55 protein-coding genes (2 of these 55 cut by a window edge) are annotated in these 57671 nt (G+C 36.2%); 22 read left to right on the forward strand and 33 right to left on the reverse strand.

The window, feature by feature from the left end; all coding sequences use genetic code 11:
• From AC2A07_RS09490 to atpB, 19 genes are all read right to left on the reverse strand, one after another.
• Positions 1 to 14 carry the 5' end (the start) of an electron transfer flavoprotein subunit beta/FixA family protein gene (locus tag AC2A07_RS09490; RefSeq protein WP_484050187.1) on the reverse strand. The gene continues 733 nt to the left of window position 1, outside the view, so only the first 14 of its 747 coding nucleotides appear in the window; the start codon lies at positions 12 to 14; its stop codon lies beyond the left edge, outside the window.
• A gap of 140 nt (positions 15 to 154) precedes the next feature.
• A complete protein-coding gene (locus AC2A07_RS09495; RefSeq protein WP_484050188.1) occupies positions 155 to 862 on the reverse strand; it encodes an SDR family oxidoreductase in 708 nt (235 codons plus the stop codon).
• A 176-nt stretch (positions 863 to 1038) separates the two neighbouring features.
• Positions 1039 to 1917, reverse strand: a complete 879-nt coding sequence (locus tag AC2A07_RS09500; RefSeq protein WP_484050189.1) for a T9SS type A sorting domain-containing protein — start codon at positions 1915 to 1917, stop codon at positions 1039 to 1041.
• Positions 1918 to 2033: 116 nt separating this feature from the next.
• Positions 2034 to 3416 carry a dipeptidase gene (locus tag AC2A07_RS09505; RefSeq protein WP_484050190.1) on the reverse strand — a complete coding sequence of 461 codons (1383 nt, stop codon included), beginning with the start codon at positions 3414 to 3416 and terminating at the stop codon, positions 2034 to 2036.
• A gap of 138 nt (positions 3417 to 3554) precedes the next feature.
• Positions 3555 to 3812 (reverse strand): hypothetical protein, encoded by a 258-nt coding sequence (locus tag AC2A07_RS09510; RefSeq protein WP_314491355.1) that lies wholly within the window; start codon positions 3810 to 3812, stop codon positions 3555 to 3557.
• Positions 3813 to 3949: 137 nt separating this feature from the next.
• The gene (locus AC2A07_RS09515; RefSeq protein WP_484050191.1) at positions 3950 to 5098 is read right to left on the reverse strand and encodes a class I SAM-dependent methyltransferase; all 1149 of its coding nucleotides are present in this window, start codon (positions 5096 to 5098) and stop codon (positions 3950 to 3952) included.
• Between the two features lie 3 nt (positions 5099 to 5101).
• Entirely contained in the window at positions 5102 to 5542 is a 441-nt protein-coding gene (locus AC2A07_RS09520; protein ID WP_484050192.1) for a DinB family protein, read from the reverse strand.
• A gap of 73 nt (positions 5543 to 5615) precedes the next feature.
• On the reverse strand, positions 5616 to 6776 hold the full coding sequence (locus AC2A07_RS09525; protein WP_484050193.1) for a methylmalonyl-CoA mutase family protein: 1161 nt from the start codon (positions 6774 to 6776) through the stop codon (positions 5616 to 5618).
• Positions 6777 to 6870: 94 nt separating this feature from the next.
• Positions 6871 to 7227, reverse strand: a complete 357-nt coding sequence (locus AC2A07_RS09530) for an FtsB family cell division protein (RefSeq protein WP_314491361.1) — start codon at positions 7225 to 7227, stop codon at positions 6871 to 6873.
• Between the two features lie 4 nt (positions 7228 to 7231).
• Positions 7232 to 7846 carry a uridine kinase gene (gene udk / locus AC2A07_RS09535; protein ID WP_314491363.1) on the reverse strand — a complete coding sequence of 205 codons (615 nt, stop codon included), beginning with the start codon at positions 7844 to 7846 and terminating at the stop codon, positions 7232 to 7234.
• 237 nt (positions 7847 to 8083) lie between these two features.
• A complete protein-coding gene (locus tag AC2A07_RS09540; protein WP_484050194.1) occupies positions 8084 to 10078 on the reverse strand; it encodes a T9SS type B sorting domain-containing protein in 1995 nt (664 codons plus the stop codon).
• Between the two features lie 252 nt (positions 10079 to 10330).
• Complete coding sequence (locus AC2A07_RS09545; RefSeq protein WP_484050195.1) at positions 10331 to 10636, reverse strand: ATP-dependent Clp protease adaptor ClpS; 306 nt, start codon at positions 10634 to 10636, stop codon at positions 10331 to 10333.
• Positions 10637 to 10647: 11 nt separating this feature from the next.
• On the reverse strand, positions 10648 to 12006 hold the full coding sequence (locus AC2A07_RS09550; protein ID WP_314491369.1) for a hemolysin family protein: 1359 nt from the start codon (positions 12004 to 12006) through the stop codon (positions 10648 to 10650).
• A 96-nt stretch (positions 12007 to 12102) separates the two neighbouring features.
• Positions 12103 to 12972, reverse strand: a complete 870-nt coding sequence (gene atpG / locus AC2A07_RS09555) for an ATP synthase F1 subunit gamma (protein WP_314491372.1) — start codon at positions 12970 to 12972, stop codon at positions 12103 to 12105.
• Between the two features lie 84 nt (positions 12973 to 13056).
• Positions 13057 to 14634 (reverse strand): F0F1 ATP synthase subunit alpha, encoded by a 1578-nt coding sequence (gene atpA / locus AC2A07_RS09560; protein ID WP_314491374.1) that lies wholly within the window; start codon positions 14632 to 14634, stop codon positions 13057 to 13059.
• Positions 14635 to 14652: 18 nt separating this feature from the next.
• A complete protein-coding gene (gene atpH, locus AC2A07_RS09565; protein WP_484050196.1) occupies positions 14653 to 15192 on the reverse strand; it encodes an ATP synthase F1 subunit delta in 540 nt (179 codons plus the stop codon).
• Between the two features lie 2 nt (positions 15193 to 15194).
• Entirely contained in the window at positions 15195 to 15689 is a 495-nt protein-coding gene (locus AC2A07_RS09570) for a F0F1 ATP synthase subunit B (RefSeq protein WP_314491378.1), read from the reverse strand.
• A 106-nt stretch (positions 15690 to 15795) separates the two neighbouring features.
• Entirely contained in the window at positions 15796 to 16014 is a 219-nt protein-coding gene (locus AC2A07_RS09575; RefSeq protein WP_034711425.1) for an ATP synthase F0 subunit C, read from the reverse strand.
• A gap of 37 nt (positions 16015 to 16051) precedes the next feature.
• Entirely contained in the window at positions 16052 to 17203 is a 1152-nt protein-coding gene (gene atpB, locus AC2A07_RS09580) for a F0F1 ATP synthase subunit A (protein ID WP_484050197.1), read from the reverse strand.
• Between the two features lie 459 nt (positions 17204 to 17662).
• Between atpB and ffh the strand changes: the two genes are divergently transcribed.
• Positions 17663 to 19024: a signal recognition particle protein gene (gene ffh / locus AC2A07_RS09585; protein ID WP_484050198.1), complete on the forward strand. Its 1362-nt coding sequence runs from the start codon at positions 17663 to 17665 to the stop codon at positions 19022 to 19024.
• 141 nt (positions 19025 to 19165) lie between these two features.
• Here the strand turns inward: ffh and AC2A07_RS09590 are convergent, their stop codons facing one another.
• The 4 genes from AC2A07_RS09590 to AC2A07_RS09605 all read right to left on the reverse strand — a co-directional run bounded on the left by AC2A07_RS09590 (position 19166) and on the right by AC2A07_RS09605 (position 22405).
• Positions 19166 to 19837 (reverse strand): outer membrane beta-barrel protein, encoded by a 672-nt coding sequence (locus tag AC2A07_RS09590; RefSeq protein ID WP_314491385.1) that lies wholly within the window; start codon positions 19835 to 19837, stop codon positions 19166 to 19168.
• A 210-nt stretch (positions 19838 to 20047) separates the two neighbouring features.
• Positions 20048 to 20548: a hypothetical protein gene (locus AC2A07_RS09595; protein ID WP_484050199.1), complete on the reverse strand. Its 501-nt coding sequence runs from the start codon at positions 20546 to 20548 to the stop codon at positions 20048 to 20050.
• A gap of 134 nt (positions 20549 to 20682) precedes the next feature.
• On the reverse strand, positions 20683 to 21348 hold the full coding sequence (locus tag AC2A07_RS09600; RefSeq protein ID WP_484050200.1) for a porin family protein: 666 nt from the start codon (positions 21346 to 21348) through the stop codon (positions 20683 to 20685).
• A 100-nt stretch (positions 21349 to 21448) separates the two neighbouring features.
• Positions 21449 to 22405, reverse strand: coding sequence for a PhoH family protein (locus AC2A07_RS09605; protein ID WP_484050201.1), 957 nt, complete (start codon positions 22403 to 22405; stop codon positions 21449 to 21451).
• Positions 22406 to 22532: 127 nt separating this feature from the next.
• Here AC2A07_RS09605 and AC2A07_RS09610 point away from each other — a divergent pair, with 127 nt between their 5' ends.
• The 6 genes from AC2A07_RS09610 to rplI all read left to right on the forward strand — a co-directional run bounded on the left by AC2A07_RS09610 (position 22533) and on the right by rplI (position 27829).
• Complete coding sequence (locus tag AC2A07_RS09610) at positions 22533 to 23360, forward strand: SAM-dependent chlorinase/fluorinase (protein WP_314491397.1); 828 nt, start codon at positions 22533 to 22535, stop codon at positions 23358 to 23360.
• Positions 23361 to 23423: 63 nt separating this feature from the next.
• The gene (locus AC2A07_RS09615; protein WP_484050202.1) at positions 23424 to 24740 is read left to right on the forward strand and encodes a dihydrolipoamide acetyltransferase family protein; all 1317 of its coding nucleotides are present in this window, start codon (positions 23424 to 23426) and stop codon (positions 24738 to 24740) included.
• Between the two features lie 206 nt (positions 24741 to 24946).
• The gene (locus tag AC2A07_RS09620) at positions 24947 to 26302 is read left to right on the forward strand and encodes a chloride channel protein (RefSeq protein WP_484050203.1); all 1356 of its coding nucleotides are present in this window, start codon (positions 24947 to 24949) and stop codon (positions 26300 to 26302) included.
• A 217-nt stretch (positions 26303 to 26519) separates the two neighbouring features.
• Positions 26520 to 26861, forward strand: a complete 342-nt coding sequence (rpsF, locus tag AC2A07_RS09625) for a 30S ribosomal protein S6 (RefSeq protein ID WP_264750155.1) — start codon at positions 26520 to 26522, stop codon at positions 26859 to 26861.
• A gap of 28 nt (positions 26862 to 26889) precedes the next feature.
• The gene (rpsR, locus tag AC2A07_RS09630) at positions 26890 to 27192 is read left to right on the forward strand and encodes a 30S ribosomal protein S18 (RefSeq protein WP_034757623.1); all 303 of its coding nucleotides are present in this window, start codon (positions 26890 to 26892) and stop codon (positions 27190 to 27192) included.
• 118 nt (positions 27193 to 27310) lie between these two features.
• A complete protein-coding gene (rplI, locus tag AC2A07_RS09635) occupies positions 27311 to 27829 on the forward strand; it encodes a 50S ribosomal protein L9 (protein WP_314491421.1) in 519 nt (172 codons plus the stop codon).
• Positions 27830 to 28150: 321 nt separating this feature from the next.
• On the opposite strand, the gene AC2A07_RS09640 is transcribed toward rplI, so the two are convergent.
• Positions 28151 to 28741 carry a thioredoxin family protein gene (locus AC2A07_RS09640; RefSeq protein ID WP_484050204.1) on the reverse strand — a complete coding sequence of 197 codons (591 nt, stop codon included), beginning with the start codon at positions 28739 to 28741 and terminating at the stop codon, positions 28151 to 28153.
• A 79-nt stretch (positions 28742 to 28820) separates the two neighbouring features.
• Here AC2A07_RS09640 and AC2A07_RS09645 point away from each other — a divergent pair, with 79 nt between their 5' ends.
• The 3 genes from AC2A07_RS09645 to AC2A07_RS09655 are packed head-to-tail and all read left to right on the forward strand — an operon-like array spanning position 28821 to position 31295.
• A complete protein-coding gene (locus AC2A07_RS09645; protein WP_314491426.1) occupies positions 28821 to 29705 on the forward strand; it encodes an LpxL/LpxP family acyltransferase in 885 nt (294 codons plus the stop codon).
• Positions 29706 to 29709: 4 nt separating this feature from the next.
• Positions 29710 to 30693 carry a glycosyltransferase family 2 protein gene (locus AC2A07_RS09650; protein WP_484050205.1) on the forward strand — a complete coding sequence of 328 codons (984 nt, stop codon included), beginning with the start codon at positions 29710 to 29712 and terminating at the stop codon, positions 30691 to 30693.
• A 47-nt stretch (positions 30694 to 30740) separates the two neighbouring features.
• Complete coding sequence (locus tag AC2A07_RS09655) at positions 30741 to 31295, forward strand: 3'-5' exonuclease (protein WP_484050206.1); 555 nt, start codon at positions 30741 to 30743, stop codon at positions 31293 to 31295.
• Positions 31296 to 31381: 86 nt separating this feature from the next.
• On the opposite strand, the gene apaG is transcribed toward AC2A07_RS09655, so the two are convergent.
• The 7 genes from apaG to glgB all read right to left on the reverse strand — a co-directional run bounded on the left by apaG (position 31382) and on the right by glgB (position 41924).
• The gene (apaG, locus tag AC2A07_RS09660; protein ID WP_484050207.1) at positions 31382 to 31768 is read right to left on the reverse strand and encodes a Co2+/Mg2+ efflux protein ApaG; all 387 of its coding nucleotides are present in this window, start codon (positions 31766 to 31768) and stop codon (positions 31382 to 31384) included.
• 80 nt (positions 31769 to 31848) lie between these two features.
• Complete coding sequence (odhB, locus tag AC2A07_RS09665; RefSeq protein WP_484050208.1) at positions 31849 to 33102, reverse strand: 2-oxoglutarate dehydrogenase complex dihydrolipoyllysine-residue succinyltransferase; 1254 nt, start codon at positions 33100 to 33102, stop codon at positions 31849 to 31851.
• A 42-nt stretch (positions 33103 to 33144) separates the two neighbouring features.
• Positions 33145 to 35961, reverse strand: a complete 2817-nt coding sequence (locus AC2A07_RS09670; protein ID WP_484050209.1) for a 2-oxoglutarate dehydrogenase E1 component — start codon at positions 35959 to 35961, stop codon at positions 33145 to 33147.
• A 124-nt stretch (positions 35962 to 36085) separates the two neighbouring features.
• Positions 36086 to 37126, reverse strand: coding sequence for an SRPBCC family protein (locus tag AC2A07_RS09675; protein WP_484050210.1), 1041 nt, complete (start codon positions 37124 to 37126; stop codon positions 36086 to 36088).
• Positions 37127 to 37197: 71 nt separating this feature from the next.
• Positions 37198 to 38466, reverse strand: a complete 1269-nt coding sequence (locus AC2A07_RS09680) for a glucose-1-phosphate adenylyltransferase (protein WP_484050211.1) — start codon at positions 38464 to 38466, stop codon at positions 37198 to 37200.
• 103 nt (positions 38467 to 38569) lie between these two features.
• Entirely contained in the window at positions 38570 to 39976 is a 1407-nt protein-coding gene (locus tag AC2A07_RS09685; RefSeq protein WP_484050212.1) for a glycogen synthase, read from the reverse strand.
• Position 39977: 1 nt separating this feature from the next.
• Positions 39978 to 41924, reverse strand: a complete 1947-nt coding sequence (gene glgB / locus AC2A07_RS09690) for a 1,4-alpha-glucan branching protein GlgB (RefSeq protein ID WP_484050246.1) — start codon at positions 41922 to 41924, stop codon at positions 39978 to 39980.
• Positions 41925 to 42145: 221 nt separating this feature from the next.
• Between glgB and AC2A07_RS09695 the strand changes: the two genes are divergently transcribed.
• The 8 genes from AC2A07_RS09695 (at position 42146) to AC2A07_RS09730 (ending at position 51218) form a co-directional block, all read left to right on the forward strand.
• Positions 42146 to 43264, forward strand: a complete 1119-nt coding sequence (locus AC2A07_RS09695; RefSeq protein ID WP_484050213.1) for an alpha/beta hydrolase — start codon at positions 42146 to 42148, stop codon at positions 43262 to 43264.
• Positions 43265 to 43269: 5 nt separating this feature from the next.
• On the forward strand, positions 43270 to 44685 hold the full coding sequence (locus tag AC2A07_RS09700) for a leucyl aminopeptidase family protein (protein ID WP_314491454.1): 1416 nt from the start codon (positions 43270 to 43272) through the stop codon (positions 44683 to 44685).
• 140 nt (positions 44686 to 44825) lie between these two features.
• Entirely contained in the window at positions 44826 to 46037 is a 1212-nt protein-coding gene (locus AC2A07_RS09705) for an ATP-grasp domain-containing protein (RefSeq protein WP_484050214.1), read from the forward strand.
• A gap of 171 nt (positions 46038 to 46208) precedes the next feature.
• Positions 46209 to 46922, forward strand: coding sequence for an alpha/beta hydrolase-fold protein (locus AC2A07_RS09710; protein WP_314491459.1), 714 nt, complete (start codon positions 46209 to 46211; stop codon positions 46920 to 46922).
• Between the two features lie 48 nt (positions 46923 to 46970).
• Complete coding sequence (locus AC2A07_RS09715) at positions 46971 to 47924, forward strand: ATP-grasp domain-containing protein (protein ID WP_484050215.1); 954 nt, start codon at positions 46971 to 46973, stop codon at positions 47922 to 47924.
• Between the two features lie 23 nt (positions 47925 to 47947).
• Positions 47948 to 49066, forward strand: coding sequence for a carboxylate-amine ligase (locus AC2A07_RS09720; protein WP_314491464.1), 1119 nt, complete (start codon positions 47948 to 47950; stop codon positions 49064 to 49066).
• A gap of 32 nt (positions 49067 to 49098) precedes the next feature.
• Positions 49099 to 49935, forward strand: coding sequence for a type 1 glutamine amidotransferase (locus tag AC2A07_RS09725; protein ID WP_484050216.1), 837 nt, complete (start codon positions 49099 to 49101; stop codon positions 49933 to 49935).
• 98 nt (positions 49936 to 50033) lie between these two features.
• Positions 50034 to 51218 carry a hypothetical protein gene (locus AC2A07_RS09730; RefSeq protein WP_484050217.1) on the forward strand — a complete coding sequence of 395 codons (1185 nt, stop codon included), beginning with the start codon at positions 50034 to 50036 and terminating at the stop codon, positions 51216 to 51218.
• A gap of 141 nt (positions 51219 to 51359) precedes the next feature.
• On the opposite strand, the gene cphA is transcribed toward AC2A07_RS09730, so the two are convergent.
• A complete protein-coding gene (gene cphA, locus AC2A07_RS09735; RefSeq protein WP_484050218.1) occupies positions 51360 to 53987 on the reverse strand; it encodes a cyanophycin synthetase in 2628 nt (875 codons plus the stop codon).
• A 198-nt stretch (positions 53988 to 54185) separates the two neighbouring features.
• Between cphA and AC2A07_RS09740 the strand changes: the two genes are divergently transcribed.
• From AC2A07_RS09740 to AC2A07_RS09750, 3 genes are all read left to right on the forward strand, one after another.
• Positions 54186 to 55070, forward strand: coding sequence for a cyanophycinase (locus AC2A07_RS09740; RefSeq protein ID WP_484050219.1), 885 nt, complete (start codon positions 54186 to 54188; stop codon positions 55068 to 55070).
• A 110-nt stretch (positions 55071 to 55180) separates the two neighbouring features.
• The gene (locus tag AC2A07_RS09745) at positions 55181 to 56023 is read left to right on the forward strand and encodes an isoaspartyl peptidase/L-asparaginase (RefSeq protein ID WP_484050220.1); all 843 of its coding nucleotides are present in this window, start codon (positions 55181 to 55183) and stop codon (positions 56021 to 56023) included.
• A gap of 98 nt (positions 56024 to 56121) precedes the next feature.
• Positions 56122 to 56364, forward strand: a complete 243-nt coding sequence (locus tag AC2A07_RS09750) for a YtxH domain-containing protein (RefSeq protein ID WP_314491481.1) — start codon at positions 56122 to 56124, stop codon at positions 56362 to 56364.
• A 49-nt stretch (positions 56365 to 56413) separates the two neighbouring features.
• Here the strand turns inward: AC2A07_RS09750 and AC2A07_RS09755 are convergent, their stop codons facing one another.
• Entirely contained in the window at positions 56414 to 57211 is a 798-nt protein-coding gene (locus AC2A07_RS09755) for a class I SAM-dependent methyltransferase (protein ID WP_484050221.1), read from the reverse strand.
• Between the two features lie 205 nt (positions 57212 to 57416).
• On the opposite strand from AC2A07_RS09755, the gene AC2A07_RS09760 reads away from it, so the two are divergent.
• A protein-coding gene (locus tag AC2A07_RS09760) for a hypothetical protein (RefSeq protein WP_484050222.1) crosses the window boundary here: on the forward strand, positions 57417 to 57671 show its start. It continues 771 nt past the right edge of the window; 255 of the gene's 1026 nt are visible here — the first part of the coding sequence; it begins with the start codon at positions 57417 to 57419; the stop codon falls past the right edge of the window.

Raw genomic sequence — 57671 nt, forward strand, 5'->3', positions numbered from 1 at the left:
ACTAATATTTTCATACGTATATTATATTTTTCTCTTGCTTCAACGTTAAAAAATCTGGAAGCAATTCTGTTTGTTAAGTGTTGTAAATATAAATAAAAAATATATTATGCATGCATAATACTTATTTAATTATTATTCAGCGCATTATAAGTTTCTAACTCTTTGGTTGAGTTGCTCTAAACTCTATTTTGCTTGGTAAAACGCGCGGATTCATTTTGAGGATATCCAGGATCAGATTTCCCATATCTTCGGGCTGAATTTTCCAGTTGTCTTTTTCAGAAGGTTCATTACCGTTGAAATGACTTGCTACGGAGCCAGGCATAATGACTGTTGATTTGATATTGTATTTTCTCAAATCAATCATTGCAGCCTGTGTAAAACCTACAACACCAAATTTGGAAGCATTATAACCTGTTCCGTTTTCGAAGAAATTAGCTCCTGCCAGACTCGAAACAGTAATATAATATCCTTCGCTTTTTTTCAGTTCATCAAGTGAAGATTTCAGGGTATGAAAAACTCCTGTCAGATTGGTTTCTATCATGGAATTCCACTCTTCGGAGGTCAGTTCATCTACAGGTTTAAAAATTCCAAGTCCTGCATTGGCAATTACAAAATCTAATCTTCCGAACTTTTCTACAATACGTTTTACTGCATTTTCTTCGCTTTGAAGCTGCCTTACATCAGAAACCAAACCCAATACATTCTGAGAATATTTTTTTAACTCATTTTCTGCTTTTTTCACGTCATCTTCATTTCTTCCTGAAAATGCCACCGATATTCCGTTTTTCAGTAAAATTTCAGCAATGCCGAAACCAATCCCTTTTGTTCCACCTGTTATATAAGCGACTTTATTATCTGTCATAATCTGTTACTATTTATTTTCCTAAAATAATAAAAACGCTCCAATTGAAGCGTTTTGTCAGAAGAATATTCTGAAAACATTAATTTGTAAATTGGAACTGTTATCATATCATTAATAATATTTGTAGAATTAAATTTACAATATCAGATTTCATTCATTTTTCAGTAATATTTTAATTATTCTTTAATAATTTTCTGAATATATATTTTACCATCATTAGCCTTAACTCTTACAATATAATTTCCTGTTGCATATGATGACATATTTATTTCATTTACATTTTTGGTATTTGATACAGAGGTTATTGTTCTGCCATTCATATCATTTATTTCTATAGATTCAGATTTTAGATTATTAGAAAAACTAAATCTAAGTATATCTTTTACCGGATTTGGATAAATTGTCAAATCTCTTGAGTTGATTACTTCCGTTGTCCCCAAAGTTGCATTTTGACCAGTAATAGTCATTACCCATCTTGCTGAAGCAAAAGATGCCAATCCGCCAGTCCCAGTGGCAAGGGGAGTTGTTATACCACAAGTAGCTGACTCTAAATAAGAAGGACCAGTTTGTGCTCCAGAATTTATTCCCATATAAAAAACCTGCGGAGGTATTGCTGCAGAACCATCGTGAAAGACTTTTACTACAAGTTTTGATCCAGCAGGAACAAGGCGAGTAAGGGTTGTACCTGTACTTACCATTGCTCCTTGATTTGCCGTAGCAACAGTTACGTTAACAGATGCACCGAGTGGAGTTTCAACACCTGTAGGATAATTACCTACAAAGGTAGAAAGAGATAATGCAACAGGGAAAGAAAGATTAGCAGTTTGTACGCCAAATGCTACATTAGTAACATTATAATTATAAGTGATTCCATAATCTGCCAAATTAAAAACTCTAGTATAATAATTATCAGCAGTATATCCTGCAGTCTGACTTCCACATGCAACAGATCCTGTAGCATCAACCGTATTAGGTGTTGAATTTTGAGTGATAACTTGTGCAGTTGCTAAACTTGCTGACAAGATTACAACTAATGATGTAAAGATTTTTTTCATGATAAATAATTTATTTTAATGATTTAGTGCCGTAAATATATAAAAATCGACTATTCAACAAAACATTTACATGTTATTTTTTAAAAAAAAACACATATATAACCAATTATCATCGTTTAATACTTAGAATAATTCTTAAAAAACAGAGGAATACTTTCAATTCCTTTGTAAAAATTGAATAAACCGTAATGCTCATTCGGTGAATGAATCGCATCAGAATCCAGACCAAAGCCCATCAACACCGATTTAGCTCCTAATACCTTTTCAAACATTGCTGTAATAGGTATGCTTCCACCACTTCTATAGGGTAAAACCTCTTTTTCAAAAGCAATTTCCATTGCTTTTTTTGCTGCCAGGAATTCTTTGGTATCACTTGGTAATACATAAGGCATACCTCCATGATGAGGCGTCACTTTAACCTTTACATTATCAGGAGCTATTTTTTCAAAATATTTAGTAAACTTTTCCGTAATTTCTTCAGGAGTCTGATAAGGAACCAGGCGCATCGAAATTTTAGCGTAAGCTTTTGAAGGAATGACAGTTTTCGCACCCTCTCCTGTATATCCTCCCCAGATACCATTGCAGTCTAAAGTAGGACGTATTGAGGTTCTTTCTAAAGTTGTGTATCCTGTCTCACCTTCGACATCATTCAGTCCGATTGACTTTTTGAATTCTTCAGGATTATCTTTCAGTTTATTCATCTCAGCTCTCTCATCTTCAGAAACATCTTCCACGTTATCGTAAAATCCGTCGATCGTGATCTGCCCGTCTTCATCAATCAATTTTGCAATCATTCTTGAAAGTGCATGAATTGGATTCGGTACAGCACCGCCATACAAACCTGAATGCAGATCCCTGTTTGGACCTTCAACTTCTACTTCAACATAGCTCAGACCCCTTAATCCAGTCGTTACAGTAGGCTGTTCGTTACTGTAAATGTGGGTATCGGAAATCAGAATACAGTCACAGGATAATTTTTCTTTAAATTCATTGACAAAATCACCTAAACTTACGGAGCCGATCTCTTCTTCACCTTCAAAAATAAACTTGATATTGCATGGAAGGCTGTTGGTCTTCATCATTGCTTCAAACGCCTTGATCTGCATAAAAAACTGTCCTTTGTCATCGGCAGCACCTCTTGCAAAGATGGCTCCGTCAGGATGAAGTTCTGTTTTTTCAATATAAGGTTGAAAAGGCGGTTTTCTCCATAATTCCAATGGATCAGGCGGCTGTACATCATAGTGACCATATACAAGAACAGTCGGCAGATTTTTATCAATCAGTTTCTGTCCGAAAACAATAGGATAACCTTTGGTCTGGCAAACTTCCACGTCATCAGCTCCTGCATTGATCAAATATTCTGAAACTTTATCTGCACACAGAAGAACTTCTTTTTTGTAAGCAGGATCAGCAGAAATTGATGCTATTTTCAGTAATTCAAATAATTCATCAACGAAGCGGAATTTATTTTCGGTAATGTAATTTAATGTCTCTTGCATTGTCAATTTTAATTTGGTTAAATTTAAAAAAATTGATCTGCGTGAACAAACAAAAGGAAGTTTTTATCACAAAACAGATATTTTTAAATAAAAAAATCCCGCACAAGTGCAGGATCATGATATATCGCTAAGAACAGATTAATGTCCTACTTTTGCAGAATCTGAGTGTTTTGCTGCCGCGCTGTCTGTTTTGGGCGCTTCTGTCTCATGAGCACCATGTGCTGGAGTTGCATGCGCCGGTTCAGCACTGTGCCCGTCATGACCACCCTGATGATCATCAGAATATCTTTCTACTCCTTCTTCAAGTTTCAAAGTATTCTTGTTTCCACCTGCCTGAATCTTTTTACAGCTTACTGCTAATGTCGCAATGGCCAAACATAAAATTACTTTTTTCATATGATTTTTTTATTTTTTAAGGAATCATCTGGAATCGCCCGTTCTTACGATTGTATATTGCTTAAAAACAGGGCGATTTCGTATCAAAATTTTTGATTGCCCAAAAGTAAGAAATATTGCATTTTTCGGCAACATTTTCAGACTGATTTTAATATTAATTTTCCTTTTTTGGATTGTGTAAAAATAAGATATCTGCTTCCTCCGTCTTTCAGACCATATTTCTTTTTGATCTCTTCAGGTCTGAGCGGATGGTTCCTTGAAATGATATTAAACTGATCTTTCTTTTTAACATCCTTTCCATCAACCACTTCCATTTCAAAAATCCTTCCGGGAAAATTTTCAATGACTTCAACTGAAGTGTAAATATGTGTATTGGGATGCAGTTTTTTAAGATTAAATTTTTCCGAAATTAAATTGAAAACTCCTGCTTTCAGAACAGTATTATTAGGTATATAGATGAATTTTTCGGGTTCAGCATATTCCGGGCTGGCATTTTCTTCATCACCGAATGTAAAATGAAAGTCAGAATCTTCACTTTCCAGATTTCTACAGTAGCATTGAATAGATTTTGGAGGTTCCTCTGTCAGAAAAACGACAATTTCTTTTACATCATTTTTCACAGCCAGAACTTCTATTCTGGAAATATTTTTTAAAACAGAAACAAGATATTTTAAATCAATCAACGGTGATAGTTTGATGACAACCTGTCTTGAAATCAAAAGCAACTTATCCTGAATCTCAAGGATATCGGGTGACAGATCTTCCAAGAGAAAAACTTTGTTTTTTTGGAGATCTCTTCTTGCCGGATCGAGATAAACAACATCATAATGCTCCGTATTCTGATTTAAAAAATCTTCAAGCTTTTGATTAATAAAATGGGCTTTTTCACCCAAAATATTCCAATTGTGTTCTACAATGTTCAGGAGTTCGGTATTCTGTTCGACCAAAGTAATCTCCTCAAAATTTCTGGAAAGATAGTAGGCATCAATGCCAAAACCACTTGTGAGGTCGATAAATTTCTTTCCCTTTAGTAGTGCCGATTTATAGAGTGCAGTTTTATCCGATGAAGATTGCTCCAGACTGAGCTGAGGTGGGAAAACAATTCCCTCTTTCAGTAAAAACGGAAATTTTTTCTGTGCTACCTGCCTGCCTTTAATCTGCTGTACAATTTCCTGCATGGAAATTTCGGGAAACGGAGATTTTTTCAACAGTAAAGAATGCAGATCTGTCTTGAGATTTGCAATGATGTAATTTTGAATTTCTTTATTTAAAATGGGAATTTCCAAAAATTATCTTTTATAAAAAATATAATCTGTCAATATAGGCTCAATCCCACTGTTTTTCAACTGGGAATTGATTTGTCCGCGATGATATGTTGAATGATTAATTATATGAAAAAGAATATCGAAAATACTATTCTCAAACTTGATTCCTTTCGAATTTCGATATTCAATTTTCTGATCTAATTCATAAGCTCCAAGAATATGAACCGTATTTTTAAAGTTTTTCTCGTTGATTTCTTCCAAATTTTCAATGGGGTTACGTTGCCAGACTTCAAAAGGTTTTTCTTTTAAAATTCTTGAATTCCAAACCTGCTGTGCATTTAAAATATGATTGATCAGACTTATTGTTTTGTCATCTGTCTTAGAAAGATTCTCCAAAATAATTTTAACCATTTCTTTGTTGAAATGATAAGTATATTCAAATAAATCATTCAATTTTTCTTTCATATTCTAAAACTTTTTTATAAAATTTTCAATTCAGCATAATCATCCGTGAAGATTTGTTAATGTTGAGGAAAGATTATTCAAACATTTCAGCCCAACGAACCGCTGTGATCTTTTTTATATCATAAAGTTCCCCGACAGATTTTTTTGCGTCCAATTTTGGATATAGATTTACCCCAATCAGTTTTATTTTTCCTTCCATCACCCATTTTTGCTCACTGACAGCATGATCATAGATTTTCTCCTGAAGAATTCCCTGCTTCAGCATTTCCAGATAACCGCCGGCTTCTTCAATTTCTAAAAAAAATTCCCATGAGTTTTCGGTCATTTGCCGTGTAATATCTTCAATATAGTAACTTCCGTTTGAAGCATCCTCAAAAACATTGATGATACTTTCATAAGCCAGAACAATCTGTTGCTTAAATGAAATTTCTTCTGAATTTTCGGTATTGTTTCCTATCTGATAATTGGTACTGAAAACTGCATCTGCCCCTCCAATCATTCCGGCTGCCAGTTCTAAAGTTGAACGGATGAGATTATTTTCACTGTCCGAAACAGATTTATTTCTTAAAGAGGTCTCCGCAAAAATATAAGGAATATCATCAAGACCGTATTCTTTTGATAACTGATTAAAAAGGAGTTTAAACGCACGGATTTTAGCCATTTCAAAAAAGTAATTTCCTCCCACAGCTAATCTGAAGAGTATTTTATCTGAAACAGCAATTCCATACACTTCTATAAGCTCTTTTGCCTTGGCCAAAGCAATTCCCAGCTGCTGAACAATCGATGCACCTGCATTCTGATGAAGTGAAATATCAACGCATATATTTCTTTTAAAGTCCTTAGCCAATAATTCTTTGACAAGCTGATCATCGATCGATGCATTATTTTCATCAAAAACATCAATGAGGGAAAAATATTGGTCTTCGTCGGCAGGACTGATGTGCTCTGCAAGTTCCCGGTTGTTAATAAAAACCGTTTTTTCAACCAGATTTTCAACATTCTCATTGAGTAAAAACGCAAAAACATCTTCTTCAAGCGTTTCATGATAGGTTGCCACCAGATGGGTATTTTCTTCTACTTTTGGAAGATTGACCAAAGGTTTTTCAACGCTGTTATAAAAAGGCTTTACGGTAATTCCTTCTAAATTTTCTTTGTTAAGAGCAGTATAAATATCTTCAGTTTTAAGCTGCTTTTTAACGAGATTTTCCCAGTTTGAAAAGGTATTTTTTGACATAAGTAATAAGTAATGGGTAATGAGCAATTTTGATTCGCAGACTCATTTAAAATTGGCAGCGAAGGTAATTGACTATTTACAATTCACTTTAGAATTATTTTTTGGCAATATTTGCACTGTCTACCACCAAAATAAAGATTTCTTCATTCGGTTTTTTCATGAAATAATTTTCCCTGGCATATTTTTCTTTCTCAGACTTATTATTCATCAGTTTTTTATAGAACTGATCATTCTTTTCATATTCTGTTTTGTAATAATCAAGCTGTTCCTCGTATTTATTGATCTCACCATTGAGTTCATTGATCACCAAAAAGGAAGTTTTATCAAAGAAAACCATCCATACTAAAAAAAGACATATCGCAATCACATATTTATTCAATACATAATGCTGAAGGAACCTGATGGTTTCTGATTTCGGTTGAATATCTTTAATTAATTCTTTTTCAGCCATTTTTTTAATGTTTTCTAAGTGAATTCTTAATAACTGTTGTTAAAAAGTCTATTGCAACAGAGTTTTGTTTCATGTTAGGAATAATCAGATCAGCATCATTTTTAGAAGGTTCTATAAATTCCTGATGCATGGGTTTTAAAGTAGTTTGGTAGCGATGCAAAACCTCATTGAGATCTCTTCCCCTTTCCTGGGTATCCCTTCTGATCCTTCTGATCAGCCTTTCATCAGAATCTGCATGTACAAATACTTTGAGATCAAATTCTTTCAGTAATTCCTTATTAGTCAGAACCAGAATACCTTCTACAACCAATACATTTTTCGGTTCAACGCTAACATGATCTCCCGTTCTTGAGTGCGTCACAAAGCTGTAAACAGGCTGTTCAATTGATTCATTGTTTTTTAATGCTTTGACATGCTTCAGCATCAGTTCAAAATCAATAGACTTGGGATGATCGTAATTCAGTGCTTCTCTCTCTGTCAGCGTAAGATTATGATTATCGTGATAATAATTATCCTGAGATAATATATTCATCCCTTCAATGTCTAGCTGCTGAATGATCTTATCAACAACTGTAGTTTTGCCGGATCCTGTTCCTCCCGCAATTCCTATTACAAGCATTCTAATATAGTTTGTACAAAGATAAATAATTAAAAGATTAAAGAATTGAAAGATTAAAATATTCCTTCAATTTTCAAAATGAATATATAATAAAAGGCTGCTCTAATGATTTATTGGATAAAGCTTCTCATTAAACGGCAATGTTATTCGCATTGTACGATAAGACAGGTCCTATAGTTTTGATGATCTTAAATAAAAAAACACCTTGTTGCCAAGGTGTTATAATAAAATATTTGTTTATTCTCTGTTTTTCACGAGTACCCATCCATTGTAAGTTGTCTGGGTACTATTTTTATCATTTTCGTTCCAGATGATGGTATACCAATATGTTCCTGTAACAATTTTTTTACCTCCGGAGGTTCCGTTCCATTTGTAATTTCTCACTTTATCAGCTTCATAAATCTTGTTTCCGTATCTGTTATAAACAGTAAATACAAGATTTTTCTTATAAGCCAATGCTGAATAATCAATTTCATCATTCAGATTATCATCATTTGGAGTTATTGCATTTAAAAGGTTAGGAACAGTAACCTGAACAGTTATAGGAGTACAGTCAAAAGAGTCTCTAAGAAAAATTTTATTTTCTCCTCGTGGCAAGTTTGTGAATACATTAGAGTTTTGCCAGTTTATCCCGTCTGATGAATACTGATAGGGAGCAGTTCCGCCAGACGCATTTACTGTGATTGTATTATTTTTAATATCTAAACTCGCAATTACAGGCTGCTTGGAAGCATATACATTGACTTTTTGCAGTGTAAAACACTTACTCGTTTTTAATTTTACCCAATAAGCACCTACTCCAACATCTTGTATAGTTTGTGTGACAGCGCCGGTACTCCATTCATATCCGTCAAATCCAGGCCCTGCATCTAATGTTGTTCTATCTTCAATACAAATGGTTTTATCCTTAAGTACTGCAGATTTTACAGATGGTATAACTTTCAGTGTAATTTTGGATATTGAATAACATCCACTCGAATTGATGACTCTTACATAAACGTCAGTATTGGTCCTGATAAATGTCCCAGCAGGTAGAATCTCATTTGTTCCTGCCACTGCATTTGCTAAAGTTTGATAAAACTTTTTTGTAATACCTATAGTTTCAGAAGTCACATTGGCAGATGTTAAATCAAATACGGCACTTACAGGATTAGATTCGATAAAACATGATTCCATGACAGCATCATTTACCACAGGGAGGGGTACTATTTTTACAACAGCAGTTTCACTTACAGCGTTACAAAGGGCATTCAGTGCGGAGCCCTGGGGTCCTACTTTAAATCTTATCCAGTAACTCCCCGGAGATTTACCTGCCGGGTTAAAGGTATAATTAGGATTGGTCGTCGGACCTCCCTGATCCAACCATGTAATACCAGAGTCAATACTTTCCTGCCATTGGTATTCAGCAGGATTATATGAACTTCCTGTTAATGATGCAGTAAAATTTATAGGCGTATTCTGACCTGCACATATAGTTGTGGCGGAATTGGGTATTGCCTTTATTGTTTCAGGAATACAGGGAGATATCATGATGTCATCTATTGCAAGATCATTACCGCAGCCGTTACCAACAGAGTTATTGACAATCTGCAGCTTTACTGATGAACTTGAAGCATTATTAAAAACAACAGAATATTCTGTCCATACACTGTTGATTGGAATATTTCCGGTTGTAGAAGTACCTAATACAATTCCTGTATTATTGTCGACTGCACGAAGTGTAACGTTGGGAAATTGATATCCGGCTCCGCATGTACCGGGAGTATTAACATTAAGTATCCACAGTGACAGTCTCAAAGTGGTATTAGAGCAGAGATTATTCATCACATACTCAAAAAAAACAGTAGCAGCAGTCGACGGAGCATTAACAAGCATCATTAACCCGTTTTGATTTCCGGTATGATCAGGTAAGTTTAAAAAACCGTTACCACCGGTAATCGGACTTTTGACTAATCCCGAGTATCCATCGGACAATTGGCCTCCGACTGGTCCGGCAGCACCTACAAAAATAGTGGATGTGCTCGCTCCGGGGGCATAAGCGGATAATGGACCATACCAATTACTTGATGCATTTCCCTGTCCAAAAGTTTGATTTAAAATCGGCGGACCCCATTTTCCTGTGCAGGAAATAGTAGATTGAGCTTTTATTGAATAAGAAAAAAAGAAAATAGCAGAGAAGAAAAAGAATAATGCACGCTGTTTTCCTTTGTAAAAAGATAGTTTTGTTTTCATATGAAGACAAGATTAAATGATTATTTTAAAGAAAATTCTTTTTATATAAATTAAATTTTAATAAAAAACGGATAAAATCTTTAAATTTAAATCCAGAAATAAGTTGATATTCACAGTAAAAAAGTAAATAAACAATCTTAAAACCGTTTTCGCTAAAATAATAATTATAATCTAATCAATGAAAATTTATATCAAAAATCAACAAATTAGTAAAATATCAACAAAAAACTCTAACAAATGTTAGAGTTTCTATTATACGATTTCGCTTGTTAAGCTTCTTGAAATTAATTTTTCATGCATCGGTTTCAAAAGATCCATAGATCCGGTTTTTACGGTGCACTTGCCTTTATAATGAACAAGCATTGTGCATTGCTCGGCCTGTATCAGGTCATGTTTGCAAATTTCTATCAATGCTTCGATAACATCATCAAATGTATGAATGTCATCATTATGCAAAATCAATTTGTATACTTCATCAGTTTCATCCAAAACAAGAACTTCTTCTTCATACTGACGTTTTGGATCTTCGTAATCTTTTATGCTATTATAAAAAATCATTTTGTAAAATTTTAATCTTCTCCTAATTTGTCTAAAATATCATCAACGATATTAGATTCGTTATAAATCAGTTCTACCATTTCAACGCTCTTATTATTCATTTTTAAAATCTTGAAATGATAATTTTCCAAATCAAACTCCTGATTTTCTTCAGGGATATCTTCTAGGGCATGGAGAATAAATCCTGCCAGAGTATTATATTCACTTTCTTCAGAGACAGTCAGCTTTTTTGGTAGAGATTCGTTGATTTCATCTAAAGGCTGTGTAGCTTTAACCCAGAATGTATTATGTCCGACCTTGTCTACCAGTTTTTCTTCATCATCTTCCTCATCCTGAATCTCGCCCACCAGTTCTTCTAAAATATCTTCTAAAGTAATAATTCCTTCAGTACCTCCAAATTCATCAATAACAATTGCCAGATGTTGCTTTTTCTGTTGGAAAATCTTCAGCAAATCGGAAATTTTCTTGCTTCCTACAACAAAGAATGACTCACGCATCAATTCCCTTAAATCTTCATGACTCAAAATTCCTTTTCTCTTAACAAATTCACGGATAATTTCTTTAGTGTAGAAAACACCGATAATATTATCAATTGAATTTTCATAAACGGGTATTCTTGAATATCCGCTTTCCATTATTTTATTAATAATTTCATTCAGATCATCAGCAAAATCAATTGACGTGATATTTTGCCTTGGTACCATGATCTGTTTGGCAGAATGATCTGTAAAATCAAATGCATTTTTTATGATCTCATAGTTCTCTTCTTCAATTTCTCCACTGTCAGCACTTTGTTTAACCAACAGCTGAAGTTCTTCGGTTGAGTGAATTTCCTGTTCAGATGCCGGATGAATTTTCATTAATCGTAAAACTCCGTTCGACATCAGATTCATCAACCAGATAAACGGTTTAAAAACCGTATAAAAAACTCTAAGCGGAACAGCAGTTGCCATTGTTGTTGCTTCAGCCTTTCTGATGGCAATAGATTTCGGGATCAATTCACCAAAAACAATATGCATTACTGTGATTATCAGGAAACTGATCACTACAGAAATTGTTGTAACCGTGGATTCACTGAAATTAATATTGAGAGAATGAAACAGATTATCAATAACATGATGCATTGCACTTTCACCAACCCAACCTAAAGCAAGTGACGCCAAGGTAATACCGAGCTGTGTTGCTGAAAGGTACTCATCAAGATGTTTAATGATATGCTCAGCCTGCTTGGCCATCGAATCACCTTCGGCAGCTTTCAGCTGAATTTGAGAATAACGAACTTTAACAATTGAAAATTCTGCGGCTACGAAAAAGCCATTTAATAATACAAGGAATACGGCTAGTAAAAGCCTGACTATGTCAGAGTCCATTTAGAAATTATAATTTATAATGCAAAGATATACAAAATAAAACTAACAAAAAAAGCATCGACGTTATCGATGCTTTAATATTTTTTGAATATATTCTTAAGAATTTTTCAAAGCTTCTGCTCCTGAAACGATTTCTAAGATCTCGTTGGTAATAGCAGCCTGTCTCGCTTTGTTGTAGAAGATCACAAGATCATTCTTCAGTTCCTGCGCATTGTCGGTTGCTTTGTGCATGGCTGTCATTCTGGCACCGTGCTCTGAAGCTACTGAGTCCAGAACAGCTTTGAAAACCTGAGTTTTGATCGATTTTGGAATCAGATTATCTAAAATTTCAGCTCTGTCCGGTTCAAAAATATAATCTGTTTCTACATGAGTCTCTGCAGCAGCAGTTTCTGTCATAGAAATCGGAAGAACTTTTTCTGTCATTACTTCCTGTGTAGCAGCATTAATGAATTTATTGTAAATTACATAAACTTCATCAAATTTACCTTCCTTAAAGTTGCTCATTACCGTTTCAGTAACATTTGAAACTACATCAAAACTTAATTTGTCAAATACACTGCTTTCGTTAGAGAATACTGTACGTCCTCTTCTAACTGCATCATAAGCTTTTTTACCAATGGTAAGAACCTCAATTTCGTACTGAGAATTATTCTGAAACTGAATATTCAGTTCTTTTATTACATTTGAGTTAAATGCACCTGCCAAACCTCTGTTTGAAGTTACTGCAATGAAGAGTACTTTTTTAACTTCTCTTTTCTGAGCATAAACAGAAACCTGATCAGGATCTGAACTTGAATTTACATTCTGGATGATTTCCTGTAATTTTTCAGAATACGGTCTCAACATTACGATGGCGTCCTGTGCTTTCTTCAGTTTCGCTGCGGAAACCATTTTCATAGCACGTGTGATTTGCATCGTAGATGAAATTGAACTGATTCTTCCTCGTATTTCTTTTAAGTTTGCCATATTGGGTTAGTTGTTGGTTGTCGGTTGTTGGTTGCTAGTTTTAGAAAATTCTGTCAACTATCAACCAACAATCATCAACTAATTTTAGTTATATTTAGAAGCTAAATCATTAGCTGCCTGCTTAAGAACACCTGTGATATCGTTATCGATTTTCCCAGCTTTGATTGCAGCCATAGTTTCCGGGTGCTTAGATCTTAGGAAAGCAATATATTCAACCTGGAATTCTTTTACTTTTTTAATAGGAACGTTTCTCATCAGGTTCTCTGTACCTGCATAAATCATAGCAACCTGAGTATCTACAGGAAGTGGAGAGTTTACCGGCTGCTTCAACAATTCAACATTTCTTTCTCCTTTAGAGATCACCGCTAAGGTAGAAGCATCAAGGTCAGAACCGAATTTAGCAAACGCTTCCAATTCTTTATACTGAGCCTGGTCTAATTTAAGGGTACCGGAAACTTTCTTCATTGATTTGATCTGAGCGTTACCTCCAACTCTGGATACGGAGATCCCTACGTTGATTGCAGGACGAACCCCTGAGTTGAATAAATCAGACTCTAAAAAGATCTGTCCGTCAGTAATAGAGATTACGTTGGTTGGGATATATGCAGAAACGTCACCTGCCTGAGTTTCGATAATCGGAAGTGCAGTTAAAGAACCACCTCCCTTTACGATTGGTCTTAAAGATTCAGGAAGATCATTCATCTGACTGGCAATCTTGTCATCAGCGATTACTTTAGCCGCTCTTTCCAACAATCTTGAGTGAAGATAGAAAACGTCTCCAGGATAAGCTTCACGGCCCGGTGGTCTTCTCAATAGTAGGGAAAGCTCACGGTAAGCCACCGCTTGTTTGGATAAATCATCATAAATAATCAATGCCGGTCTACCAGTGTCTCTGAAAAACTCACCGATAGAAGCACCCGCCATTGCAGAATAAACCTGCATCGGAACCGGATCTGAAGCATTAGCAGCAACAATTACAGTATAGGCTAAAGCTCCTTTATCAGAAAGAGTCTTAACGATTTGTGCTACGGTAGAAGCTTTCTGCCCGATCGCAACATATATACAATATACAGGATTACCTGCATCAAAAAATTCTCTTTGGTTGATAATGGTATCAATCGCAACAGTGGTTTTACCTGTCTGTCTGTCTCCAATGATCAACTCTCTCTGACCTCTTCCTACAGGAATCATTGAGTCAATTGCAACGATACCTGTCTGTAAAGGTTCAGTTACAGGCTGTCTGTAGATAACACCAGGAGCTTTTCTTTCCAATGGCATTTCGTACAATTCACCTCCGATAGGTCCTTTTCCATCAATTGGGTTACCCAGAGTATCAACTACTCTACCTAACATCCCTTCTCCTACTTTGATAGAAGAGATTCTGTTTGTTCTTCTTACTGTATCTCCTTCTCTTACCAGTTTACTTTCACCCAAAAGAGCCACACCAACGTTGTCTTCTTCTAAGTTAAGTACGATACCTTCTACATCGCTGGCAAATTTTACCAACTCACCGTACTGTACATTTTCTAACCCGTATACACGAGCGATACCATCACCGATGGTTAAAACTGTACCTACTTCCTCAACGTTTGATTGAGTGTCGAAGTTGGCCAACTGTTGTTTTAAGATCGCAGATACTTCTGCCGGATTTATTTCTGCCATTATATGGTTGTTTTTTTCTTAATTTAAATGAAAATCTTTTTTGATATTGCTGAGCTTGGATTTTACAGATGCATCGATCTGCTGATCACCTACTCTTAAAATATATCCTCCTAAAATATCAGGATTGATGGTAAGATTTAAGTCAAAGTTTGATCCTGCTTTTACCAGGTCTGTTGACTTTAAGATCTGGTCAACGTTCTCTCTGGAAAGCTGAGTTGCTGTAGTCAGAGTGATTCTCTGTACTCCATTGATATCTTCAACCTTATTAATGAATTCCTGAGCAATATTTTTTATGTGGCTTTCACGCCCCTGTCTGATCACTAAAGTAATCAAATTCTGAGAAACCGGTGAAAAGCCTTTAAAGATTTCTTTTGCAACGTCCTCTTTCTTTTTTGCATCGATGTAAGGCGTCTTGAAAAATTTGTTTAAATCATCAGATTCAGACATCAGTTTCTTAACATCTTTCATTTCAGAAAATACAGCATCAGTCTGTCCGGATTCATTTGTAAAATCCAGGAGACCCTGTGCGTATCTTTTAGCTACTTTAGATGTAAGCATTCTTAGTTAAGATTAGATTTGTTTAAATAATTTTGAACCAACTCGTCCTGAGCTTCGCTTTTTTCTAAATTTTTCTGTAGGATAGATTCTGCAATATTTACAGATAAAGCACCAATCTGAGTTCTGATTTCTGACATTGCTGCATTTTTCTCAGTCTGAATAGTCTGTTTTGCAGATTCAATCATTTTATCACCTTCAGCTTTAGCAACATCTTTAGCCTCTCCTACAATTCTGTCTTTAATTTCCCTTGCTTCTTTAAGGATAGAATCTCTTTCAATCTTAGCTTCACGGATAATTCTTTCGTTATCAGATTTAAGATCTTCCATTTCTTTTTTAGCCAATTTAGCCTGATTCAAAGCATCAACGATAGAAGCTTCTCTGTCATTCACTGCGTTTACAATTGGTTTCCATGCAAATTTAGCAAGGATAAATAATAGGATAGCGAATGTAAGCGTCATCCAAAACAAAAGTCCAATTCCAGGTTCTATAATTCCCATATCTGTAATTCTTTTTTTAATGTAATAATTTATGGATATCTTTTTTAAAAATCCTTAGCAGCAGCCAACCGCTTCACTGCTAAGAATATTTTTCTTTTGAGGATAATTACTTGATGAAAGCACCAAAGATGATCGCGATAAGACCAGCACCTTCGATAAGACCAGCAGCAATAAGCATTGCTCCCTGAATCTTACCAGCTTGTTCCGGCTGTCTAGCGATAGCATCCATAGCGTGACCACCGATTTTACCAATACCAAGACCTACTCCTAATACTGCCAAACCGATACCTACGTAAATTAATCCTGCTCCAGTTGTGATGTCCATAATAAATAAATATTTAGTTAAAATTATTTTCGTTTAATTAAGCTACCATTGTGTCATGACCTACACTGTCATCATCGTTATGTGCATGATCGTGATCATGTTCTGCAACTGCGATACCGATAAACAATGCTGACAATACGGTAAAGATATAAGCCTGTAGAGCTGCAACTAAAAGTTCCAATACTGAAACAAATAATGCCAATGGTACAGATGCAAATCCTAAGAATGGTGATTTAAAGATAAAGATCAGAGAGATAATCGCTAAGATCATAATGTGTCCTGCAGTAATGTTTGCAAAAAGTCGCATCATTAAGGCAAAAGGTTTTGTAAAGATTCCGATGATTTCAATTGGAACCATAATAGGATACAATAAAATCGGAACCGGCGGCATAAAGATGTGCTTCCAGTAATCTTTATTGGCACTGAATAATGTGATTAACAAAGTAATGATTGCTAACACTGCTGTTATTGCAATATTTCCTGTAAGATTAGATCCTCCGGGAAAAAAAGGAATCAAGCCAAATAAGTTATTGAACCAGATAAAAAAGAATGCGGTCAACAGATAAGGCATAAATCTCTTGTACTTAACTGAACCAATATTTGGAATAGCCACTTCATCTCTGATAAATACAATTACAGGCTCTAATAATTTCCCTGCTCCTTTAGGTAGTTGAGATTTTTTATAGTTTCTTGCCATTCCTATGAATATCACCATCATGAAGATAACTGATAAAAACATGGAAGCTGCATTTTTCGTTATTGACATATCAAAAAATACATTGTCAGATTTTTGTTTCCCACCGATAAGTGCAAACAGAGTTGCTTTTTCAGTACCTTCAGTTGAAACCACCTGACCATCGTGCAATGTATAGCCTTCATGTTCGTGACCATGAGCAATATCTTTCGACAAGAAAGTATGCCATCCTGCTTTGTCTTTAATAATGATAGGTAATGGAATAGAAGTATGATGCTCTTCTCCATTTTCATCTTTAGTAGTCCATAAATGCCATTCATTAGAATCACCAATGTGCTCCATGATCATTTTGGTAGCATTAAAAGGCTTACCGTCTTCTGCATGCTCTACTTTTTCAGCTGATTTTTCTCCCTCAGACTCGTGTTGTGCAGCAGCGAAACTACTCGTAAACACAAATAAAAATGCGAAAAATAATGAAGAAACTTTTCTGTTCATATCTCTTTTTTAATCGTGTGCAAATATATTGATTTTATTAAACTTTACCAATAGTAAAAATTGATATTTATCATCAAAAAAATCACGATTTGTTAATCTGCCTGATAACTGCACTATATATAAGGACAGATGCAATAATAAAACAAATTACAATCAATAAAAAATTGGACTTTGTCTTATCAACGATTGACAGCGAAACAGCAAGCCATAATAAATCTTTGAAAATATTGATCGCAAGAAATTTCATTCCCGCATCCGGTTTGCTGTAAAGATACTTTTTAAATATCCGGTAGACAATCAGATTGAGAACGGCTATTAAAAATATGACGATGATGCTGTCTGAGAAATTCATTTTGCAAAAATAAGATTATAATTCACATCTAAAATAAATCTCCTTATACTAAATATGATAAATTATTAAAAATTCCTTATTTTTGCACCCTATAATTTACAATTAATATGTTCAATAGTTTACAGGATAAGTTAGACAAAGCACTTCACAATCTTTCCGGACGTGGAAAAATTACCGAAATCAACGTTGCGGAAACCGTAAAAGAGATCCGTAGAGCATTGGTAGATGCCGACGTTAATTATAAGGTAGCCAAAGATCTTACTAAAAGAGTTCAGGATAAGGCATTAGGTGAAAACGTTCTTACATCACTTACTCCGGGACAGTTGATGACTAAAATTGTTCATGATCAATTGGTAGATTTAATGGGAGGTTCTCAGGAGGGAATCAATCTTTCGGGAAAACCATCTGTTATTTTGATCGCAGGTCTTCAGGGTTCCGGTAAAACTACCTTTTCTGGAAAACTTGCTCATTATTTAAAAACTAAAAAGAATAAAAAACCTTTATTGGTTGCTTGTGATGTTTACCGTCCTGCTGCAATCGATCAGCTGAAAGTTCTTGGCGGACAGATCGGTGTTCCGGTTTATACAGAAGACGGTGCAACCAATCCTTCTACTATTGCGGAAAATGCAATTAATTTTGCAAAATCTAACGGTCACGATGTTGTCATCGTCGATACCGCAGGACGTCTCGCGATTGATGAGCAGATGATGAACGAAATTAAATCTGTTCATTATTTCATTAAACCGAACGAAACCTTATTTGTGGTTGACTCAATGACAGGTCAGGATGCTGTGAATACGGCAAAAGCATTTAATGATGCCTTGAATTTTGACGGTGTTGTTTTAACTAAGTTAGATGGTGACACCCGTGGTGGAGCGGCTTTAACGATTCGTTCCGTTGTTGAAAAACCAATTAAATTTATCTCTACAGGAGAAAAAATGGAAGCTCTTGATCTTTTTTACCCTGAAAGGATGGCTGACAGGATCCTGGGAATGGGAGATGTTGTTTCCTTGGTAGAAAGAGCCCAGGAACAATTTGATGAAGAGGAAGCTAAAAAACTCCACAAGAAAATTGCTAAGAATGAATTTGGTTTTGACGATTTCTTAAAGCAGATCAACCAGATCAAAAAGATGGGTAATATGAAGGACTTAATGGGAATGATTCCCGGAGTTGGTAAAGCCATTAAAGATGTTGAGATCAGCGATGACGCATTTAAACATATCGAAGCAATTATTTATTCAATGACCCCTGAGGAAAGAAGAAGACCTTCAATCATCAATACGCAGAGAAAAAGCAGAATTGCAAAAGGAGCGGGAAGAAAAATTGAAGATGTCAATGCTTTGATGAAACAGTTTGATCAAATGGGAAAAATGATGAAGATGATGCAGGGACCACAGGGAAAACAAATGATGCAGATGATGAGCAAAATGCCGAATATGCCTGGAATGGGTGGAATGTTCGGAAAATAATTGAAGACAAACTTTTCAATATACAGCTGTCAGAATTTTCTGAGAGCTTTTTTATGTTCTTAATTAAGTTTTTCATTTTTAATGCACAAAAAAACCTGAGAAAAATCTCAGGTTTTGTATTATTGTGATGTGCTTGACTAATTACTTAGCAAATACATATTTAACACCGATTCCAACATTCGCAAGGTTTAAACCAAAGCTGTAGTTGTTTGTAGCATCACCGTCTTTTGGCTTGAAGTTATTATAACCAAATTCTCCGATAGTAGCTTCGATTGTCCAGTTTTTGTTTAAGAAATAATCTAAACCTGGTTTCACTGTTACCCCTACTGAAGTATATTTAGCTTCTGAAGAAACAGAAGTAGAAGATACGGTTGTTCCTGCTGCAGTAGTCGTTGTACTCACAGAAGAATTTTCAGTTTGAGTTTTTCCAAATTGCATTGGTACAGCTAACTGTCCGAAGAAATACAATTTATCAGATAAAGTCCAGTATTTTCTTGCGAAAGGAGCCACAACAAAAGCAGGGTTTTTAACTTCTCTTGTGTTTACTGTCGTTGAAGCAGGACCAAATACTGTAGTGGTAACATTAGTATCTTTTTGAGTTTGAAAACCTACTCCTAAACCTACTGCAAAGTTTGGCGCTACGAAAAATCCAGCTGTAGGAAGTACGTTAAAGTTTTCTACTTTAGAATTTCCGTTATTAGTTTCTTGTTGAGAATAACCAACAGATCCTGATAAATATACAGTTCCTTTAGCAATCTGAGCGTTTGATAAACCGAAAAGTGCCACAGCACTTGCAATTAGTAATTTTTTCATTTTGAATAATTTTAATACTTTCTTGGCGCAAAGGTATAATGACCCAATTCAATATTAAAATTTGTTAACATGATTAATATCACCCATGGATATTGACTTTTTCGGACTAAAATCGCATAGAGGAGAATTAAATATTTTTAATTCAACAATATTCAAAAAAAAACTCCAATTTTTCAATTGGAGTTCAATATGACCTGTATTTTAAATATTTTACTTTAAAAAGAAATTAACACCTAAGTTAATGGCTCCAAAATTAGAGTCTATCCTTCTGTCTCTGTCGAAGTCACGCTCACTGCCAATATTCTGATATCCTAAATACAGTTCAGCTTTCGGTAACTGAAAACCAACTTTTGGATACACATATAAACCACTGTCAATCCCATTTTTCGTAGAAATAGCACCTCCAAGATCAAGACCTACAAACAAAGGCAGACCATTAAACCTGTATTTACCTGAAGCAGCTAATGGAATGAAGCCAAAATCTTCCCATCTGTCTTTACCGAAAAAATGTGAATATCCTGTAGCAATACCGACATCTAATCCTTTGGTGATATTCCACATGTAAGCTGCGTCTACCCCTAAAGTAAACGATGCGTAATCTGCAGCATCACCCACCGGCGCGCCAATATGTCCACCCAGTTTAAAACCTTCCTGCGCCTGTACTGCTCCTCCGAAAAATACAAATGCACTTAGTATCAATAATTTTTTCATTTTCAATTAATTAAAATTTTGTTATTAACATAATGATTTCACATCACAAGCAAACACAATGCCGCATGTACCACATTATAAAAAAATAGCAGAACAAATTGTTCTGCTACTATATAATTATAACTTATTCTGATTTAGTTTCCTCCGAATTTAAAACCTACTCCTACCTGTAAAAAGCTGTTGGTCAGTTTTCCGTCTTCAGAATCTTTAGCAAGGTTAGAAACCCCGTAATTATATCTTGCGTCGAAGAAAAGTCCGTTTTCAAGAGCGAACTCTGCCCCTAAAAAAGGAGCAATATTCAACGTATTAATATCATTTTTAATATCTCTCTCATCGTCAGCAGAAATTTCCAGACCCGGAATCAGCCCTAAACCAAGATCAGCAACAGTTTTGGTTTTTGCTGAAAGGATAATCCCAAAGCTTGCACCTGCAGAAACTGAAAAACTTTCTGAGATAAAATATTTTGCAGATACCGGGATCAGTAAAGTTCCGAATGTAGTTTTATTCTGTACTTTAATATAGTTCACTACATCATCCGGATCCTCAACGCTTTCGCTGATCTTACCTCCTAACGGAGAATAGAGAACTTCTCCCTGAATACCAAAAGTATCACTCAGTTTATGCTCTACAACACCACCAACATAAAAGGTATGCATGGGGTCGGTATTTTCGACATTCTGATTATCCTTATACTTGATAGTCGACATAGAATATCCCGCCTTTGCACCAAACCGGGTTTCCTGAGCATTCAAAGCAACTCCGGTCAGAATTGCTGAAGCAACCAGTAGTAATTTTTTCATAGTTAAAAGTTTTAACAAATTTTAAGACCCCAAATATATCACTTCTCATGGAATGGCAAAACAATTTTAAACATTTATGAAAAAAAACTGGACTATTATATTATTCTCTTGCTTTTTTATCTTCTTCATTATATGCGAGAATAATTTTTTTCACTACAGGATGACGTACCACATCTTCTTCCGTTAAATACACAAAACCGATTTCCTTGACATCTTTCAAAATTCTCATGGCTTCTTTTAAACCTGAATGCTGTTTAGGAGGCAGATCTATTTGTGTGGGATCTCCTGTAATAATAAATTTAGCATTCATTCCCATCCTTGTTAAAAACATTTTCATCTGAGCATGAGTGGTATTCTGGGCTTCGTCAAGAATAACAAATGCATCATCAAGCGTTCTTCCACGCATAAATGCCAGCGGGGCTACCTCAATAATTTTTTTTTCTATAAAGCCTTCCAGCTTTTCATGTGGGATCATATCGCGAAGCGCATCATATAATGGCTGTAAATAAGGATCAAGCTTTTCTTTCAGATCTCCGGGTAAAAACCCTAAGCTCTCCCCTGCCTCAACTGCAGGTCTTGTCAAAACAATTCTCTTAACTTCTTTATCCCTCAAAGCTCTGGCAGCCAAAGCTACACTTGTATATGTTTTACCTGTTCCCGCAGGACCAATGGCAAAAACCATATCTTTTTTATCCGTTTCTTTAACCAGCCTTTTCAGATTAGTTGTTTTTGCTTTGATGATTTTCCCGTTAACTCCTTTTACAATTATATCCTGATCAAAAACAAGATGTCTCTCATTCTCATCTTTTAGATTCAGAAAGTTCTCAATGTCTTTAAGTCCTATTGAATTGTTTTTTGAAATAAACGACACGATGTCATCCAGTTTTATTTTGAATATATCAAGGGCTTCCTGATTGCCCATAGCAAAAATATGATGATCCCTTCCTGTAATTTTAAGTGTCGGGAAGCTGGATTTTATTAAATTGAAATATTGGTTATTGACCCCGTAAAAGTTTTTCGCATCAATGCCCTCTAAATCGTACGTTAATTCAAACATGCAGATATTTTTATAATTTAGATTTTAAATTTAAAAGTTTTTTTTCAGAATTAAATCAAATTCTTATCCACATTCTTTATTTCTTTTCTTTTATTTTAGATAAATTTGCACCTCTATCAGATTATTCATGTCAATTATTACCCTTACCTCAGATTTTGGACGTTTAGATTACAGAGTTTCGGCTATGAAAGGGAAAATCCTGTCATTGAATCATGAAGTCAACACTATCGATATCAGTCATGATATTCAAGCATATAACCTTATTCAGACGTCTTATATTGTAAGAAATGCTTACCGGTATTTTCCAAAAGGTACGATCCATATTTTAGCAGTAGACAGTTTTTTTCATAAATCAAGAAAAAATATTTTATATAAAGCTGACGGTTCATATTTTCTCGCTGCCGACAACGGTTTACTGAGTCTGATATTTTTTGACATAAAACCTGAAGCAATTTATGAGATCACTCTTAATAACAGATTTGATGATATCGTCAATTTCACTTCAACCGATGTTTTTGTTCCTGTAGCAGTCCATTTGGCTAAAGGTGGTCTTCCCGAAGTAATTGGACGAAAAATAGACAGTGCCAAGCAACTCCTTTTTCCAAAACCTGTTTATAACGAACCGGAAAAGATGATTATCGGTGAAGTGATGTACATTGATAATTTCGGAAACATTATATCCAATATCAGTAAAGAATTTTTTGAAACCCTGGCGAAAGGTTTCGAAAAATTCACTATCAAGTTCAGAAATTTGAGTTTGTCAAAAATCTACTCAAGTCATACTGAGGTTGTAACTGACTGGGACAGAGAAACTGAATACCACGGACAGTCTGCGGCTATTTTCAATGACAGTCAGCAACTGGAACTTACCATTTACAAGGGAAGTAAAAAGAATGGTGCCAAAACCCTTTTTGGTCTGAATGTCGGTGAAAATATTTACATCGAATTTTTCTAAAATTATCTATTTCATAAAAAAACCGATTTTTTTTATATATTTGTCAAAATCTAAAATTAGAAAATGGCAGAATACAAATTATTGCTTCCTTCTATGGGTGAAGGCGTGATGGAAGCTACAGTAATCACCTGGTTATTCAATGAAGGCGATCAGGTAAAAGAAGATGATTCGGTAGTAGAAATTGCAACAGACAAAGTAGATTCGGATGTACCAACACCGGTTTCGGGGAAAATTGTAAAAATCCTTAAACAGAAAGATGAAGTTGCAAAAGTAGGAGAAGCCATCGCTATTTTAGAAATTGAAGGAGAAGGTGGAAGTACATCATCTGAAGAAGTGAAAAGCGAAATATCAGCTCCGGATACAGAAACCATTAAAGCAATTGAAGAACCTTTAAACCCAACAGCTACTTCTCACGTAGAATTTTCGGGAGATCTTTATTTATCTCCTCTGGTAAAATCTATTGCCCAACAGGAAAATATAAATGAGTCTGAGCTTAAAACCATCAAAGGAAGCGGTTTAGAAGGAAGAATTACCAAAGAAGATATTTTATCCCACGTAGCTAACCGGGGAAATCTGCCTCAGGCAACTCAACAGCCGGCTGCTCAGGTTCAGGCAGCGACACCTGCACCATCTGTAACTTCAGCACCTGCTTCTACAATTTCTACAGCTGCCGGTGACGAAATCATTCCTATGGACAGAATGAGAAAAATCATTGCAGAAAATATGGTTAAGGCAAAGCACATTGCCCCTCACGTTACTTCTTTCATCGAGACCGATGTCACCAATGTTGTGAAATGGAGAGCTAAAAACAAGGATCTATTTGAAAAACGTGAAGGCGAAAAACTGACGTTTATGCCTATTTTTGTAAAAGCGATCGTTAAAGCCATTCAAGACTTCCCTATGATTAATGTTTCTATCAACGGTGACAACATTATCAAAAAGAAAAACATTAATATCGGTATGGCCACTGCTCTTCCAGACGGAAATCTAATCGTTCCGGTAATTAAAAATGCAGACCAGCTGTCTCTTTCAGGACTGGCAAAAGCAATCAATGACCTGGCATACAGAGCAAGAAATAAAAAATTACGACCTGAAGACACTCAGGGAGCTACTTATACGATCTCGAACGTAGGAAGTTTTGGAAACCTGATGGGAACGCCTATTATTCCACAGCCTCAGGTTGCGATTATGGCCATCGGAGCTATTGTCAAAAAACCAGCAGTTCTGGAAACCAAGGATGGTGATGTTATCGCAATCCGTCAGTTGATGTTCATGTCTCACTCATATGATCACAGAGTGGTAGACGGTTCTTTAGGTGGAATGATGCTGAAACATGTGCATGACTACCTTCAGAACTGGGATTTGAACACGGAAATATAAGTAATGAACTATTGGTAATAAGTAATGGGTAATGAGTAATGTTGTTGCTACTGATTTTAAATATAACCTTCGATTTTTTTCGGAGGTTTTTTTGTTACATTGGGTTACCCAGTTTTAGAATAACCATCATTATGAATTTCAGAATTTGATCATCAAAATAAGTTTTCTAATTTTCATATTTATAAAAAAAAGTTTAGATTTGAAACATGCGTAGAATTTTTATCTACCTCAGAAAAGGGTTAAAAAAATCTTTCGACAACATCCGGAATGAACAGCTTAAACATAATCTGCTTCAGGCGATCCCTTTTTGGATAGGTTCAGTGATCACTGGATTTTTTGCCGTGATGTACGCAAAGATTTTCGCATGGGGAGAAAACCTGCTTCACTTCATCCTCAACTGGCACGACTGGATGATTTTTCTGATTGCACCGGCTGGTTTTGTACTTTCATGGTGGTTGGTGAAAGAGTTTGCCCCTTACGCAAAAGGCAGCGGAATACCACAGGTAATGGCAGCTGTAGAACTTGCAAATCCTAAGGAACATAAAAAAATACGAAGCCTTTTAAGTCTAAAGATCATTGTTTTTAAAATTATTTCATCCGTTGTCTTAGTCATTGGTGGAGGTGCAGTAGGTCGTGAAGGCCCTACGATACAGATTGCAGGTTCCATATTCAGAAAAGTCAATGAATATCTTCCGGAATGGTGGCCGAAAATTTCGAAGAAAAATATGATTATGACAGGAGCCGCTGCCGGACTGGCAGCAGCGTTCAATACGCCTCTAGGAGGAATTGTATTTGCCGTTGAAGAACTGTCAAAAACTCACATCAATTACTTTAAAACAGCACTTTTCACAGCAGTAATCATTGCAGGTCTGACAGCACAGACACTAGCGGGTTCCTATCTCTATTTAGGATACCCAAAAACCAATGATGTTTCCTTGATGGTGATGTTCCCGATTATTCTGGTGGGTGGCGTTGCAGGAATTTTTGCAAGTCAGCTTTCCGTAACGATGTTAAAGATGAATGACTGGAAAAAAAGAAAATTAAAAACTGATAAAGCCAACGTTTTATTTCTTGTTGGCTGTGCTTTACTGATCGCATGCATCTCCTTTTTTATCAGCAGAGAGGTTTTAGGCTCAGGTAAAGAGATCATGGAGCGGGTACTGTTTACTCAGGATAAGCATGAAGACTGGTATGTCCCGGTTTTAAGAATGTTGGGTCCTGCCCTGTCATTTACTTCCGGCGGTGCAGGCGGAATTTTTGCTCCTGCACTAACAGCAGGTGCAAGTATTGGCTCAGTCATTTCCGGAGCCATCCATCTGACCCCCAACGAAACGAATGTCGTCATTCTTGCAGGAATGGTAGCCTTCCTTACCGGAATTACAAGAGCACCGTTTACTTCAGCCATTATTGTTTTGGAAATGACAGACAGGCATTCACTGATTTTCCACCTGATGCTTGCAGGAATGGTTTCTTCGATCGCATCAATTCTGGTCAGCAGACATTCGCTTTACGATGTTCTAAAAATGAATTTTCTAAGGGAAATAAGAAATAATGAAGATTAAAATATTGATTAAAAAATTTTGTAAGCTTGGTTATCCGAAATTCTAATTTCTAATCAATTCCCACTGTAAAAATGAGATTTCAAACGAACAAGAGCCTAATCCACATATTTTGGAGATATTATTGATTAATTTTGACATATCATCTTCGGTTTATTGTGTATTATAAATATAATTCATATTTTTGCACCTCGAAATAATTAACAAATTCATTTACATTATGAACAATTACGAAACTGTTTTCATTTTAACTCCCGTTCTATCTGATGCTCAGGTGGAGGAAGCAGTGAAAAAATTTGAAGATCTTATCAAAGAAAAAAACTGTGAAATTGTCACTAGAGAGAACTGGGGATTAAAGAAATTAGCTTATCCTATTCAACTTAAAAAGAATGGATTCTACACTTTAATCGAATTTAAAGGTGAAGGAACTGTAGTTGCTGACTTAGAATTGGCATTCAAACGTGACGAAAGAGTAATTCGTTACCTTACTACAAAACTAGACAAGCATGCTGTAGAGTATGCTGTAACTAGAAGAACTAAACTTAAAGCTTCAAGAGCTTAATTATTAACCCAAACAAAAAGACAAAGACATGGCAATAGATGATATGGCTAAACAAGCCTCTGCTGGAGGTGAATCTGAAGTAAAATTCCTTACTCCACTTGATATCAATACTAAAACTGATAAAAAGTACTGTAGATTCAAAAAATTCGGAATTAAGCACGTAGATTATAAAGATGCTGATTTCTTATTACAGTTCGTTAACGAACAAGGTAAAATTTTACCTAGAAGATACACAGGTACTTCTTTAAAATACCAGAGAAAAGTTTCTTCGGCTATCAAAAGAGCAAGACACCTTGCCATGATGCCTTACGTAGCTGACTTATTAAAGTAAGAAGCCTTTACAGGCAAAAGAAACAAGTAAAAACTTGTTGCTGAATTAATATTAAATTCTAACGAAGTAAAGAGAAACCAAAAAACAGGAACTCTGAACTCTAAAACGGACAACAACAATGGAAATTATCCTTAAAAAAGACGTAGAAAATTTAGGTCTTGAATTCGATACAGTAAATGTAAAACCAGGTTACGCAAGAAACTTTTTGCTACCTCAGGGAATCGCTCTTTTAGCTACACCAAAAAACAAAGCTACTTTAGAAGCTACTTTGGAAGCAAGAAAAGAAGAAGAAGCAAAATTAGTTGCTGCTGCCAATGCGGTAGTTGATCAATTGAAAAAAACTTCTATCACTATTCCTGCAAAAGTAGGTTCAGGAGACAAATTATTCGGATCAATCAACAACGCAGACCTTTCTGCAGCATTAGCAAAAGCTGGTGTACAGGTTGAGAAGAAATATATCAAAATCCCAGGAAATTCAATTAAGAGAACTGGTAAAGTAACGTCAATCATCAGATTGCACAGAAACGTTGAATATAACTTCGAATTCGATATTGTATCAGATGCTCCGCCAGCTCCTGCAGCTCCAAAACCAGCTCCAAAAGCTAAAGTTGAGGAAACTCCTGCTGAAGAAGCTTAAGACATCCTGAGAATTTTCTCAAAATATATAAACCACTTCAAATTTGAAGTGGTTTTTTTATGATTGATATCTATATGTTCTTTTAAGGAATTGCTGCTTGATTAAAATTAAATAATGTGAACAATATCACAGACAATCGCTAAAAGGTCTGAAAAAACGATTAAACATAGTAAATTGAAACGAAGTTCTGCCAACCTCGATAGGCAGGTAGAATGTCCTTCAATAGTATACTGAATCAGAAATAATCAGTATACCAGTTTTATACCCTCTGTAAAACTTTGATAATTTTCATAAAAAAACCGGGATTACTCCCGGCTTAACTTATGATTTTACACTCCATTCTTTAAAAAATGATTTTACTTTCTCAAGACTGTATCCTTTTCCTTCTTCCAATACATCACTCTGCTGTATATGAATCATTTTCCCGTTCTGATCCAACACAATAAATACGGGATACCCATATTTATCTCCGGGATTTCCGTACTTGGAAAATGTTTTTTCGTTTTTATTTTCGGGAGAATAATTCAGGTGATAGTACAGATAATTATCATCAACCAGTTTTTTTAATTCAGGAGTGGTCTGCACGTATTGATTAAACCTTAAACACCAGATGCACCAATTCCCTCCTGCCTGAATCATAATGTTTTTCTTTTCTCTCTTCGCTTTCAACACTAAATTTTCTATATCTTTTTCTGCGTCAGTTTTGGCATCATATGGCTTTGGAAGTTTCGCCTTTTCAGCCAATGCCGCTTTCTTCTTTGCTTCCTGTTCTGCAGTCTGTTCTGCCGTTGCTGTCAGAACTTTATTCCCGGAATCATTTGTTTTTGGGATTTCCTTTATATTCTGACCAAATACTAAACTTCCCAGGGTAAGAAAAGCAAAGGCAGCTATGATTTTTGATGTTTTTTTCATGAGATAAAATTAAAAAAATAATACTTAGTGTCAGCAAAAATGAAACCATAATTTTATTATTGCTAAATTTGTAGACTTTATGAATTTTCTGATAAAAATACTTTACCTCATTTCAAAAATGCCGCTGAGAATATTATATATTTTTTCGGACATCATCTTCTTTCTAAACTACTATTTTGTAGGGTACCGGAAAAATATCATTACTCAAAATCTTAAAAACTCATTTCCCGAAAAGTCAGCAGAAGAAATTGCTGAAATAAGAAAAAAATTTTATCTGAATTTTTCAGATTATCTTGCCGAAACAGTAAAGTCATTTACTATGTCAAAAACGGAGACGAGAGTGAGAATGCAACATATCAACCAGCACCTTTTTCAAGAAGCCAAAGAGGAAGGAAAGAACATTATCCTGCTAGCAGGTCATGTTTTCAATTGGGAGTGGATGAATGCCCTCGCGACGATTATTCCACAGATGAACTGCCATCCTGTATACAGAAAAGTTAACAGTGATTTTTGGGAAAAGCAGATGAAAAAAGTGCGGAGTAAATTTGGTAATCACGCACTGGAAGCTAATGAAGTCATTTTAAATATTTTCAGAAACCAAAATGACGGAAATTCTGTATATCTTTTTGTAGCGGATCAGACCCCGCATTCTTCACATGTAAATTACGGACTGGAATTCCTTAATCAAAAGACACCTGCGTTTATCGGCTACGACAAATTAGCAACAAGAATGGATCTGGTGTTTATCTATTCAGAAATGAAAAAGGTAAAACGGGGTCATTACCAGATCAATTATCACAAGATCGAGCCGGAGGGTGAAAAATTTGCAGCGAATGAAGTAGTTAAAAGATTTCATCAGTTATTAGAGAATACGATTAAGAAGAGGCCTGATAATTATCTTTGGTCACACAGAAAATGGAAATACCAAGATTCAATCAAAACTTTTGATTCTGAAAAAATTTAAATTAATGTCCGAAAATTTAGCTATTGTCATTCTCAACTGGAACGGAAAAAACTGGTTGGAAAAATTTCTTCCTAATGTTATTGATCATTCTCAGAATGCTGAAATTTATGTCATTGATAATTTTTCTGACGATGATTCAGTAGATTTTTTAAAATCAGAATTTCCTGAAGTTAAAATTATTGAAAATGATAAAAATTACGGTTTTGCAGGTGGATACAATGAAGGTTTAAGAAAAATTGATGCATCTTATTACTGCCTGCTTAACTCAGATGTTGAAGTTACAGAAAACTGGATAGAACCTGTATTGCTGTTGTTTGAAAGAGACTCTCAGATTGCTGCAGTTCAACCGAAAATTCTATCTTACAGCAATAAGGATCATTTTGAATATGCGGGAGCCGGAGGTGGACTAATTGATAATCTGGGATATCCTTATTGCAGGGGACGTGTCTTTGATGATGTAGAAAAAGATCTAGGTCAGTATAATGATGAAACTGAAATTTTCTGGGCATCAGGATGCTGTTTCTTTATCCGGTATGATGATTATTGGGCTCAAAACGGTTTTGATGACAGATTTTTTGCGCACCAGGAGGAAATTGACCTGTGCTGGAGATTAAAAAATTCAGGGAGAAAAATTTTTTATACAGGCAAATCCGCAGTGTATCACGTTGGCGGCGGAACTTTAAATAAGCAGAGTCCTCGAAAAACATTTCTCAACATAAGAAACAATCTTACAATGATGCTGAAAAACCTCCCTTTCCCAAGTTTATTGTGGGTGCTGTTTTTAAGAATGATTTTTGATGGTGCAGCTGCTTTTTATTTTGCATATAAAAACGGAATTTCACATCTTTGGGCAGTGTTACAGGGACATTTTGGTTTCTATGCACAAATACCGGAAACACTGAAACTTCGCCAAAAACATCCTGTTAAAAAATACTATCAAACCAAATGGTTAATTTTCAAACATTTTTTAATCAGCAAAAAACAGTAAAAAGCTCAATATACTCATACATAAGATTTAATTACTAAAACATTATAATGGACTTTTGCGCAATTGATTTTGAAACCGCTACTCATGAAAGACATTCCGCCTGTGAACTTGGAATCTGCGTAGTTGAAAACTCACAGATTATTTCTACTAAAACGTGGCTGATCAAACCTCCAAGCTTTCCTTATTTTAATCAGAGAAATATTGATGTTCACGGCATTTTACCCAATGATGTGCGTGACGCTCCGACTTTTGATGACATTTGGTATGAGGCACAGGAAATGATGTACGGCATGCTCATGATTGCGCATAATGCGAGTTTTGATGCAGGAGTTTTAAGAGGCTGCCTGGATTATTATGGTATGTTTAAGCCCAATCTAAATTATCTGTGCAGCATTCAGGTAGCAAAAAAATCATGGAATTATCTTCCGAAATATGGTTTAAAACATCTGGCAGAACACCATCAGATTAAATTTAACCATCATAGAGCCGGTGATGATGCAGAAGCTTGTGCACGTATTGCTTTATTAGGTTTTGAGAAGTTATTTATTACCAATAATGAAGAAGTAAATGAAAATTTCCATACCAAACTGAAAAAATTATAGAATGATAATCTGCTCATTATCCAAAATCTATTCAGACCATTGCACTTATAAAATCTGGATTTAATACTGGACAAACTGAAACTATCTTAATTGATCAATACAGCAGAAAGAAGATTAAATTTCGGAATATCAATTTCAAAATTCTCATGTGTTTCTTCATTTCTAACCAAATACATTCCGCTCATGTTTCCGACACCGGATCTTAGCATTACGTTCGAAAAATAGGCAAATTGATCATTTGGCTGTATGTCAGGAGTAAGGCCGATTACACCGTCTCCTACCACCTCAGTAAAACCAAACCCTACATCGAATATAAGCCATTTTCTTTTTAGAATCTTAATAGGAAAATTCCCTTCATTTTCAATTACGATATTGTATTTAAAAACAAATCGGTTTTCAGATGGATACGAATTTTTGCTGTCATATTCCGGCATCACAGATACCTTAATATTCGAAGTAATTTTTGAAAACATTTTGTTCGTTTTGTAGTGTGATACAAAAATCTCGCCTTTTTCAGAAGGCGAGATGATATGTGGTATTACAAAAAATATTATTATAATCCAAGACCTTTTCTTTCGTCTCCACCCAACAGGATTTCTACAGGATTGTCAATGCCTTCTTTTACCGCAACAAGAAATCCTACTGATTCTTTACCGTCAATAATTCTGTGATCATATGACATGGCAACATACATCATCGGACGGATGACAACCTGTCCGTCAACTGCTACCGGTCTCTGGATAATATTATGCATCCCTAAGATTGCAGATTGCGGAGGATTGATAATCGGAGTAGACAACATTGATCCGAAAGTACCGCCATTTGTAATGGTAAAAGTACCGCCTGTCATTTCATCAACAGTAATTTTACCGTCTCTTACTTTGATTGCCAGATCTTTGATATTTGCTTCAACACTGCTGAAAGACATATTTTCAGCGTTTCTCAATACCGGTACCATTAATCCTTTAGGACCTGAAACGGCAATTGAAATATCACAGAAATCATAGTTTATTTTGAAATCTCCATCGATCGATGCATTCACGTCAGGATACATCTGTAATGCTCTTGTAACCGCTTTTGTAAAGAAAGACATGAAACCAAGTCCTACTCCGTGTTTTTGAGCGAATTCTTCTTTATATAATTTTCTCAGTCTGAAAATTTCAGACATATCAACTTCGTTGAAAGTCGTTAACATCGCAGTTTCGTTCTTAACAGAAACCAATCTCTGAGCAATTTTTCTCCTAAGAACTGAAAGTTTTGTAGTCGTAGTAGATCTTGCACCTGTAGCGGTCAAAGAGCTTCCGCCCATTGCAGGAACAGCAGCCAATTCAGCATCAGATTTAGAGATTCTTCCGTCTCTGCCGGATCCTGAAACCTGAGAAGCATCAATTCCTTTTTCGTCAAGAATTTTCTTTGCAGCGGGAGATGGAGAACCTGTTGCATATGACTGAGGAGGAGCAGGAGCGGCTTTTGGAGCTTCCTGTTTTGCAGGTTCGGCAGCCTTAGGTGCTTCTTCCTCCTTTTTTGGAGCTTCGGCAGCAGGAGCAGCACCACCATCAGGTTTAGCAGCATCTACATCAATTAAACAAACTACCTGACCTACCTGTACCACATCACCTTCTTCAGCTTTCAAAGTAATGATTCCACTTTGTTCTGCAGGCAATTCAAGAGTTGCTTTGTCTGAATCTACTTCAGCGATAGGTTGATCCTTTTCTACGTAATCACCATCTTTTACAAGCCAAGTTGCAATTTCAACTTCTGTAATTGATTCGCCCGGTGAAGGAACTTTCATTTCTAAAATTGACATATTGAGTATATTTTATTTTTTTAATTGAATATTATTTTAAAATTAAGCAGTAACAGGTCTTTTTGCCGGAGCATCATCCGTATCAAAAACTCTGTTAATAACAAGGTTTTGGTTTTTCTCAAACATTTTATGACTTCCAGGGGCAGGAGCACCACTTGGCACAGGAGAAATAACCTGTATTCCTGTATCCCTGAAATTTCTTAAGATGTAAGACCAGGCTCCCATATTTTCAGGTTCTTCCTGAGCCCAGATAATTGATTTTTTATTTTCATATTTAGCGAAAACCGCTTCGATCGCATCATTTTGAAGCGGATACAATTGCTCGAATCTTACCAATGCAATATTTTCAGCATTCAGCTCTTCTTTTTTAGCCAGTAACTCGAAGTATAACTTTCCTGAACATAAAACCAATTTTTCAACCTTCTGAGGATCTGCAGTAGGATCATCTAAGATCGGCTGGAATCCTTTATTTGCAAAATCTTCCAATGGAGAAATAACTTTCGGATGTCTTAATAATGATTTTGGACTCATCACAATCAGTGGCTTTCTGAATGACCATTTCAACTGTCTTCTCAACAGGTGGAAATAGTTGGCAGGGGAAGTAATATTCGCCACAACCATATTTTCGTTGGCACAAAGCGTAAGGAATCTTTCTAATCTGGCCGAAGAGTGTTCTGCTCCCTGCCCTTCTGAACCGTGAGGCAACAACATCACCAAACCATCCTGAATCTTCCATTTTTCTTCAGCAGCTGCCAGATACTGATCAACAATAATCTGAGCTCCGTTGACGAAATCTCCGAACTGCGCTTCCCAGATAGTTAAAGTGTTGGGAGATGCCATTGCATATCCATAATCAAAGCCTAAAACTCCATATTCAGAAAGATGAGAATTGAAAACATCAAACCTGCTTTCCGAAACTTCTTTTAAAGGAACATATTCTTCCTCTGTATCTTCAGTTTTTACAACTGCATGCCTGTGAGAGAACGTACCTCTTTCTACATCTTCACCGGAGATTCTGATGTTGTGACCTTCAACAAGAAGCGTTGCATAGGCAAGCCACTCTCCTAGAGCCCAGTCTAAAGAATTGCCTTCGATAGCTTTCAATCTGTTTTCAAAAAGTCTGGTAATTTTATTCAGAAATTTTTTATCCGCAGGAAGTGTTGACATTTTGACTGCCAATTCTTTCAATTTGGTTAGATCGTAGCCTGTATCCACTGCTTCCTGAACAGCTCCTCTTCTTGCTATAGGAAAATTAGTCCAGTCGTCTGCCATGAAAATATCCATCACATTTTTTTCGATCTCCTTCGAAGCATCAAAGTCTTTATCTAAAAGTGCTTTGAATTCTGTTTCCATTTTTGCAATTACATCATTTGAAGTAATGCTGTCTTTTAACAGTTGATCTTTATAAATTTCTCTTGGATTGGGATGCTTCGAGATTAGTTTATACAAATTGGGTTGCGTAAATCTAGGCTCATCCCCTTCATTGTGTCCATATTTTCTATATCCCAATAAATCAATATATACATCTTTGCCAAATTTGGCTCTGAAATCAGCTGCAAAATGAATAGCATGAACAACAGCTTCTGCGTCATCAGCATTTACGTGCATTACCGGAGATTCTGTTACTTTTGCAATATCTGTACAGTACGTAGAAGATCTTGCATCCATGTAATTCGTGGTAAATGAAACCTGGTTATTCACAACAATATGAACAGTTCCCCCTGTCTTGTACCCTTCAAGAGTCATCATCTGGGCAACTTCATAAGCAATACCCTGACCAGCAAGAGCACCATCACCATGGATGACAATCGGTAAAATTTTGGAGTAATCTCCCTTATACCGGTCATCTACTTTAGCACGGCAGATCCCTTCTACCAAAGCAGCAACAGTTTCTAAATGTGAGGGGTTTGGAGTCAGATTGATTGATACTTCCTCACCCGATGCCGTTTTTATTTTTTTTGATGAACCCAGGTGATATTTTACGTCGCCTGAAAATACATCTTCCTCAAATTCTTTTCCTTCAAATTCCGAGAAAATCTGTTTGTAAGATTTCCCGAAAATATTGGTTAAAACATTCAGTCTTCCTCTGTGAGCCATTCCCAAAACAACTTCATCAACTCCCAGCTGGGAAGATCTTGAGATCAGTTGATCAAGTGCAGGAATAAGAGACTCTCCTCCTTCAAGTGAAAATCTTTTCTGACCGACAAATTTAGTGTGAAGATAGTTTTCAAAAGCTACTGCCTGATTCAGTTTAAGTAAAATCTCAGTTTTTTCGTTAGCGGATAAATTAGGATGGTTTTCATTCACCTGAAGCCACTGCTTGATAAATTCTTTTTCTTCAACATTATTGATGTACGTATATTCTACACCAATTGAATCGCAGTAAATATTCTCAAGGTGTCTGATCAGTTCCTGTAATGTCGCAGGACCTTTCATGCCTGTTTCAACAGCACAGTTGAATTTTGTATTCAGATCAGATTGGTCAAGACCAAAATTTTCTATATCCAGGGTTGGCGTATAATGCCTTCTTTCACGGACAGGATTGGTTTTTGTAAACAAATGGCCTCTCGTTCTGTAAGCTTCGATCAGATTTACTACCTTAAATTCTTTTTTGATGTGCTCAGGAACTTCACCATTGGCAGCTGCCTGGGAAATTTGCTGAACAGCAGGAACAGAGTTTACAGAAGCCTGTACAATCTGTGTGCTGTCGTCATCACTGTAGTTCTCCAACGCAAAATCAAAGCCTTGAAAAAAGGCTTTCCATGATGGTTCCAAAGAGTCCGGGAATTTTAAATACTGTTGGTATAAATCCTCAATTAACTGAGAATGAGCTGCGTTTAGGAATGAAAATCTGTCCATTATTACAGTTGGTCTATTTATTAAATTTTGTTAGTCGTATTAATCTTCAAATTTAATAAAAAAAACCGACTTGGGACAGGCTCAGACTATTAAAAAAAACTTAAAGGAATTTTTTATATTAAATTTATTTATAAACAGATAGGGAAAGCTTCATATTCACATCCTGATTTTCCAATGGCTGTTCTATGAAAGTCTGATAAATATCGCCAAACCTCATTTCGTCTGTTTTGGCTCTTTTAATCAGCTGCTGAATTGCTTTCACCCTTCCGGCGTAAGACCCTTTATAATAAATCACATAATTTTGAGTAGGACTCACTGATCTGAAACTGAAATTATTGTCATTAACTCCGAATTTTTTGGAAAGTGGAATCCCAAAATAGTAGGAAACTTCATTATCTTTAAAGTTATCAGCATCAGTAATAAGAATCGGATAACCAAATTCGTCTTCTTTTTTGCCCAGATCCATAGTAATAAAATTGTAGATTTTATTGTAATTCATTACGATATTCCTGTACAATGCATCTTTTTTGTTGGAAGCACTTACACTGATTCCCAGAAGCATTCTTGCTTCTTCCTTTTCGATCATCAGGCTGTCGTATTTTATGGAAGCCATCTGATTGTCTTTTGAAACCTTATTCCCAAGCACATTTTTTAGATTCACCATACTCTTATCAATATTATCAGTGAATTTATCTTCAGTCCAGAAGTTCTGCGCTCTCGTTAAGACCGACAATTTCGGAGTCTGCACCACCCAGGTAATTTTTGTTTTTACCTGTGAGACTGCTTTAAATTTAACATTAATTACAGTCGGATTTTCATCTTCATCTTCAAAGAGCTGATACCTCAAAGTTTTACCCGGATTTTCATAACGGATAAACATTTCGCCTCCGTCTTCACTTTTTGGATCGTTATAGCTGATTGCACTTCCCTGCCCTTCATAAGGCGTATAATAGTCAATGGTAATTGTTTTCGAATTAGTAAAAAAATTATTCCATCTCGTAAAATGCTGCAGGTTATTAAACTGGTTAAAGACTTTATCCAATGGATAATCAATTTCTTTTTCGACAGTAAAATTTTTACTTTCATCTACCAGATAATACATGGAGGCGGCATATGCTCCCACAAGTAAAACAATAATTAATCCTATGATTTTGAAAAAACGCATTGCACAAAAGTAATACAAATAAAAAAAGTGACCAATATATTGATCACTCCAATTTTATGTAATTTGAATTATTATCCAATATGAGTTCCCGGCTGTAAAACGGCACCCTTCTTTACAACAACAATTCCATCCTGCACAGAATAAGTTCCATAATCTCCGTCATTGAGATGCTTTCCTCCAATAATTCTGACATTGTCACCAATATAACAGTTCTTATCCAGAATTGCTCTTTCTATATAACAGTATTTTCCAATTCCCATATTCGGATGTCCCTGACTGTCATTATGCACTATCTCTTTTGTATTCTGATAAAAATCAGCACCCATAACATAAGAATTAACAATTGTACTTCCCTTATCAATCCTTGTTCGGTGCCCGATGACGGAATTTTCAACTTTATCTGCTAAAATGATACATCCATCCCCAAAAACTGCTTTGCTTACATAAGATCCGTTGATTTTTGATGGCGGAAGCATTCTCGCTCTTGTAAAAATAGGTGAAGATGAAAACAGATTAAACTGTGGAAAATCCTGACAGAGATCAAGATTAGCCTCGTAAAAAGATTCTATCGTTCCGATGTCGGTCCAATATCCTTCATATTGATAGCTCAGAGTATTGTATTTTCCTATTGAGCTTGGAATAATATCTTTACCAAAATCATCACCTGCACCATCTTCAAACATCTTCTTTAAAATGGATTTGGTGAAAATATAGATTCCCATAGAGGCTAAGTATTCTTTCCCTGAGACTTTGTTCTGATCAGATACTTCTGACTGCAGACCGTCTAAAATTTCATAACCCGGTTTTTCAATAAAAGAAGTAATATTTCCCTGATCATCTGATTTTAAAATTCCGAAACCTGTAGCGTCTTTAGCATTGACAGGAATAGTGGCAATAGTAACATCCCCTCCTTTTTCTATGTGGAAATCAAGCATGGCATTAAAATCCATCTGATATAACTGATCTCCTGAAAGAATCAAAATATATTCATAATCATATTTTTCCAAATGTTTCATTGACTGACGGACAGCATCGGCGGTTCCCTGAAACCAACTGTCATTTTCTACATTCTGCTCAGCTGCTAAAATATCTACAAATCCTTTACTGAATATATCAAAATGGTATGAATTTTTGATATGTGCATTCAATGAAGCTGAATTAAACTGCGTTAATACAAGAATTTTATTCAGTCCTGAATTTAAACAGTTTGAAATAGGAATATCTACTAATCTGTATTTTCCTGCGATAGGAACAGCCGGTTTTGATCTTGAATAAGTTAATGGAAAAAGCCTTGTACCTCTGCCTCCCCCCAAAACGATTGAAATAACATCTGGATTCATAAATTAATTTGTGATTTATCTATTATTAGTATTCTATTTTTTAAATTGTATAATTATATTCTCGATCTATCCGAAAAATTATTTCAGGGAAACCTATCAATCATTATTTTTGATATAAAGCGATATATTTCTCTGCCGATTTTTCCCATGCAAAATCAAAATTCATGTTGGAAATCACTAAATCTTCCATTGCCTTTTTCTGATTGTAAATGGCCAGTCCACGAACCATCGAATGAACAACATCATCAACACCCGGATACGTAAAATTTAATCCTGAGCCACCTGTAGAGATATCTTTTACCGTATCTCTCAATCCACCGGTATAACTCACTACAGGAACTGTTCCGTATCTCATCGCATACATCTGATTAAGACCGCATGGCTCTACCCTCGAAGGCATCAACAAAAAATCTGCCGAAGCGTAGATTTTGTGTGATAAATGTTCTTTATATCCGATATCTGTTGCAAAATTGGAATACACATAATTCAATTCTTTCAATTGATTTTCAAGATAAGAATTACCTGATCCCAGAACAATTATATTCAAATTTCCGTGTGTCTGCCTGATACTTTTCCAAATAACTTCAGGCAATAAGTCGGCACCTTTCTCAGTAGCAAACCTTCCAATGAATGCAAAGAGAGGCAGATCGGGATTCAAACCATATTCCCGGCAGAGTTTCTGTTTATTTTTGTTTTTAATTTTCAGAACATTCTTTTTACTGAAGTTAAAATCGAGCATAGGATCAGTCTCAGGATTCCAGACGTCAGTATCTATGCCATTGATAATACCGTACGCCTTTCCAAATTCATCCCTCACCAGGCTCTCCAAACCTCTGAAACTCACAAAAAGTTCTTCAAGATACCCTTCAGAAACTGTTGTGAAAGCGTGTGAACATTTGATCATACTTGCTAATGGGTTAATAAGTCCATTCCAATCCAGCAGTCCCCATTTATAATGGTCAAATGCGGGCATAAAATGTACCATATCCCAAGGCATCATTCCCTGATATTCACCATTATGAATCGTTCCTATTGTTTTTGTTCCTTTCAAAAACTGAAATTCCGGACAGTGTTCTACCATAAAGGGAACCAGACCGGTATGATAATCATGACAGTGCAGAACATCCGGGCGGATCTGCATGGCAGACAGCCAGTGCAGAACACCATGCTGAAATGCTAAAAACTGAAAACTTTCGTCCTGATATCCGTAAGGATTTTCGCGATCTAAAAGTCCGGGAATTTTCACCATAAACAATTCGAACCCCAAAGTGTCGGATTTTTCTTTCATAACCTGCACCTGCAGCATATTTTGCCCCTGATGAATAAACCCGTCAAAAACCACTTCAAAATGGTGATCATAGACAAAAGACTTGTTATACCAAGGCATTACAACTTTTGCATTGACGTCTTTTATTTTATTTTGGTACTTCGGCAGAGCTCCGACAACATCTGCCAGTCCTCCGACTTTGGCAACGGGATAACATTCTGTGCTAAGGTGATAAATCGTCATTTTATTTTTTATGTTGTTTTATTCTGTTTTGTTTATATCTTTTATTTTTTTTCATCTTCAGAACAATTCCTGCGAGAGGAGGCAGCTTCAGAAAAATTGATTTAGGACGGTTCATCCACCCTTCATCTTCTTCTTTAAAAACAGTGGAGTTCACTCCGCTTCCGTTATAGATTTCATCATCAGAATTGAAAATCACCTGCCATTGAGTATCTTCGTCGACTCCTATCCTGTAATCAAATACATCAGGTGTAAGATTCAGAATAATCATTAAAACATCATTTTTCTTTTTACCCTTTCTAAGATAGGTATAAACTGAACGTTCTTCATCGTTCGCTTCTATCCATTCAAAACCATAACTGTTAAACTGATTTTCATAAAGGGACGTTTCCTGTCTGTAAAGATGGTTAAGGTCTCTGACCAGATTCTGTAAACCTTTGTGTACCGGATAGTCCAGCAGATGCCAGTCTAAACTCTGTTTAAAATTCCATTCCGCCGTCTGTCCGAATTCGTCGCCCATGAAAAGTAACTTCGCTCCGGGGTGCGTAAACATGTACATGAATAAAGCTCTCAGATTGGCAAACTTCTGCCACTCATCACCTTTCATCTTGTAGATCAGACTTGCTTTCCCGTGTACGACTTCATCATGAGACAATGGCATCATATAATTTTCATTATACATATACATGGAGGCAAATGTCAGTTTATGGTGTCGGTGTCTTCTGTTTTCATAATCTTCTTTAAAATAATCCAGAGTATCATGCATCCAACCCATCATCCATTTCATTCCGAAACCTACTCCACCATCGTGAACGGGTTTTGTGAGCATCGGAAAATCCGAACTTTCCTCTGCGATAGTAATAATACTGTTGCCGAATTCTTTGTAAACGGCGGTATTGAATTCCTGCAGGAACAATTTTGCTTCGAGATTGACATTTTCCCCATAAATATTAGGCTCCCATTCACCTTCATCTCTTGAGTAATCAAGATGAAGCATCGATGTCACTGCATCTACACGAAGGCCGTCTGCATGATAGCGGTCAAGCCAGAACATCGCATTGGAGATGAGAAAAGACTTAACTTCATTTTTCCCGTAATCAAAAATATAGGATTTCCAGTCGGGATGAAAACCTCTTTTTGGATCTTCATGCTCATATAAATGACTTCCGTCGAAAAGATGAAGTCCGTTGGCATCTCCCGGAAAATGGGAAGGAACCCAATCCAAAATAACTCCAATATTATTTTTATGCAGTTCATCAATCAGGAACATCAAATCCTGAGGCGATCCGAAGCGTGAAGTTGCCGCAAAAAAACCTGTGATCTGATATCCCCAACTTGGGTCATACGGATATTCCATCACCGGCATAAATTCCACATGAGTGAAACCCATATATTTAATGTAAGGTACCAGCTTTCCAGCAATTTCTCTGTAATTTAAAAATTTTTCAGGAGATTCTGCATCTCTGAGCCATGATGCCAGATGCATCTCATACACAGAAACAGGAGATTCTAAGCTGTTACTTTTCCACCTTTTTTTCATCCATTCTTCATCATCCCACTCATACCAATTAGTAGAAACTAATGAAGCAGCCTGAAGATTCTGTTCCCAGCTAAGTGCATATGGATCACTTTTTTCTAAAATCATTCCCTGATTTTCTATGGCATATTTATAAAGTGTACCCCAGTTGATCCCGGGAATAAAACCTTCCCAAATACCGGAACTGTCCCAGCGTGGAAAAAGAATATGCTCAGTATGATTCCAGCTATTAAAATTTCCGATTACAGAAACTTTTTCTGCATTGGGAGCCCAAACTGAAAAGTAGACCCCTCTCACACTGTCCATTTCTACAGAATGTGCTCCGAATTTCTCGTAAAGACGATAGTGTTTACCTTCACGAAAAAGATAAATGTCATGGTCTGTGAAAAGTGTAAAGGTTTTTACCGAATTGATCATAGTGTTTTTTCAGTCAGATTGGTCATAAGCAGTTATTACAAAAAACACCGAAGCATATTTCGTGCTAAACTGTTTATTAATAAGTATCGATGACTATCAAATATATAAATATTTACTTTGTTAAAGGCTGTTTTTTATTAATTTTAATTAACCTATATCAAAAGTTTTTTTTATACTTTTATGAGTTAAATAAAATACATTCTTTTTTAAACACAAATATGAAGTTTATACTTTACACGGGTGAAGCCGACGAAAGGCCTATATTTATAACCGGAAACTTTAATATGTGGAATCCAAAAGATTCCCGGTATCAGCTGATACAGACAGATCCCCATAATTACTACATTGAAATATTTGAGGAGTTTCTCCCGGATGTTATTGAATTCAAGTATACAAAAGGAGGCTGGGAGAATGTAGAACTTGACCAGTACGGAAGCATCACCCCCAATAAAAAAGCAGTAAAGTCTTCAGAAGTCATTTCCTCTGTTGTAGAAAAATGGAGATATAACTGGGGACCTTTTAAAGAGGAGTTTTATCCTATTGTTGAAATCATTTCTGAAGAATTTTACATTCCTCAGCTGGAAAGGTACCGCAAGGTCTGGGCTCTGCTCCCTTACGATTATTATGTTTCTGACAAACATTACCCGGTTCTTTATCTTCAGGATGCTCAAAATTTATTCAATGAAGGTAGTCCCTACGGAAATTGGGAAATTGATAAAAAACTTTCAATACTTGCTGAATATGGCCGCGGCGATGTCATCATCATTGCTATTGAACACGGAAGCGAAGAAAGAATCAAAGAGTATATTTTTGATAATGACAACGTAGCCAACGGTTCTGAGGGGAAAAAATACATCCGTTTTATTACAGATACTTTAAAACCTTTCGTCGATGAAAACTACCGCACCAAAAAAGACAGAGAAAATACCGGAATCGGTGGAAGTTCATTAGGAGCACTGATCAGTATCTACAGTGGATTTTTATATCCTGAAGTTTATTCAAAACTCCTCATTTTCTCTCCGTCTCTCTGGGTAGAGCCTAATAATAACTTTCCTATGATGAGCTTCAGGGTTCCGTTCAAGACTAAAATATATCTATACGGTGGCGAAAAGGAGGGATCAAAAATGGTTAAGAGAATACAGGTCTTTGAAAATTATCTGAAAAGATGGGAAAAGAAAAATTTGTTTGATTTTGAATTTAAAACAAATATCAATCCCGAAGGCTCTCATAACGAATTTTACTGGTCACAGGAATTCCCGAGAGCTATCGAATGGCTTTTTTACAACAACACAGAAAACCCTGTTGAGGTAACACCGCATCAGGAAACCAAAAATTAAACAATATGAAATTATTAAACAAAAGAAATAAAAGTTACGCACAGATTTTTGAATTATTTACAGAAGAATCTTGGGCCGAAAACAGTAAAAATTATAATAAAAATATACAGTTGCTTTTCTCAGGAAAGAAGTATGAAGTTTTTATCGATGCAAAAGATGAATCTGTCACCTACTTTATCGGATTGGGAAAATCTGATCTTCAGAATTTTGAATTCCAGCAGGTTGCTGTTAAATTTTCTCAGGCCAACCGGAAAAATTTTCAGTCATACCCAACCTTAATTTCTGCAGATCTGATTACTGAAAGCCAGTTTGAAGAATTTATAAAAGGTCTTTTCTTAGGAACTTATCAGTATCCGTTTCAGAAAACACATGTTTTCTGGAATGAAAATTTTGAACTTCATTTTGGAAATATAAGTCAGAAAAAATTAGATACCGTCATAAGCAGAACTGAGGCCTTATGCGAAGGTCAGACCGCCTGTCAGGACTGGCTCAACAAACCTGCAAATTTAAAAAGACCTGAAGATGTAAATACATATCTGAAAAACCTGGCAAAGAAAAACCAGCTTAATTATACTGTATTCAACAGAAAAAAATGTGAAGAACTGGGATTGGGAGCCTTTGCTGCAGTCAATCAGGGAAGTGCCTATGATGCCGCTTTTACTATCCTGGAATATAAAAGCAACGTCAAAAATGCAAAAACTTTCGGTCTGGTAGGAAAATGCGTTTTATTTGATACCGGTGGGATTTCGATCAAGGCCTCAGACAATATGCATTATATGAAGTCTGATATGGGTGGAGCAACAGCAGTTATCGGAGCTTTGATCTATGCTTCGAAAATGAAATTGCCGGTAAATATTACTGCCATTTTACCTATTACAGATAATGCTGTTTCCGAAAATGCCTATCTTCCGAGTGATGTTGTTACAGCCTACAACGGAAAGACCATTGAAGTCCTCAATACAGACGCTGAAGGAAGAATGACTCTTGCAGACGGACTTTCCTATCTTTCCAAGAACTATAAAACAGATGTTCTGATTGATCTCGCCACCCTTACAGGAAGTTCGGTAAGAATGTTTGGTGATACCTGTGGTGCGATGTTTTCTAACAGTGAAGATTTAAAAAACCGTCTGATAAAAACAGGAGACAAAACAAATCAGAGGGTGTGGAACCTCCCATTGTGGGATATCTGGAAGGATGATTTTAAATCTGACGTAGCTGATTTTAAAAACATCTCTATGAAACCTATCGGAGACTGCATTATTGCGGCAAAATTTTTAGAACAGTTTATTGAAGGACATCCTAACTGGGCGCATCTTGACATTGCCGGAGTTGCATTTGGAAACGTAGGATATGCCAAAGATAAAGCTGCAACAGGATATGGAGTACAATTACTGGCTGATTTAATTGAAAATTATTACTAAAAATTAGTTTATTTAAAAATTTCTCTGTATAATTGATTAGTGATTTTCAAATATTCATCGATTATTGATTTTACACATTAAAACATCAATAAAAAATATATTTTATCTTTGAATATTCACCAAAAACTAAAAAACATTATATGGAGAAGAAAACCATTGTATGCATTTCGTGCTATTACAAAGGCTATGATTTTATGGATGAGATGAAAAAGCTCGGTAATAAAGTTATCCTTATAACATCAGAAAACCTTAAAGAAAAAAACTGGCCGTGGGAAGCTATTGACGAGGTCTTCTATATGCCTGAAGTAAAACCATCTGTCTGGAATCTTGATCATCTTATTCAGGGATTTTCTCATTTAATGAAGACCCGAAAGGTAGATGCGGTCATTGCACTTGACGACTATGACGTTGAAAAAGCGGCATTAATCCGTGAAACATTTCGTATTCCGGGAATGGGACAGACTACGCACCGTTATTTCAGAGATAAACTGGCTATGCGCCAGAAAGCAAAAGATTCAGGCATCAATGTTCCGGAATTCACTGCCGTATTTAATGATCATGAAGTTGAAAAATTCATTGATAAAATACCTGCTCCCTGGGTTTTAAAACCCCGTTCCGAAGCATCAGCATCGGGAATCAAAAAGCTTAAGACCAAAGAAGAACTATGGAAAGCCTTAGAAAATCTGGGTGAAGAACGTCATCTTTTTCTCTTGGAAAGCTTTAAGCCGGGTGATGTGTATCATGTTGACAGCTTAACCTTTAATAAGGAAATTGTTTTCACTTCTGCTTCAAAATATTTAGCACCACCCATGGAGGTTTCCCATGAAGGAGGTGTTTTCAGAACCAGAACATTAGGCCGTTATTCGGAGGAATTTAAGGCGCTGGATGATGCCAATAAAAAAGTCCTTATAAATTTCGGCTTGCTTAACGGTGCCACCCATACAGAATTTATCCGCGGTAAAGAAGACGGTAAGTGGTATTTTCTTGAAACCTCATCAAGAGTTGGCGGTGCACATATTCCTGATTTGGTGGAAGCATCAAGCAATATCAATATCTGGCGTGAATGGGCAAAAATAGAAGATGCACTTCTGAGAGGCAAAAACTATGAAGTTTCTAAACCTACAGGGTACTATTCAGGATTGATTATCGCTTTAATTAAAGATAGACAACCTGACTATAATCAGTTTGAATGTGAAGAAGCAGTCAAATTTCTTCCGATTGATTATCACGTAGGAATTGTTTACAAATCAAAAGATTCTGATAAAATCACAGAAAGATTAGACCGCGCTGCAGAAAATATCCATAAGAATCTTCTGAATATTATTCCGCCTCAGGAAAAACCGAGTGCATAGAACAAATTAGCAATAGTAACAGCCTAATCTTACAGCATTAATAATAGAATGCCTGATTCACTGATATCTGATTTTTATCAACTTAAAATCAATGAATTTAGAAATTGGTTTATGATCCGACTATACGGATTTCTTTTTAAAAATTTAAACCTAAATTAAAATCCATCTTACATGCCACAAATAGAACATACCGATTATTACTCAAATATATTAGGAACAAGCCTTAAAGTAGAAGTCACCGGACATTTCGGTTACCCTATCATTATGTTTCCGACTTCACAGGGACAGTATACCCAGAACAATGATTTTAACCTGAATGGCAGTATCAACTGGTTTGTCGAGCAGGGTAAAGTAAAATTATATAATATTCAGACGATTGATGCATGGAGTTTTTATGACGAAAAAATAACTCCTCAACAGAGAATCAAAAATTATGAAAAATATGTTCAGTTTCTGATTAAGGAATTTGTTCCTTACATACAGAAACTTCATAATACTCACCGCGTAGCCGTTGCCGGGGCAAGTTTCGGAGGCTATCACGCTGCTAATTTTGCTTTCAGGTTTCCGGATGTTGTTTCTCATTTATTCAGTCTTTCCGGAGCTTTCAGTATCAGGAATTTCATGGATGGATATTCCGATGAACTGGTCTATTTCAACTGTCCAAGAGAATTTGTAAAAAATGATGACGCCTGGAAATACAGACATATGCACATCGTTCTGAGTACCTCAGATGAGGATATCTGCAGGGATAAAAATGTTGAAATGGCAGAAATTCTCCGCTCAAAGGGAATTGATTTCTGGTATGATGAAAAAAAGTGGATCAACCACGACTGGCCACTGTGGAGAATGGCATTTCCTAATTTCATAGGAACATTCTTCTCTTAAAATCCAAACAAATCAAATATTTATATTAAAAAACTAAAAAGACAAATTATGGCAAAGAAAGTAGGAATTTTATTCGGAATGGAAGATACATTTCCATGGGCATTTATCGACAGGGTCAACGAATTGGGAAAAGGAGAAATCACAGCAGAAGCAGTTACGATTGATAAATTGGAACAGGGAGCAGATTATGGATACGCTGTAATCATTGACAGAATTTCTCAGGATGTTCCTTTCTACAGAGCCTATCTGAAAAATGCAGCTCTGAATGGCACGTACGTCATCAATAATCCTTTCTGGTGGAGTGCAGACGAAAAATTTTTTAATAATGCTCTGATGTCGAAACTTGGAATTCCTTTACCAAACACTGTTTTACTGCCTTCCTACGAAAGGCCTGATGATACGTCGGAAACATCATTCAGAAATCTTAAATTTCCTCATGACTGGGACTACATTTTTGATTATGTAGGTTTTCCGGCTTATATGAAACCGCATGACGGCGGAGGATGGAAAAGTGTTTACAGAGTGGAAAGTCCCCAGGATCTTTGGGATAAATTATCTGAAACAGAACAGCTGGTGATGATGGTTCAGGAAGAAATTGTTTTTCAGGATTACTACAGGGTATACTGTCTGGGCAAGAAATATGTTCATATCATGCCTTACGAGCCAAGAAATCCGCATCATTTGAGATATGCGACCACCCATCAGACGGAGGATAAAGATTTGGAAAAACTGTTAAAAGTAATCCATGATTACACGATTAAAATGAATGAAGCTTTAGGATATGATTTCAATACGGTAGAATTTGCAGTAAGAGATGGAATTCCTTATGCAATAGATTTCTGTAATCCTGCACCGGATGCTGACAGAAAATCTGTAGGTGAAGAAAATTTCGCATGGATCGTAGAGCATTCAGCAAAATTAGCTATCGAAAAAGCAAAAGAATACGTTCCCGGAAAACAGAATATCTCCTGGGGAACTTTTGTGAAGGATTCAGTAAAATAAACTCAACAAAACACAGGAAAAGAATGCATCAGTTTACTATTGGTATTGAAGAAGAATATCAGATCATCGATTTAGAAAGCAGGGATCTGGTATCCCATGTTTCAAAAATCATTGAGGGAGGCAAGGCTGTTCTAAGTGAAAACTTAAAGCATGAAATGCACGAATCCATGATTGAAATGGAAACCGGAATCTGTCAGAATATTCAGGAGGCGCGTACTGAACTGACGAACCTTAGAAGACACCTTATCAAAACGGCACATGAGCAGGGGCTTCGTGTGTCAGGAGGTGGTACGCATCCTTTTTCAAACTGGGAACACAATACCATAACCGATGGTGAGCGATATAATAAAATCGTGGATGATATGGGAGATGTGGCCCGTGGAAACCTTATTTTCGGACTGCACGTCCATATCGGAATTCCCAACCGTGAAGAAGGAGTAAGAATACAGAATGTGATGCGTTATTTCCTGCCGCATGTTTATGCACTTTCAGTGAATTCACCGTTTTGGATCGGCAGAAATACAGGTTTCAGATCGTACAGACAGGAGATTTTCGTAAAATTTCCGAGGACCGGAATTCCAAGTTATTTTAATTCTCTGGCAGAATTTGACAGCTATGTTGATCTCCTGGTAAAAACAGGAACCATTGACAACGCAAAAAAAATCTGGTGGGATTTACGTGTTCATCCTTTCTACCCTACTATAGAATTCAGAATCTGCGATATGCCTCTGAGAATTGACGAAACAGTGTGTCTTGCAGCCATTATGCAAAGCTTAGTTGCTAAAATTTATAAACTGCACCAGCAGAACCTCAGTTTCAGAAGCTACAGAAGATTACTGCTTAATGAAAATAAATGGCGTGCTTCCAGAGATGGTATCCATTCTCATCTCATTGATTTTGGCAAGGAAGAATCCGTACCTTATCCCGATTTGCTGAAAGAACTGCTTGAGTTTATTGATGATGTTGTAGACGATCTGGGATGCAGAAAAGAAGTGGAATACGCCTGGACGATTTTAGAAAACGGGACGGGAGCAGACAGACAGTTAAAAGTCTTTCAGGAAACCGGAGATTTAACGAAAGTCGTTGATTACATGATCTCTGAGACAGAATATGGAATTACGCATAGTGAAAACGCATCGTAATATTTTAATAACTTTGCACAAAATATGAAGTTATGAAAGAGGTAAGAATTGCTTTACTGGACATGAACAACAATCACGTCAATCAGGGTTTTAAAAATATAAAAGAAATTTCAGAAGCTTTCAGGGAAGAATCTGAAGAAAGCATCAGTATTAACGCATTTGATGTCCGGTTTAAGAATGAAATTCCAAACGTAGAGGATTTTGATATTTTTATTTCTTCAGGAGGTCCCGGAAATCCTCATCGGGAAGGACTCGAATGGGAAGATAGATATGCTCATTTTTTAGATTCAGTATATCAGCATAACCTGAAAAAGAATGACACTAAAAAATATCTTTTTTTAATATGCCATTCTTTTCAGCTGGCAAGTATTCACTGGAATCTGGGAAACATCTGTAAAAGAAATTCCTATTCCTTTGGGGTAATGCCCATGCATAAGACAGATGAGGGTAAGGAAGAATTTTTATTTAAAAATCTTCCTGAACCGTTCTATGCGGTGGATTCAAGAGCTTACCAGTTTATAGAACCTGATGCGGAACGTTTTGAAGAACTGGGGATGAAAATTGTTGCTATAGAGAAATTCCGTCCTCATATTAATCTGGAAAGAGCCATAATGGCGATTCGTTTTTCGGACGAAATTTTCGGAACTCAGTTTCATCCGGAAGCCAATCCTGCAGGAATGATTGAAAACCTTAAAGATGAAAAAAACAAACAGGCAATGATTGAAAACTACGGAATGGAAAAATACCTGGAGACTGTTGACCGCATGGATGATGAAGAAAAGATCCTCCTCACACAGACGCAGATCCTGCCAAGGTTTTTGAATTCGGCAAAAAATAACATTTTAAGAGATGTCGAAGCAATGGTATAAACGGCATATAAGCTCCTGCTTTTTACAATAGCTAAAAGAATAAAATTTAAAATCGGGTGTTCTATGCCCGATTTTTTTAAAATCACAAAGAAAAAAATATGATTCCAAAATACAGAAAACAGTTCAATCAGGAATTTACTCAGGAAAAATATGGGCGTTGTAAAGAAATCCTACAGGAAAAGAGTGGTTTGCTGCCCTCTTTCAGGCTTTCTGAAAGTCCGATGTTCCTTACGAATGAATTTAAAAGCAAACTGATTGATGCCAGTGAAAGTATTATCAATCAGATCAAAGATTTATCCCCGGAAACTTTAGAAAAAGCAATCCCTTCAGACTGTAAAGTTCCCAACGACACGGCCAAACCTCATTTTTTCACTATTGATTTCGGAATCTGTAAAAGTGAAAACGGAGAAATTGAGCCCCAGCTGATCGAACTGCAGGCTTTCCCATCACTGTATGCCTTTCAGAAAGTATATGAAGACACATTCTGTGAGGTGTACCCTTTTCTGGATGAAATTAAATACAACATATCTCAGCATGAGATCCAGAAATATCTTAAAGAACTGATTGTAGGTGATGAAAATCCCGAACAGGTGATCTTACTGGAAATTTTCCCTGAAAAACAAAAAACCGCTATCGATTTTGCATTAACTGAAAAATTGCTGGGAATAAAAACGGTATGTCTTACGAAGGTCAGGAAAGAAGGAACACTTCTCTTTTATGAAAATGAAGGCAGAAAAACGCAGATCAAAAGAATATACAACCGTGTGATCTTTGATGAATTAGACCGTATTCCTGATCTTCAGCTTGAATTTGACTTTCGTGAAGAAGCGGATGTAAAATGGATCACGCACCCCAACTGGTTTTTCAAAATTTCAAAATTTCTATTACCGATGCTGAAGCATCAGTATGTTCCGAAAAGTTATTTCCTGCATGAATTTCCTGAAAATGAACATCTTGAAAATTTTGTACTGAAACCTTTATTTTCGTTTGCAGGCAGCGGAGTAAATTTAAATCCAACAAAGGAAATCACAGATTCAATTGATGATAAAGAAAATTACATTCTGCAGCGAAAAGTAAATTACGAACCTGCGTTTGAAGATATCAACGGGGATTTTTCAAAAGCTGAAATCCGTCTGCTTTATATCTGGAGAGAACAGGATGAATTTCCTATCCTGCTGGAAAACCTGGGACGGATGACCAAAGCTTCGATGGTCAACGTAGATTTTAATAAGAAAGATGCCATCTGGATCGGAAGTTCCAATGCTTTTTTTGCGGAAGAATAAATCAAAATGATCATAAAAGTCAGTTTTTATTTTAAATCTGAGGTCAGTAAACTCCAATTTCTAAAATTGAAATCATACTTGTAAACAGCAAAAACCTCAGAAAATTCTGAGGTTTTTATTATTCTATGAATTTAGGCCTGATTAAAACTTATCACCTTCGAGTAATTCTCTCGTCTGGTACTCCTGTACTAAATCAATGGCATTTGAAATCACATCACTCAAAGCTGTAATGAAGGTTCCTTCTTCTGCCATCCCCATGGCATGTTTCAACGCTTCTATTTCTTTAGGAATGGTCTCGTAGCTTACGTCTCTTCCCGAAGTCTGCATTCCTTCGATGATCAATCCGTTGATCTCTTCTTCAGTCCTTCCACGAAGGTGCTTCTCATTTCTGATAATGATATGATCAAACATTCTGCCTGCAATTTTTCCGCAAAGCCTGATATCTTCATCTCTTCTGTCACCCACTCCGGAAATAATACCGATTTTCTTGGTCGATTCTACATTTTTAAGATAATCTTCAATCGCTTCATACCCTGCCGGATTATGGGCGAAATCAATTAGGACCTTAAAGTTTTTGAAATTAAATATATTCAACCTTCCGGGAGTTAGCTGTGCACTGGGAATAAATGTTCTCAGAGAATTCGAAATATCTTCTATCCCAAATCCCTGTAAGTAGCAGGCCAAACTAGCTGCCAGAACATTATCGATCATGAATTTTGCCTTTCCTTCCATGGTAATCGGGAAGTCTTTCGCTTTTCCTATTCTGATTTTCCAGTCCCCTTTTTTGATCGTTACAAAACCTTCTTCATAGACACAGGTAATCCTGCCCTCTTTTGCGAATTTTTTAATGTGTTCATTGTTTTCATCAATACTGAAAATGGCAACATTGCTAGGTAAATCATTGATGATCCTCATTGAATATTCATCCTCTGCATTCAAAACACTCCATCCATTCTTCTTTACACTGTCCAGCACTACTCTTTTTACTTTGGTCAGATCTTTCAGATTGTGAATATCATTCAGTCCTAAATGATCTTCTTTAATATTGGTCAGAACGCCGATATCACATTGGGAGAAACCTAAACCTGAACGGAGGATTCCTCCTCTGGCAGTTTCAAGAACAGCAAATTCGACTGTCGGATCTTTTAAGATAAATTCAGCAGAAACGGGACCTGTGGTATCCCCTTTCGTCAGCATGGTATTCTGAATGTAAATTCCGTCAGAGGTAGTAAAACCTACACGGTATCCATTATTTTTAACAATATGGGAGATCAGTCTTGTAGTCGTTGTTTTTCCGTTGGTACCGGTTACCGCAATGATCGGAATTGTGAACGGTTTTCCCTGAGGATATAACATATCCACAACAGGAGCTGCTACGTTTCTCGGAAGACCTTCACTTGGCGCAAGGTGCATTCTGAAACCCGGGGCAGCATTCACTTCAATGATTGCTCCTCCGCTTTCTTTTAAAGGCTGGGTAAGATTCTCAGCCATAATATCAATTCCACAAACATCCAAGCCGATGATTTTCGAAATTCTTTCTGCCATCGTAATGTTTTCCGGATGCACCATATCGGTGACATCAATAGAAGTACCACCTGTCGAGAGGTTGGCAGTTGATTTCAGATAAACCACTTCACCTCTTTGAGGAACAGTTACTAAAGTATAATTCAGTTTGTCCAGTAATTCGGTCGTATCTTTATCTACAGCGATCTCTGTCAGGACGTTTTCATGCCCGTAGCCTCTCCTCGGATCCTGATTTTCCTTATCAATCAGCTGCTGAAGATTCATCTCGCCATCTCCCACTACATGAGCAGGAACGCGTCTTGCTGCAGCCACCATTTTATTATTGATGACTAAAACTCTGAAGTCATATCCGGTAATATATTTTTCAACAATAACTTTGTTCGAATATTTCTGAGCATGCTCCAAACCGATTTTTGCAACTTCCCAGTCGGTCACATTAATTGAAGATCCTTTTCCGTGATTACCGTCAAGGGGTTTGATCACGACAGGATATCCAATTTTATCAATGACACTCTGTAATTCTTCTTCATTGATAATTACGTCACCCGTCGGGACAGGAATTGCTGCATCATTCAGCATTCTTTTGGTCAGTTCCTTATTGCAGGCAATATCTACTGCTATCGAACTTGTATTTCCTGTAATGGTTGCCTGGAATCTTTGCTGATTAACACCATATCCTAACTGAACCAGAGAGTTTGTTCCCAATCTGATCCATGGGATTTTTCTGGAAACTGCCTCCTGTACGATACTCCCTGTAGAAGGTCCGAGACGTACCCGCTCTCTGATTTCTTTTAAACGCTGTATACAGCCTTCGATATCATAATCATCCCCATTGATCAGTGCATGGGCAATTTCAACAGCCTGTTCAGCTGCGTAAATTCCTGTGTTTTCTTCTATATAATCAAATACGACATTATAAACGCCGGAAGTTTTTGTTTCACGTGTTCTTCCAAAACCGGTTTCCATTCCGGCTAAAGTCTGAATTTCCAGCGCTATATGTTCAATGACATGCCCCATCCAGGTGCCTGTTTCCACACGGTGAAAAAAACCACCGTGTGTGCCTTCAGAACATCGGTGGCTGATAAGTGACGGAATCAGTTTTTCTATTCTTTCACGAAAGCCTTCAATTTTATTGGTAGGAAAATTTTCCAGCTCTTCAAGATCCAAACGCATCTGTATCAGCTTCTTTCTTCTAATACTCCAAATATTAGGACCCCTCAAAGCTTGTATCTTCTCAATTTTCATATTTTAATAACGTAATTTTTATTAGTAAAAAATATCTTTTAGAATCAAAGATAATGCAAAACATGAACAAAAACCTCAGGGTGTTTAAAGATTTATTAAAAAAGTTCATAATTTGTAATCAATTTAGAATCAAAGCAAATACGTTAAAAAACCCTCAATGTTTCGTAGACAGGTAATTATTTTCTAACTTTGTGGGATATGAAACCTGTTGGAAAATTAATTATTATCGGTGGAGCTGTTAATAAAGGCAGTTTCTCAGAAACCGATTACGATCAGAATATTGAAAAAAATCTTAACTTTTTTGAAAGAGGAATTTTAAGAAAAATCATTACTGAATCTAAAAACAAAGAAAACTCTGTGATCGAAGTGATTGCTACAGCATCACAAATACCACAAATCGTAAGTGCAGAATATAAAAGAGCTTTTGAATTTTTAGGAGCTAAGAATGTCAATATTCTCAATATTCAAAACCGTGAAGAAGCCAATTCGGATGCCGTCGTCGCCAGAGCAAATGCAGCGGATGTTGTGATGTTCACCGGTGGTGATCAGCTGAGACTGACCTCTATTCTTGGTGGAACCCGGTTTCATGATACGATCCTTCTGAAATATATGGAACAGGATTTCATTTATTCAGGGACTTCTGCAGGTGCTGCTGCAGCTTCAGAAAATATGATCTATCAGGGAAGCAGCTCTGAAGCTCTCTTAAAAGGAGAAATAAAGACGACCCAGGGATTAGGGTTAATCGACAATGTGATTGTTGATACTCATTTTGTACAGCGTGGCAGAATAGGACGTCTGTTTCAGGCTGTAGTAAACAATCCGAGAACTTTAGGAATCGGCTTAGGAGAAGATACCGGACTTTTTATTTACAATGATACCATGACAGCAGTAGGATCGGGACTTGTGATTATTGTAGACGGACGGTTTATCAAAGACACCAACCTTACCAACATTAATCTGGGAGAACCTATTTCGATTGATAATCTTACCGTTCACGTCATGTCCATGAATGACCATTATGATTTGACCACAAGAAAATTAACGATCGAAAATTCTCAGTTTAATCCGGTTCCACACACGTAAAAACAATTTTGTTATCTGATGATTATTGACTGTCTAAATCACTCGCTACTCCATCAATCATCCACTTATCAATTATCATTTATCAATCATCAATTATACCTAACAGCTATATGAAAATCATCATTCACGGAGGTTTTTTCTCTGAAAGTGACCAGAGCCATGAGGTGAAAGTTGCCAAGCAAAATTCTTTAAAGGATATCGTCAGTAAATCTTATCAGTATCTGGAATCTCATTCAGCATTTGAAACCGTGGCTTATGCAGTTTCTCTTCTTGAAGATGATGTACTGTATAATGCAGGAACAGGTTCACAAATTCAGGGCGATGGAGTTATCCGGATGAGTGCCGCCATCATGGACGGTACTACTCAGAAAATGAGTGGAGTTATCAATATTGAAGATGTGAAAAATCCTATTCTCGTTGCTAAAGACCTTATTTCTGAAGATGACAGGGTTTTAGGCGGAAGCGGTGCAAAAAAATACGCTTCCGAACATGGTTTTGAAAACTTTTCGACAGAAATTCCTCAAAGAAGAAAAGAATATGAAGCCAAATTAAGTAATGGTGGAAAAGGAACGGTAGGCTGTGTTGCCTGGGATCAGGATGGAAATTTAGCTGCTGCAACTTCAACCGGAGGCAAAGGTTTTGAAATTCCGGGAAGAATTTCTGATTCTGCGACCGTGGCCGGAAATTATGCCAATCAGTTCTGTGCAGTGAGCTGTACAGGTGTAGGTGAAGATATTGTAAGTAATGCCACTGCAACAAAAATTGTTACAAGAGTCAGTGACGGAATGAATCTCGAAAAAGCATTTACAAAAACTTTCGATGAACTAAAAAAAATTGACGGTTTTGCAGGTGCTATTGCTATCGACAAAGACGGAAATTTCTATCATCAGAATTCTTATCCAACGATGGTATTTGCCTCTTTCGACGGAGAAAATTTTGAAATATTTAATTAAAGTTTAACATATTTTTATTAATCCCTTATATTTTTTGGCACGTATTTTACATAGTTATTGGTATAAATAATTTAATATAACTTTTAAAATCAGAAATCATGGGAAATAAGACAAACGGTATTTTAGCTTTATTAGGATTAGGTGCTTTAGCTTACTGGAAATACAAAAAATCAACTCCTGAAGAGCAGCAGGCTGTAAAGGATAAGATTAACAATGCAAAGGATAATTTCAACAAATGGGGAAATGACCTGAAGTCAAAAGCAAATGATGTAGCTTCACAGGCTCAAAATAAATTTGACGAAGCAAAAACCAAAGTTGAAGATACTGCATCCAATATCTAAGACCTAAACAAATTTTAATATTTTTACATTCATATAAAAGAAGTCATCATTACGATGACTTCTTTTTTGCATGTACTGCATAGACCATTGGAATTTTATTGCCAAACTTTTCTATTCTCCACTTTCCTTTTTCAAATTCTTCCAGATGTCTGAAACAGGGATAAGGTGACCAGTCAAATTCTCTGAAGTTTCTTATAATCAAATCTTCATCGATCAGGTTTTGCAGAACGTCACACAGCGGATGATTCCATGAAATATACTCCTGAACAATAGCTGCTGAAGCATCAGCATAGGTTCCTTCTGAAGTTTCAATAATTGGCTTTTCATTAAAATAATTATAAATAACCCCATCAAAATTGTCATCATACATCCAGACTACAGGATGAAATTCTGCCATAATAAATGCTCCTCCGGGTTTCAGAAAATGATTTATCACCCCTGCCCACTGTTTTAAGTCCGGAAGCCAACCGATTGTTCCGTAACTTGTAAAAACAATATCAAATTTTTCATCCAAAACCTTTGGGAGATAATACACATCAGTACAGATAAATTGGGTATCAGTTCCACATTGATGAGCTAACTCTTTGGCTTTATCAATGGCTTTATCCGATAAATCAATTCCTGTAACTTTTGCTCCCATTCTTGAAAGCGAAACAGAATCCTGTCCGAAATGACATTGGAGATGCAGAATACTTTTTTCTTTTATATCTCCCAGTAAATCCAGTTCGATAGAATTAAGCGAATTTCTTCCTTTTAAAAACTCATCGACAAAATAGAAGTCAGACTCAAAGTGCGGATCTACTCTTGCATTCCATGAATTTTTATTGATTTCCAGATAATTTTCCATTGGTATTTATTTTCTGTAAATATATTTTTTTTGAACCAAATCTTCAAATTGAGGATTCCCGTAAAAAAGTTTTAAATAGCTTATGTAGGTTTGCAGCAGGTAATTAATCAAATATTAAGTAGGGCACTGATCAAGGTTTAAAACTGTTCTTTTTTGATGCAAAACTTATTTACAGAGAAAATAAAAATTAATAACAATTATAAAAATGAGTAAAAATTCTTCTTTAGGAGCACCGGACCTATTTTTAGGCGTGCTTGCCATAATGCTGATAAGCGTTAGTTTTTATCAGACCTGGCTTGGGCTTGAACAAATTTTCGGAAATGCTTCTTTTGTGATCGCCCTGGTTCTTTCATTACTTCTGTTATTTCTCTGCTGGATGCTGAGAGCTGCCAAACTGGAGGGAAAACCAACAGGAAGCTTAGTGGGTATTTATATTTTTATTGCTTCATTCTGTTTCATT

This window comes from Chryseobacterium sp. HNCC26DJ238 (assembly GCF_057180465.1).

Coding starts and splice junctions, on each gene's coding strand:
- AC2A07_RS09495 (WP_484050188.1), bottom strand. CDS start 862: ATGACAGATAATAAAGTCGCTTATATAACAGGTGGAACAAAAGGGATT.
- AC2A07_RS09500 (WP_484050189.1), bottom strand. CDS start 1,917: ATGAAAAAAATCTTTACATCATTAGTTGTAATCTTGTCAGCAAGTTTA.
- AC2A07_RS09505 (WP_484050190.1), bottom strand. CDS start 3,416: ATGCAAGAGACATTAAATTACATTACCGAAAATAAATTCCGCTTCGTT.
- AC2A07_RS09510 (WP_314491355.1), bottom strand. CDS start 3,812: ATGAAAAAAGTAATTTTATGTTTGGCCATTGCGACATTAGCAGTAAGC.
- AC2A07_RS09520 (WP_484050192.1), bottom strand. CDS start 5,542: ATGAAAGAAAAATTGAATGATTTATTTGAATATACTTATCATTTCAAC.
- AC2A07_RS09525 (WP_484050193.1), bottom strand. CDS start 6,776: ATGTCAAAAAATACCTTTTCAAACTGGGAAAATCTCGTTAAAAAGCAG.
- AC2A07_RS09530 (WP_314491361.1), bottom strand. CDS start 7,227: ATGGCTGAAAAAGAATTAATTAAAGATATTCAACCGAAATCAGAAACC.
- udk (WP_314491363.1), bottom strand. CDS start 7,846: ATGCTTGTAATAGGAATTGCGGGAGGAACAGGATCCGGCAAAACTACA.
- AC2A07_RS09540 (WP_484050194.1), bottom strand. CDS start 10,078: ATGAAAACAAAACTATCTTTTTACAAAGGAAAACAGCGTGCATTATTC.
- AC2A07_RS09545 (WP_484050195.1), bottom strand. CDS start 10,636: ATGATTTTTTATAATAGCATAAAAGATTACGAAGATCCAAAACGTCAG.
- AC2A07_RS09550 (WP_314491369.1), bottom strand. CDS start 12,006: ATGGACTCTGACATAGTCAGGCTTTTACTAGCCGTATTCCTTGTATTA.
- atpG (WP_314491372.1), bottom strand. CDS start 12,972: ATGGCAAACTTAAAAGAAATACGAGGAAGAATCAGTTCAATTTCATCT.
- atpA (WP_314491374.1), bottom strand. CDS start 14,634: ATGGCAGAAATAAATCCGGCAGAAGTATCTGCGATCTTAAAACAACAG.
- atpH (WP_484050196.1), bottom strand. CDS start 15,192: ATGCTTACATCTAAAGTAGCTAAAAGATACGCACAGGGTCTCCTGGAT.
- AC2A07_RS09570 (WP_314491378.1), bottom strand. CDS start 15,689: ATGGGAATTATAGAACCTGGAATTGGACTTTTGTTTTGGATGACGCTT.
- AC2A07_RS09575 (WP_034711425.1), bottom strand. CDS start 16,014: ATGGACATCACAACTGGAGCAGGATTAATTTACGTAGGTATCGGTTTG.
- atpB (WP_484050197.1), bottom strand. CDS start 17,203: ATGAACAGAAAAGTTTCTTCATTATTTTTCGCATTTTTATTTGTGTTT.
- ffh (WP_484050198.1), top strand. CDS start 17,663: ATGTTCAATAGTTTACAGGATAAGTTAGACAAAGCACTTCACAATCTT.
- AC2A07_RS09590 (WP_314491385.1), bottom strand. CDS start 19,837: ATGAAAAAATTACTAATTGCAAGTGCTGTGGCACTTTTCGGTTTATCA.
- AC2A07_RS09595 (WP_484050199.1), bottom strand. CDS start 20,548: ATGAAAAAATTATTGATACTAAGTGCATTTGTATTTTTCGGAGGAGCA.
- AC2A07_RS09600 (WP_484050200.1), bottom strand. CDS start 21,348: ATGAAAAAATTACTACTGGTTGCTTCAGCAATTCTGACCGGAGTTGCT.
- AC2A07_RS09605 (WP_484050201.1), bottom strand. CDS start 22,405: ATGTTTGAATTAACGTACGATTTAGAGGGCATTGATGCGAAAAACTTT.
- AC2A07_RS09610 (WP_314491397.1), top strand. CDS start 22,533: ATGTCAATTATTACCCTTACCTCAGATTTTGGACGTTTAGATTACAGA.
- AC2A07_RS09615 (WP_484050202.1), top strand. CDS start 23,424: ATGGCAGAATACAAATTATTGCTTCCTTCTATGGGTGAAGGCGTGATG.
- AC2A07_RS09620 (WP_484050203.1), top strand. CDS start 24,947: ATGCGTAGAATTTTTATCTACCTCAGAAAAGGGTTAAAAAAATCTTTC.
- rpsF (WP_264750155.1), top strand. CDS start 26,520: ATGAACAATTACGAAACTGTTTTCATTTTAACTCCCGTTCTATCTGAT.
- rpsR (WP_034757623.1), top strand. CDS start 26,890: ATGGCAATAGATGATATGGCTAAACAAGCCTCTGCTGGAGGTGAATCT.
- rplI (WP_314491421.1), top strand. CDS start 27,311: ATGGAAATTATCCTTAAAAAAGACGTAGAAAATTTAGGTCTTGAATTC.
- AC2A07_RS09640 (WP_484050204.1), bottom strand. CDS start 28,741: ATGAAAAAAACATCAAAAATCATAGCTGCCTTTGCTTTTCTTACCCTG.
- AC2A07_RS09645 (WP_314491426.1), top strand. CDS start 28,821: ATGAATTTTCTGATAAAAATACTTTACCTCATTTCAAAAATGCCGCTG.
- AC2A07_RS09650 (WP_484050205.1), top strand. CDS start 29,710: ATGTCCGAAAATTTAGCTATTGTCATTCTCAACTGGAACGGAAAAAAC.
- AC2A07_RS09655 (WP_484050206.1), top strand. CDS start 30,741: ATGGACTTTTGCGCAATTGATTTTGAAACCGCTACTCATGAAAGACAT.
- apaG (WP_484050207.1), bottom strand. CDS start 31,768: ATGTTTTCAAAAATTACTTCGAATATTAAGGTATCTGTGATGCCGGAA.
- odhB (WP_484050208.1), bottom strand. CDS start 33,102: ATGTCAATTTTAGAAATGAAAGTTCCTTCACCGGGCGAATCAATTACA.
- AC2A07_RS09670 (WP_484050209.1), bottom strand. CDS start 35,961: ATGGACAGATTTTCATTCCTAAACGCAGCTCATTCTCAGTTAATTGAG.
- AC2A07_RS09675 (WP_484050210.1), bottom strand. CDS start 37,126: ATGCGTTTTTTCAAAATCATAGGATTAATTATTGTTTTACTTGTGGGA.
- AC2A07_RS09680 (WP_484050211.1), bottom strand. CDS start 38,466: ATGAATCCAGATGTTATTTCAATCGTTTTGGGGGGAGGCAGAGGTACA.
- AC2A07_RS09685 (WP_484050212.1), bottom strand. CDS start 39,976: ATGACGATTTATCACCTTAGCACAGAATGTTATCCCGTTGCCAAAGTC.
- AC2A07_RS09695 (WP_484050213.1), top strand. CDS start 42,146: ATGAAGTTTATACTTTACACGGGTGAAGCCGACGAAAGGCCTATATTT.
- AC2A07_RS09700 (WP_314491454.1), top strand. CDS start 43,270: ATGAAATTATTAAACAAAAGAAATAAAAGTTACGCACAGATTTTTGAA.
- AC2A07_RS09705 (WP_484050214.1), top strand. CDS start 44,826: ATGGAGAAGAAAACCATTGTATGCATTTCGTGCTATTACAAAGGCTAT.
- AC2A07_RS09710 (WP_314491459.1), top strand. CDS start 46,209: ATGCCACAAATAGAACATACCGATTATTACTCAAATATATTAGGAACA.
- AC2A07_RS09715 (WP_484050215.1), top strand. CDS start 46,971: ATGGCAAAGAAAGTAGGAATTTTATTCGGAATGGAAGATACATTTCCA.
- AC2A07_RS09720 (WP_314491464.1), top strand. CDS start 47,948: ATGCATCAGTTTACTATTGGTATTGAAGAAGAATATCAGATCATCGAT.
- AC2A07_RS09725 (WP_484050216.1), top strand. CDS start 49,099: ATGAAAGAGGTAAGAATTGCTTTACTGGACATGAACAACAATCACGTC.
- AC2A07_RS09730 (WP_484050217.1), top strand. CDS start 50,034: ATGATTCCAAAATACAGAAAACAGTTCAATCAGGAATTTACTCAGGAA.
- cphA (WP_484050218.1), bottom strand. CDS start 53,987: ATGAAAATTGAGAAGATACAAGCTTTGAGGGGTCCTAATATTTGGAGT.
- AC2A07_RS09740 (WP_484050219.1), top strand. CDS start 54,186: ATGAAACCTGTTGGAAAATTAATTATTATCGGTGGAGCTGTTAATAAA.
- AC2A07_RS09745 (WP_484050220.1), top strand. CDS start 55,181: ATGAAAATCATCATTCACGGAGGTTTTTTCTCTGAAAGTGACCAGAGC.
- AC2A07_RS09750 (WP_314491481.1), top strand. CDS start 56,122: ATGGGAAATAAGACAAACGGTATTTTAGCTTTATTAGGATTAGGTGCT.
- AC2A07_RS09755 (WP_484050221.1), bottom strand. CDS start 57,211: ATGGAAAATTATCTGGAAATCAATAAAAATTCATGGAATGCAAGAGTA.